The organism is Amycolatopsis sp. NPDC006125 (assembly GCF_040614195.1).
GTDB lineage: Bacteria > Actinomycetota > Actinomycetes > Mycobacteriales > Pseudonocardiaceae > Amycolatopsis_E > Amycolatopsis_E tucumanensis.
Window position 1 is genome coordinate 1 of the sequence record NZ_JBEXTZ010000042.1, and the last position, 54,521, is coordinate 54,521.

At 72.8% G+C, this 54,521-nt stretch carries 60 protein-coding genes and 1 pseudogene (1 of these 61 running past the window's edge); 19 read left to right on the forward strand and 42 right to left on the reverse strand.

Annotated features, from left to right (window positions below; translation table 11 throughout):
• Positions 1-293, reverse strand: a pseudogene (locus tag ABZ193_RS21870) (amidohydrolase); the annotation flags it as partial.
• Between the two features lie 98 nt (positions 294-391).
• Here ABZ193_RS21870 and ABZ193_RS21875 point away from each other — a divergent pair.
• On the forward strand, positions 392-1,759 hold the full coding sequence (locus ABZ193_RS21875) for a lysine 2,3-aminomutase (protein WP_354711260.1): 1,368 nt from the start codon (positions 392-394) through the stop codon (positions 1,757-1,759).
• A gap of 4 nt (positions 1,760-1,763) precedes the next feature.
• Here the strand turns inward: ABZ193_RS21875 and ABZ193_RS21880 are convergent, their stop codons facing one another.
• Complete coding sequence (locus ABZ193_RS21880) at positions 1,764-2,528, reverse strand: sulfite exporter TauE/SafE family protein (RefSeq protein WP_354711261.1); 765 nt, start codon at positions 2,526-2,528, stop codon at positions 1,764-1,766.
• A 64-nt stretch (positions 2,529-2,592) separates the two neighbouring features.
• On the opposite strand from ABZ193_RS21880, the gene ABZ193_RS21885 reads away from it, so the two are divergent.
• Positions 2,593-3,372: a helix-turn-helix transcriptional regulator gene (locus ABZ193_RS21885; RefSeq protein ID WP_354711263.1), complete on the forward strand. Its 780-nt coding sequence runs from the start codon at positions 2,593-2,595 to the stop codon at positions 3,370-3,372.
• Here the strand turns inward: ABZ193_RS21885 and ABZ193_RS21890 are convergent.
• Together ABZ193_RS21890 and ABZ193_RS21895 are read right to left on the reverse strand one after the other, a co-directional pair.
• Positions 3,347-3,676, reverse strand: a complete 330-nt coding sequence (locus ABZ193_RS21890; protein WP_051123517.1) for a hypothetical protein — start codon at positions 3,674-3,676, stop codon at positions 3,347-3,349. The two genes, ABZ193_RS21885 and ABZ193_RS21890, sit on opposite strands and share 26 nt — an antisense overlap.
• Before the next feature lie 38 nt (positions 3,677-3,714).
• Complete coding sequence (locus tag ABZ193_RS21895; protein WP_354711264.1) at positions 3,715-3,948, reverse strand: lipoyl domain-containing protein; 234 nt, start codon at positions 3,946-3,948, stop codon at positions 3,715-3,717.
• A gap of 140 nt (positions 3,949-4,088) precedes the next feature.
• Here ABZ193_RS21895 and ABZ193_RS21900 point away from each other — a divergent pair, with 140 nt between their 5' ends.
• Positions 4,089-4,547, forward strand: coding sequence for a hypothetical protein (locus ABZ193_RS21900; protein ID WP_354711266.1), 459 nt, complete (start codon positions 4,089-4,091; stop codon positions 4,545-4,547).
• Here ABZ193_RS21900 and ABZ193_RS21905 read toward each other — a convergent pair.
• Both ABZ193_RS21905 and ABZ193_RS21910 read right to left on the reverse strand, forming a co-directional pair.
• Positions 4,524-5,618, reverse strand: coding sequence for a glycosyltransferase (locus tag ABZ193_RS21905; RefSeq protein ID WP_354711267.1), 1,095 nt, complete (start codon positions 5,616-5,618; stop codon positions 4,524-4,526). The genes ABZ193_RS21900 and ABZ193_RS21905 overlap by 24 nt on opposite strands.
• Positions 5,615-6,502 (reverse strand): DMT family transporter, encoded by an 888-nt coding sequence (locus tag ABZ193_RS21910; RefSeq protein WP_354711268.1) that lies wholly within the window; start codon positions 6,500-6,502, stop codon positions 5,615-5,617. The genes ABZ193_RS21905 and ABZ193_RS21910 overlap by 4 nt, the downstream gene beginning before the upstream one ends.
• A 99-nt stretch (positions 6,503-6,601) precedes the next feature.
• On the opposite strand from ABZ193_RS21910, the gene ABZ193_RS21915 reads away from it, so the two are divergent.
• Positions 6,602-7,678, forward strand: a complete 1,077-nt coding sequence (locus ABZ193_RS21915) for a GDSL-type esterase/lipase family protein (RefSeq protein ID WP_237334918.1) — start codon at positions 6,602-6,604, stop codon at positions 7,676-7,678.
• A gap of 279 nt (positions 7,679-7,957) precedes the next feature.
• On the opposite strand, the gene ABZ193_RS21920 is transcribed toward ABZ193_RS21915, so the two are convergent.
• From ABZ193_RS21920 to ABZ193_RS21935, 4 genes are read right to left on the reverse strand one after another with little or no spacing between them, the layout of a single operon-like run.
• Positions 7,958-8,257, reverse strand: coding sequence for a hypothetical protein (locus tag ABZ193_RS21920; protein ID WP_020417852.1), 300 nt, complete (start codon positions 8,255-8,257; stop codon positions 7,958-7,960).
• Positions 8,250-8,474, reverse strand: coding sequence for a hypothetical protein (locus tag ABZ193_RS21925; protein WP_020417851.1), 225 nt, complete (start codon positions 8,472-8,474; stop codon positions 8,250-8,252). Before ABZ193_RS21925 ends, ABZ193_RS21920 begins: the two co-directional genes overlap by 8 nt.
• 31 nt (positions 8,475-8,505) lie before the next feature.
• Entirely contained in the window at positions 8,506-8,958 is a 453-nt protein-coding gene (locus tag ABZ193_RS21930; RefSeq protein ID WP_017982434.1) for an Lrp/AsnC family transcriptional regulator, read from the reverse strand.
• A complete protein-coding gene (locus tag ABZ193_RS21935) occupies positions 8,955-10,097 on the reverse strand; it encodes a Xaa-Pro peptidase family protein (protein WP_020417850.1) in 1,143 nt (380 codons plus the stop codon). Before ABZ193_RS21935 ends, ABZ193_RS21930 begins: the two co-directional genes overlap by 4 nt.
• Positions 10,098-10,150: 53 nt before the next feature.
• On the opposite strand from ABZ193_RS21935, the gene ABZ193_RS21940 reads away from it, so the two are divergent.
• A complete protein-coding gene (locus ABZ193_RS21940) occupies positions 10,151-11,086 on the forward strand; it encodes a 5'-3' exonuclease (protein ID WP_020417849.1) in 936 nt (311 codons plus the stop codon).
• Positions 11,087-11,283: 197 nt separating this feature from the next.
• On the opposite strand, the gene ABZ193_RS21945 is transcribed toward ABZ193_RS21940, so the two are convergent.
• From ABZ193_RS21945 to ABZ193_RS21955, 3 genes are read right to left on the reverse strand one after another with little or no spacing between them, the layout of a single operon-like run.
• Entirely contained in the window at positions 11,284-11,922 is a 639-nt protein-coding gene (locus ABZ193_RS21945; protein WP_354711269.1) for a GPP34 family phosphoprotein, read from the reverse strand.
• On the reverse strand, positions 11,909-12,124 hold the full coding sequence (locus ABZ193_RS21950) for a hypothetical protein (protein WP_020417847.1): 216 nt from the start codon (positions 12,122-12,124) through the stop codon (positions 11,909-11,911). The genes ABZ193_RS21945 and ABZ193_RS21950 overlap by 14 nt, the downstream gene beginning before the upstream one ends.
• On the reverse strand, positions 12,125-13,018 hold the full coding sequence (locus tag ABZ193_RS21955) for an SPFH domain-containing protein (protein ID WP_020417846.1): 894 nt from the start codon (positions 13,016-13,018) through the stop codon (positions 12,125-12,127).
• A 76-nt stretch (positions 13,019-13,094) separates the two neighbouring features.
• Between ABZ193_RS21955 and ABZ193_RS21960 the strand changes: the two genes are divergently transcribed.
• Together ABZ193_RS21960 and ABZ193_RS21965 are read left to right on the forward strand one after the other, a co-directional pair.
• Positions 13,095-14,021 (forward strand): ATP-binding cassette domain-containing protein, encoded by a 927-nt coding sequence (locus ABZ193_RS21960; protein WP_354711270.1) that lies wholly within the window; start codon positions 13,095-13,097, stop codon positions 14,019-14,021.
• The gene (locus ABZ193_RS21965) at positions 14,018-15,214 is read left to right on the forward strand and encodes an ABC transporter permease (protein WP_020417844.1); all 1,197 of its coding nucleotides are present in this window, start codon (positions 14,018-14,020) and stop codon (positions 15,212-15,214) included. The genes ABZ193_RS21960 and ABZ193_RS21965 overlap by 4 nt, the downstream gene beginning before the upstream one ends.
• A gap of 92 nt (positions 15,215-15,306) precedes the next feature.
• On the opposite strand, the gene ABZ193_RS21970 is transcribed toward ABZ193_RS21965, so the two are convergent.
• A complete protein-coding gene (locus ABZ193_RS21970) occupies positions 15,307-16,086 on the reverse strand; it encodes an SDR family oxidoreductase (protein ID WP_354711271.1) in 780 nt (259 codons plus the stop codon).
• Positions 16,087-16,172: 86 nt separating this feature from the next.
• Between ABZ193_RS21970 and ABZ193_RS21975 the strand changes: the two genes are divergently transcribed.
• A complete protein-coding gene (locus ABZ193_RS21975; protein WP_354711272.1) occupies positions 16,173-17,021 on the forward strand; it encodes a helix-turn-helix transcriptional regulator in 849 nt (282 codons plus the stop codon).
• On the opposite strand, the gene ABZ193_RS21980 is transcribed toward ABZ193_RS21975, so the two are convergent.
• Together ABZ193_RS21980 and ABZ193_RS21985 are read right to left on the reverse strand one after the other, a co-directional pair.
• Positions 17,018-17,803 (reverse strand): ABC transporter permease, encoded by a 786-nt coding sequence (locus ABZ193_RS21980; RefSeq protein WP_354711274.1) that lies wholly within the window; start codon positions 17,801-17,803, stop codon positions 17,018-17,020. The two genes, ABZ193_RS21975 and ABZ193_RS21980, sit on opposite strands and share 4 nt — an antisense overlap.
• On the reverse strand, positions 17,800-18,747 hold the full coding sequence (locus tag ABZ193_RS21985; protein ID WP_272881813.1) for an ATP-binding cassette domain-containing protein: 948 nt from the start codon (positions 18,745-18,747) through the stop codon (positions 17,800-17,802). The genes ABZ193_RS21980 and ABZ193_RS21985 overlap by 4 nt, the downstream gene beginning before the upstream one ends.
• An 85-nt stretch (positions 18,748-18,832) precedes the next feature.
• On the opposite strand from ABZ193_RS21985, the gene ABZ193_RS21990 reads away from it, so the two are divergent.
• Positions 18,833-19,588, forward strand: a complete 756-nt coding sequence (locus tag ABZ193_RS21990) for a TetR/AcrR family transcriptional regulator (RefSeq protein ID WP_039791448.1) — start codon at positions 18,833-18,835, stop codon at positions 19,586-19,588.
• A 33-nt stretch (positions 19,589-19,621) separates the two neighbouring features.
• Here the strand turns inward: ABZ193_RS21990 and ABZ193_RS21995 are convergent, their stop codons facing one another.
• From ABZ193_RS21995 to ABZ193_RS22055, 13 genes are all read right to left on the reverse strand, one after another.
• Positions 19,622-20,026 (reverse strand): hypothetical protein, encoded by a 405-nt coding sequence (locus ABZ193_RS21995; RefSeq protein WP_354711276.1) that lies wholly within the window; start codon positions 20,024-20,026, stop codon positions 19,622-19,624.
• Between the two features lie 76 nt (positions 20,027-20,102).
• Positions 20,103-21,302 carry a GNAT family N-acetyltransferase gene (locus tag ABZ193_RS22000; RefSeq protein ID WP_354711277.1) on the reverse strand — a complete coding sequence of 400 codons (1,200 nt, stop codon included), beginning with the start codon at positions 21,300-21,302 and terminating at the stop codon, positions 20,103-20,105.
• Positions 21,299-21,679, reverse strand: coding sequence for a DUF4333 domain-containing protein (locus ABZ193_RS22005; RefSeq protein WP_354711279.1), 381 nt, complete (start codon positions 21,677-21,679; stop codon positions 21,299-21,301). Before ABZ193_RS22005 ends, ABZ193_RS22000 begins: the two co-directional genes overlap by 4 nt.
• Before the next feature lie 20 nt (positions 21,680-21,699).
• A complete protein-coding gene (locus tag ABZ193_RS22010; protein WP_354711281.1) occupies positions 21,700-22,899 on the reverse strand; it encodes a GNAT family N-acetyltransferase in 1,200 nt (399 codons plus the stop codon).
• A gap of 40 nt (positions 22,900-22,939) precedes the next feature.
• On the reverse strand, positions 22,940-23,557 hold the full coding sequence (locus tag ABZ193_RS22015; RefSeq protein ID WP_354711283.1) for a DUF4333 domain-containing protein: 618 nt from the start codon (positions 23,555-23,557) through the stop codon (positions 22,940-22,942).
• A gap of 64 nt (positions 23,558-23,621) precedes the next feature.
• A complete protein-coding gene (locus ABZ193_RS22020; RefSeq protein ID WP_354711285.1) occupies positions 23,622-26,372 on the reverse strand; it encodes a DEAD/DEAH box helicase in 2,751 nt (916 codons plus the stop codon).
• A 46-nt stretch (positions 26,373-26,418) separates the two neighbouring features.
• Positions 26,419-27,276, reverse strand: a complete 858-nt coding sequence (locus ABZ193_RS22025) for a diacylglycerol kinase family protein (protein ID WP_020417833.1) — start codon at positions 27,274-27,276, stop codon at positions 26,419-26,421.
• A gap of 16 nt (positions 27,277-27,292) precedes the next feature.
• Positions 27,293-28,237 carry a twin-arginine translocase subunit TatC gene (tatC, locus tag ABZ193_RS22030; RefSeq protein ID WP_020417832.1) on the reverse strand — a complete coding sequence of 315 codons (945 nt, stop codon included), beginning with the start codon at positions 28,235-28,237 and terminating at the stop codon, positions 27,293-27,295.
• A gap of 19 nt (positions 28,238-28,256) precedes the next feature.
• Positions 28,257-28,574 (reverse strand): Sec-independent protein translocase subunit TatA, encoded by a 318-nt coding sequence (gene tatA / locus ABZ193_RS22035; RefSeq protein WP_020417831.1) that lies wholly within the window; start codon positions 28,572-28,574, stop codon positions 28,257-28,259.
• Complete coding sequence (locus ABZ193_RS22040) at positions 28,574-28,819, reverse strand: bacteriophage holin (protein WP_237334936.1); 246 nt, start codon at positions 28,817-28,819, stop codon at positions 28,574-28,576. The genes tatA and ABZ193_RS22040 overlap by 1 nt, the downstream gene beginning before the upstream one ends.
• A 9-nt stretch (positions 28,820-28,828) precedes the next feature.
• Positions 28,829-29,809, reverse strand: a complete 981-nt coding sequence (locus ABZ193_RS22045) for a YafY family protein (RefSeq protein WP_020417829.1) — start codon at positions 29,807-29,809, stop codon at positions 28,829-28,831.
• Positions 29,806-30,786: a WYL domain-containing protein gene (locus tag ABZ193_RS22050; protein ID WP_354711286.1), complete on the reverse strand. Its 981-nt coding sequence runs from the start codon at positions 30,784-30,786 to the stop codon at positions 29,806-29,808. Before ABZ193_RS22050 ends, ABZ193_RS22045 begins: the two co-directional genes overlap by 4 nt.
• Positions 30,787-31,179: 393 nt before the next feature.
• Entirely contained in the window at positions 31,180-31,863 is a 684-nt protein-coding gene (locus tag ABZ193_RS22055; protein ID WP_354711287.1) for a TetR/AcrR family transcriptional regulator, read from the reverse strand.
• Between the two features lie 81 nt (positions 31,864-31,944).
• Between ABZ193_RS22055 and ABZ193_RS22060 the strand changes: the two genes are divergently transcribed.
• A complete protein-coding gene (locus ABZ193_RS22060; RefSeq protein ID WP_354711289.1) occupies positions 31,945-34,119 on the forward strand; it encodes an MMPL family transporter in 2,175 nt (724 codons plus the stop codon).
• A 324-nt stretch (positions 34,120-34,443) separates the two neighbouring features.
• On the opposite strand, the gene ABZ193_RS22065 is transcribed toward ABZ193_RS22060, so the two are convergent.
• The gene (locus ABZ193_RS22065; protein ID WP_354711290.1) at positions 34,444-35,220 is read right to left on the reverse strand and encodes a DUF1684 domain-containing protein; all 777 of its coding nucleotides are present in this window, start codon (positions 35,218-35,220) and stop codon (positions 34,444-34,446) included.
• A complete protein-coding gene (gene pafA, locus ABZ193_RS22070) occupies positions 35,217-36,575 on the reverse strand; it encodes a Pup--protein ligase (protein WP_020417824.1) in 1,359 nt (452 codons plus the stop codon). The genes ABZ193_RS22065 and pafA overlap by 4 nt, the downstream gene beginning before the upstream one ends.
• Before the next feature lie 181 nt (positions 36,576-36,756).
• On the opposite strand from pafA, the gene ABZ193_RS22075 reads away from it, so the two are divergent.
• Positions 36,757-37,554 carry a pentapeptide repeat-containing protein gene (locus ABZ193_RS22075; RefSeq protein WP_354711291.1) on the forward strand — a complete coding sequence of 266 codons (798 nt, stop codon included), beginning with the start codon at positions 36,757-36,759 and terminating at the stop codon, positions 37,552-37,554.
• Positions 37,555-38,121: 567 nt separating this feature from the next.
• On the opposite strand, the gene prcA is transcribed toward ABZ193_RS22075, so the two are convergent.
• The 4 genes from prcA to dop form a co-directional block, all read right to left on the reverse strand.
• A complete protein-coding gene (gene prcA / locus ABZ193_RS22080; protein WP_027936582.1) occupies positions 38,122-38,874 on the reverse strand; it encodes a proteasome subunit alpha in 753 nt (250 codons plus the stop codon).
• Positions 38,875-38,931: 57 nt separating this feature from the next.
• Positions 38,932-39,792, reverse strand: coding sequence for a proteasome subunit beta (gene prcB / locus ABZ193_RS22085; RefSeq protein ID WP_237334942.1), 861 nt, complete (start codon positions 39,790-39,792; stop codon positions 38,932-38,934).
• A gap of 121 nt (positions 39,793-39,913) precedes the next feature.
• Positions 39,914-40,108 carry a ubiquitin-like protein Pup gene (locus tag ABZ193_RS22090; protein ID WP_017982463.1) on the reverse strand — a complete coding sequence of 65 codons (195 nt, stop codon included), beginning with the start codon at positions 40,106-40,108 and terminating at the stop codon, positions 39,914-39,916.
• A gap of 70 nt (positions 40,109-40,178) precedes the next feature.
• Complete coding sequence (gene dop, locus ABZ193_RS22095; RefSeq protein WP_020422790.1) at positions 40,179-41,681, reverse strand: depupylase/deamidase Dop; 1,503 nt, start codon at positions 41,679-41,681, stop codon at positions 40,179-40,181.
• Between the two features lie 93 nt (positions 41,682-41,774).
• On the opposite strand from dop, the gene ABZ193_RS22100 reads away from it, so the two are divergent.
• On the forward strand, positions 41,775-42,284 hold the full coding sequence (locus ABZ193_RS22100) for an NUDIX domain-containing protein (protein WP_354711304.1): 510 nt from the start codon (positions 41,775-41,777) through the stop codon (positions 42,282-42,284).
• 19 nt (positions 42,285-42,303) lie between these two features.
• Here the strand turns inward: ABZ193_RS22100 and ABZ193_RS22105 are convergent, their stop codons facing one another.
• The 3 genes from ABZ193_RS22105 to ABZ193_RS22115 form a co-directional block, all read right to left on the reverse strand.
• Positions 42,304-42,903 carry a hypothetical protein gene (locus ABZ193_RS22105; protein WP_354711292.1) on the reverse strand — a complete coding sequence of 200 codons (600 nt, stop codon included), beginning with the start codon at positions 42,901-42,903 and terminating at the stop codon, positions 42,304-42,306.
• 66 nt (positions 42,904-42,969) lie between these two features.
• Positions 42,970-43,896, reverse strand: coding sequence for an aldo/keto reductase (locus ABZ193_RS22110; protein ID WP_027936580.1), 927 nt, complete (start codon positions 43,894-43,896; stop codon positions 42,970-42,972).
• A gap of 89 nt (positions 43,897-43,985) precedes the next feature.
• Positions 43,986-44,327, reverse strand: coding sequence for a hypothetical protein (locus ABZ193_RS22115; RefSeq protein ID WP_237334945.1), 342 nt, complete (start codon positions 44,325-44,327; stop codon positions 43,986-43,988).
• A gap of 81 nt (positions 44,328-44,408) precedes the next feature.
• On the opposite strand from ABZ193_RS22115, the gene ABZ193_RS22120 reads away from it, so the two are divergent.
• Positions 44,409-44,684, forward strand: coding sequence for a hypothetical protein (locus ABZ193_RS22120; RefSeq protein ID WP_354711293.1), 276 nt, complete (start codon positions 44,409-44,411; stop codon positions 44,682-44,684).
• A 56-nt stretch (positions 44,685-44,740) separates the two neighbouring features.
• Here ABZ193_RS22120 and arc read toward each other — a convergent pair whose 3' ends face one another.
• Positions 44,741-46,549, reverse strand: coding sequence for a proteasome ATPase (gene arc, locus ABZ193_RS22125; RefSeq protein ID WP_026153131.1), 1,809 nt, complete (start codon positions 46,547-46,549; stop codon positions 44,741-44,743).
• Positions 46,550-47,027: 478 nt separating this feature from the next.
• On the opposite strand from arc, the gene ABZ193_RS22130 reads away from it, so the two are divergent.
• Positions 47,028-47,840, forward strand: coding sequence for a hypothetical protein (locus tag ABZ193_RS22130; RefSeq protein WP_020422784.1), 813 nt, complete (start codon positions 47,028-47,030; stop codon positions 47,838-47,840).
• Positions 47,841-47,871: 31 nt separating this feature from the next.
• Positions 47,872-48,663 carry a hypothetical protein gene (locus tag ABZ193_RS22135; RefSeq protein WP_020422783.1) on the forward strand — a complete coding sequence of 264 codons (792 nt, stop codon included), beginning with the start codon at positions 47,872-47,874 and terminating at the stop codon, positions 48,661-48,663.
• Positions 48,664-48,672: 9 nt separating this feature from the next.
• Here ABZ193_RS22135 and ABZ193_RS22140 read toward each other — a convergent pair whose 3' ends face one another.
• Positions 48,673-49,497 (reverse strand): tRNA (adenine-N1)-methyltransferase, encoded by an 825-nt coding sequence (locus ABZ193_RS22140; RefSeq protein WP_020422782.1) that lies wholly within the window; start codon positions 49,495-49,497, stop codon positions 48,673-48,675.
• Positions 49,498-49,555: 58 nt separating this feature from the next.
• Complete coding sequence (locus ABZ193_RS22145) at positions 49,556-50,713, reverse strand: site-2 protease family protein (RefSeq protein ID WP_354711294.1); 1,158 nt, start codon at positions 50,711-50,713, stop codon at positions 49,556-49,558.
• A 96-nt stretch (positions 50,714-50,809) separates the two neighbouring features.
• On the opposite strand from ABZ193_RS22145, the gene ABZ193_RS22150 reads away from it, so the two are divergent.
• The 4 genes from ABZ193_RS22150 to ABZ193_RS22165 all read left to right on the forward strand — a co-directional run bounded on the left by ABZ193_RS22150 (position 50,810) and on the right by ABZ193_RS22165 (position 54,470).
• The gene (locus ABZ193_RS22150) at positions 50,810-51,676 is read left to right on the forward strand and encodes a RecB family exonuclease (protein ID WP_017982475.1); all 867 of its coding nucleotides are present in this window, start codon (positions 50,810-50,812) and stop codon (positions 51,674-51,676) included.
• 15 nt (positions 51,677-51,691) lie between these two features.
• Positions 51,692-52,471: a thioesterase family protein gene (locus ABZ193_RS22155; protein ID WP_237334951.1), complete on the forward strand. Its 780-nt coding sequence runs from the start codon at positions 51,692-51,694 to the stop codon at positions 52,469-52,471.
• A 77-nt stretch (positions 52,472-52,548) separates the two neighbouring features.
• Entirely contained in the window at positions 52,549-53,478 is a 930-nt protein-coding gene (locus ABZ193_RS22160; protein WP_237334952.1) for a ParA family protein, read from the forward strand.
• Between the two features lie 71 nt (positions 53,479-53,549).
• A complete protein-coding gene (locus tag ABZ193_RS22165) occupies positions 53,550-54,470 on the forward strand; it encodes an aminoglycoside phosphotransferase family protein (protein WP_354711295.1) in 921 nt (306 codons plus the stop codon).
• 20 nt (positions 54,471-54,490) lie between these two features.
• Here the strand turns inward: ABZ193_RS22165 and ABZ193_RS22170 are convergent, their stop codons facing one another.
• Positions 54,491-54,521: the end of a DUF6596 domain-containing protein gene (locus ABZ193_RS22170; RefSeq protein WP_354711296.1), read on the reverse strand. It continues 1,181 nt past the right edge of the window; 31 of the gene's 1,212 nt are visible here — the last part of the coding sequence; the start codon falls outside the window, past its right edge; the stop codon is at positions 54,491-54,493.

Genomic DNA, 54,521 nt, shown 5'->3' on the forward strand with positions numbered 1-54,521 from the left:
GGCGGCGTCGGTGACGGTGCTGCCGTTGACCGAGACCCCGTTGCGGGAGTAGTAGACCCGGCCGTTGACGACCGCCGGGCCGCTGATGTGGCCGCGTGGGCGTCGACGAAGCCGGGGGCGACGAACGCGCCGTCGAGGTCTTCGACCCGGGCGTCCGGGTGCACTGCGCGGCCGGGGCCGTCCTGGCCGATCCAGACGATGGTGCCGTCCTTGACCGCCATCGCGGTGGCGTCGGGGTTGCTGGGCGAATGGATCCGCCCGCCCAGCAGGAGCGTGGTGCTGTCGTCGGTCACGGTGTCGAGTGTGCACGATGGGTCGCGACGAAAGCTTTTACGTCGTATTGTCACTTTCACCGGAAGTTTTGACGCCGCAGCGCCGACGAGGAGCAGAGATGACTGCGATCCAGGAAGCCTCCCCCGCCGACACCGATGTCGCCGAGCAGCCCTACGCCTACCGCCGCACCGAGCTGGCCGAACCGGACTGGCGCCGGTTCCCCGGGTGGCGGGAGGTGACCGAGGCGCAGTGGCGGGACGCGCAGTGGCAGCGCGTGCACTGCGTTCGCAACGTCAAGCAGCTGCGCGCGGTGCTCGGGGATCTGGTCGAGGAGCGGTTCTACGAGGATCTGGCCGCCGACCAGCGTGAGCTGGCGACGATGTCGATGCTGGTGCCGCCGCAGATGCTGAACACGATGTCGGTGGACTCGACCGAGGCGTTCTACGCCGACCCCATCCGCCGCTACATGCTGCCGGTGCGCAGCGACCGCGACCCGGAGTGGCCCAGCCACCCGCACTCGGCGCGCGACTCCCTGCACGAGGCGGAGATGTGGGTGGTGGAGGGCCTGACCCACCGCTACCCCACCAAGGTGCTGGCCGAACTGCTGTCCACCTGCCCGCAGTACTGCGGCCACTGCACCCGGATGGACCTGGTGGGCAACTCGACCGAGCAGGTGGTCAAGCACAAGCTGGACCTCAAACCGGTGGACCGCCAGGACGCGATGATCGGCTACCTGCGCCGCACGCCGGGCGTGCGGGACGTGGTGGTCTCCGGCGGGGACGTGGCGAACGTGCCGTGGCACCAGCTGGAGTCGTTCCTGATGCGGTTGCTGGACATCGAGACGGTGCGCGACATCCGGCTGGCGACCAAGGCGCTGGCCGGGCTGCCGCAGCACTGGCTGCAGCCCAAGATCGTCGAGGGGCTGGAGCGGGTGGCGGGCACGGCGCGGCGGCGCGGGGTGAACCTGGCGATCCACACGCACGTCAACCACGTCCAGTCGGTGACGCCGCTGGTGGCCGAGGCGGCGCGGACCGCGCTGGAGGTCGGGGTGCGGGACGTGCGCAACCAGGGGGTGCTGATGCGCGGGGTGAACGCGACCCCGGCGGCGCTGCTGGACCTGTGCTTCGCGCTGCAGGGCGAGGCGAACATCCTGCCGTACTACTTCTACCTGTGCGACATGATCCCCAACGCCGAGCACTGGCGGCTGGCGGTGTGGGAAGCGCAGGAGCTGCAGCACGCGATCATGGGCTACCTCCCGGGCTACGCGACGCCCCGCATCGTCTGCGACGTGCCCTACGTCGGGAAGCGGTGGGTGCACCAGGTCGCCGAGTACGACCGGGAGCGCGGCATCTCCTACTGGACGAAGAACTACCGCACCGGAATCGAACACGACGACCCCGAGGCGCTGCGCCGCCGCTACCCGTTCTACGACCCGATCTCCACGCTGCCCGAACAGGGCCGCGCCTGGTGGTCGGCGCGCGGCTGAGCGCTCAGGCCGTGACGATCACCGCGATCGTCACGGCCACCAGCAGCGCCACGTAGGCGACGGCGTGCACGCGGTCCGGGATCCGGCCGGCCACCCGCCGGGTGATCGCGATCGCGGGCAGCGAACCGGCCAGCAGCAGTCCCGCGGCGGCGGCGTCGACGTACCCGGTGGGGCCGTCCGCCGCCATGGTGTAGACCACCGTGGCCACGACCGCGACCGGGGCGCTGAGCGGGTTCGCGATCGCGGTCGCCTCGGTCATCGGCAGGCCGCTGCGCCGCAGCAGGGGCACGGTCAGCACGCTGCCGCCGACGCCGAGCGCGCTGGCGACCACGCCGATCCCGACCCCGCCCGCCGTGCGGGCGACCGGGCCCAGCCCGCCGGGACCGGCGCCGCGGTCGAGGAATCCGCGGCGCAGCAGGCAGTCCGTGATCGTCACCAGCAGGTAGGCGACGAACGCGGCGTGCAGGATGCGTTCCGGCAGCCGGCTGGTGGTCAGCGCGCCGAGCGCCGCGCCGGCCGCGATGAACCCGGCCAGCGGCCACACCCGGTCCCGGCGCAGGCGGCCCGCCCTGGCCTGGGCGAGCGTGGCGGCCAGCGAGTTGACCACCATCACCGCGGCCGAGGTCGCGACGGCGACGTGCATCCGGCCGGTCACGGCGAACACCACGGGCACCGTGAGGAACCCGCCGCCGAAGCCGAACAACACGGTGGTCACGCCGGTGACGCCGCCGAACGCGAGCAGGACGGAGAAGGACACCACGTCCGGCACGCTAGGGCCCGGCCGCGCTGGCGGGCATTCGACGAACCGCCACCGGTCATCGAGAATCCGACACGTGCGCAACGTTCCCCTCGCCGACGTCGACGGCCTCGACTGCGACGTGCTGGCGATCGGCACCGACTACCCGCCGGACCACCTGCTGGAGTTCCACGAGCACCGGCGCGCCCAGTTCCTGCACGGCGCGACCGGGCTGATGGAGGTGGAAACCGCCGACGGCACCTGGACCGTGCCCGCCGACCGCGCGGTCCTCATCCCGCCGCGGACGCGCCACCAGGTCCTGATGCGCGGCGTCAGCACCCGCAGCCTCTACCTCGAACCCGCGACGGTGCCGTGGTTCCCCGTGCGCTGCCGGGTCGTCGCGGTCTCACCGCTGCTGCGTGAACTGCTGCGCGCCGCCGTCGACGTCGAACCGGAGTACCCGCGGCACGGGCGCGACGCCGCGGTGATGGAGCTGATCCGGCACGAGATCCAGGCCCTTACCCCGCTGCCGTTCGACCTGCCGTTGCCGCGCCACCCCCGGCTGCGCGCGCTGTGCCTGGAGTTCCAGCGGCGCCCGGACGTGCACGCGCCGCTGTCCGGGTGGGCTGCCCGCCTGCACCTGTCCGAGCGCACCCTCAACCGGCTCTTCCGCGCCGAGACCGGGCTGACCTACCAGCGCTGGCGCCAGCGCGCCTGCGCCCTGCACGCGATCCGGCTGCTCGCCGGCGGCGCGACCGTCACGGCGGTGGCCTCGTCGCTCGGGTACGACACGCCGGCCGCGTTCACCGTGATGTTCCGCCGCGAGACCGGGTCCGCGCCCAGCGCGTTCCTCACACGTGGCGCAGCGCCTGGTTGAGCAGGTTGCCGCTGCGGTCGAGGCAGTCGTCGCAGATCACGGCGCCCGTCTGGGCGCACCGCATGCGCGGCAGGCTGCGCGTGAAGCCGAGGAAGGTGCGCCGGTCGCTGCGATCGCAGAACTCGCACGGCTCTCCCCCGCGCCGCAGGCGTTCCAGGTCGGTGCCGCCGCGGCTGGTGCGTGGCTGCCCGTCGCGGACGAGGCCGAGCCCGGTTTCCACGCAGCGCGCGCAGATCGGGCCGGCCGGGCCGGGGACGCGGCGCTCACCGGCCGCGGGCGGGGTGTCGCAGAACCTGCACCGCATCGTCCGGTCTTCCCGGTCGGGTGGCACCGGAAACCCGCTCACTCGATGCGGGCGATCAGCGCGCCCTGCACGAGCGCGTCGCCCTCCTTGGCCAGCAGCCGCACGACCCCGGCGGCGGGCGCGGAGAGCTCGACGTCGACCTTGTCCACGGCGACCTCGGCGAGCAGGTCGCCCTCGGCGACGCGCTCGCCGTCCTGCACGAACCAGGTCGCCACCACACCCTCGGCGTCCGGGTCCTTCTCCGACAGCAGCGGGAACAGCACTTCGGTCACGTCGCGACCACCTCCGGTGTGGGCAGCACCGGCCGTTCGCACCTCCGCGCTGCCCGGAAACGTCCAGGATGTGACGGCCCGCCCGGTTCTGGCAAGCGCGTACGTTGGGCTTGAACAGCAATCACCAACGGAGGTGAGCGATGCGCACGAGACGTCGGGCACGCTGGGTTCGGATCGAGGCGTGGCACATCCCGGTCCGGCTGGTGACCGGGGCCTTCGTCCTGAACTCGGGCGTGGCCAAGCAGAAGGCCGACGAGACGACGACCGCGCAGCTGCACGGCTTCGCCGCGGGGACGTACCCGCCGGTGAAGCGGGTGCCGCCGCGGAAGTTCGTCCAGGCGCTGTCGGCCGGTGAAATCGCGCTGGGCGCGATGCTGCTGATCCCCGCGGTGCCGCCGCTGGTGGCCGGGGCCGGTCTCACCGCGTTCTCGGCCGGGCTGCTCGGCCTGTACGCGCGCACGCCGGGCCTGCGGCAGGAGAGGTCGATCCAGCCCACCGAGCAGGGCGTCGCGATCGCCAAGGACGTGTGGATGCTCGGCATCGGCGCGTCGCTGGTGCTCGACCACTTCCTGGGGTCACACCGCCGCGAGCGCGCGTAGCGCGGCGCCGAGGTCGCCGGCGGACTCCAGGTGCCGGGCCGCGGACTCGGCCATCGACTTCCGCAGTTCCGGGGTGCCGAGCATCCGCCGGACCGCCGCCGCGAGTTCGCCGTCGGCCTCGCACACGACCGCCAGCCCGGCCTCGGCCATGAGACGGGCGTTGGCGCGGCCGTGCGCGGCGATCGGGCGGTGCATCAGCACGGGACGGCCGCAGGCCAGCGCTTCCAGCCCGGTGGCGCCGCCGGCATTGGTGACCACCACGTCCGCGGCCACGATCCAGGCGGCCATGTCGTCGGTCCAGCCGAGCACGCGCAGCCGCGGGTCGGTGAGCCGGCGCAGTGATCGCGCCAGGCGCTCGTTGCGGCCGCACACCACGACGGGCACCACCGACGGGTCGGCCGCCAGCAGTTCGCGGGCGGCGGACTCGACCTGGCCGAAGCCGAGCGAACCGCAGGACACCAGCGCCACGAACGCGTCCGGCGGCAACCCCAGCCGCCGGCGCGCGGCGGCGCGGTCGCCGGGCCGGAACTCGCCGCGCACCGGCGGGGCGGACACCGCGACTGGCGCGTCCGGCACACACCGCACGGCGGGCGGGATCGCCACCGGGTGCATGACGAGGTTGCGGTCGATGCGCCCGTACACCCAGAACGGGTGCGGCGCGAAGTCGGAGATCCACGCCCCCACCGGGGCGCGCAGCCTGCCGCGGCGGCGCAGCCACTCCAGCCCCGCGGTGCCCAGCGGGTAGGTGGACAGCACCAGGTCCGGGTCCCCGATGACCCGCGCCAGGCGGCGGCCGCACCAGGCGCCGGTGAAGCGCTTGCAGGCGGCGGCGAACCAGCGGGAGCGCCACAGCGCCGCGTAGAAGAACTCGTACAGCCACGGCGTGCGGCGCACGTTGGTCACGTAGATCTGCCGGAACAGCGGCCCCACCCAGGCGCCCATCACGTCGAGCGCGTCGAGCCAGCGGACCTCCGCGCCGGGCCACAGCCGGTGCACCGCCTCGGCGAGCGCGCGGCCGGTCGCGTTGTGCCCTTCGCCCATCGTCGCGGACACCACGAGCACCTGTTTCACCGGACCTCCCATGGAGTCAGGCGCGCCGCCCTGGCGGACAGCACGACGATGCCGGCGATCACGACGAGACCGGCCAGGCCCGCGCCGGCGAGCGCGGCCGGGTCGGCGGTCACGGTTTCGCCGAGCCACCACACGCCGATGGCAACGCCGACGAGCGGGTCCAGCGCGGTGATCACGGCCAGCGCCGGGGTGAGGAACTCGCCGCGCTGGAAGGTGTTCTGGCTGAGCAGGAACCCCAGCGGCCCGGTCACGCACACCACGTACAGCACCGGGTGGGTGAACGGCGCGGCGAGGCTGTCCCGCGCCTGCCCGGCGACGACCTTCATCAGCCCGGCGGTGACGCCGTAGAGCACGCCGGTGGCGACAGCGAGCCCGAGAACCCGCAGCGCGCCCGGCGCCAGCACCGACACCGCAAGCCCCAGCACCGTCAGCGCCGCCAGCGTCAGCGCCAGCACCACCGGCGCCGGGCCGCGGACGAACGTCGTGCCTTCCTCGCCGGGACGCGCCAGCAGCATCACCGCGGCCAGCCCCACCACGCACATCAGCGAGCCCGCGCCGAGCACGGCGTCGGGGCGGCGGTGGGCGAGCCGGTCGGCGAAGAACCCGGCGAAGATCAGCGACGTCACCAGCAGGGGTTGCACCACCAGCAGCGGCGCGAAGGCCAGCGCGACCAGTTGCAGCACCAGCCCGGCGACCGTCGCGGCCATCCCGGCCAGCCACAGCGGACGACGCGCGAGACGGGACAACAGCGCCGGGTCGAGGGTGCGGGCGGTCTCGACCTGTTTGGTGGCGCGCGCCTGCGCCGCACTGGCCAGGCCCATCAGGGCGGCCCCGGCGACCGCGGCGGGCACGGCCACCGCCCAAGCGCTCGGTCCCGTCGGCACCTCGCCCCCTCGGTGTTCGCCTCCGACGGTAGCGGCGGGAACGATCACCGGGGGCCGGGTTCACAAGGGCTTCGGCAGGTCTTCTCTAAACTGCCACCGGTGCGACGGTTTCGGTGGTGGATCGGCGGGGGCGTTCTGCTCTTCGTCCTGGTGCTGGTGGGGATCTTCGTGTTCACGGGGCCGAGCACGCCACCCGGGCCGATCGACCGCCCGGGCCCGCCCGGCACCGGTCCGCTGACGATCGTGTCCATGGGCGACAGCACTCTCTCCGGCGAGGGCGCGGGCAACTACACCGCCGACACCAACGGCGCCAACGGGGACTGGTGCCACCGCTCCCCCAACGCGACGGTGGAGAAGACGGACGTGCCCGGGATCGTGAAGAAGGTGAACCTGGCCTGCTCCGGCGCGCCGGCCGCGCAGGTCGGGCTGGGCGACACCAGGCAGTGGACCGAGCCGTCCCAGGCCGGGCAGCTGGCGGAGCTGGTGAAGACCCACCGGGTCGCGGCGGTCGTGGTCGCGGTGGGCGCCAACGACGACCCGCGCTTCTCGCAGCTGATCTCGCAGTGCTTCCAGGCGTGGTTCATCTCCGGCAACGCGCCCTGCCGCACCGCGATCGCGCCGACCTGGCAGCAGCGGATCGACGCGATGGTGCCGAAAGTGGTGAACGCGCTCGGCGACATCAAGACGGTGCTCGCCCGCGCCGGGTACCAGCCGGAGGACTACCAGCTGGTGCTCCAGTCCTACGCGGCGCCGATCGGGCCGGGGATCCCTGCGAACCTGCAGAACCTCAACGGGTGCCCGTTCCGCACCGAGGACCTGCAGTGGGTGGTCAACGAGGGCGTGCCGGTGCTGTCCCGCGGACTCGCCTCGGCGGCGGCGCAGGCCGGGGCGCGGTTCCTGGACCTGTCCCGCGCCGGGCTGGGGCACGAGGCGTGCAGCGGCGGGGCCGACCCGTCGACGGAGTGGTTCAGCCGGCTGACGCTGCAGCTCAACGACCTCGCCGACGCCGACCGCGCCAGCCATGCCATCCAGGAATCGTTCCACCCCAACGCCAACGGGCACGCCCAGTTCGGCCGGTGCCTGACCGAGTTCCTGGCGACGTCCGGCCCGGCGGCCGCATGCCTGAAGGGCCAGGATGGCAACCTCCACCCGGCGGCCACGGTGACCGCCGGGTAGTGCTTTTGATCCAAAGATCAAGTGATGGTCGTCGCCGGACGGGCAGGCTCCAGGATGACCAAGAAGTGCCTCGTCGTGCATGGACGAGGGGGCGCCGGGTGGTCATCCCGCCGCGTCTCAGTTCGTGCGTATCACGCTGAGCCAGACCCACAAGATTGCATCGGCGGCCTGGGCGCGGGCCTGGCTCAAGATGATCGTTGCGGCGTCAGGCCACGGATGACAGCCCATCTCGGCTGTGTTCCGGGCACGGCGCTGCGCGCCCGCTCGGCGATCCAGGCCCTACAAGTCCAGCGCCGCGCGCAGGGCGATGTCCACCTGCTCCTGCGTCTGCTGGTCGATCTCGGCGATCCGCTCCACCAGCCACCCGCGGTAGAGGCGGGTCAGGAACAGCGTGGAGATCCAGAACCGGCTGTCCAGCGCGACACCGAGGATGTCCTGCGGGTCCTCCTCCAGCAGTTCGGTGCCGATGAGCCAGGGGCGTTCCGACTCGTTGACGCCGTCGGAGGACAGCAGCAGCACCGTGCGTTCCCGGGACGGCTGGGTGGGCGGCTTGTACGCCCAGATCTCGCCTTTACGCACCCAGGTCCTTTTCCGCCGCGGCCAGTTCCGCCTCGTCGGCCGCGGCCAGCGCCTCCGCGTCGTGCCGGCCCGGGGCGCGGTAGCCGGTGCGGACGGCCTCGCGCCGGGCGGCGCGCGACAGCCACGCCGACAACGAGATCCCGTGCGCCTTCGCGGCGCGCTCGGCGTACTCGATCGCCGCCGTGTCGAGCGAGAGCGTGACCTTACGAGTTGCCATACCTTTTATCGTACCCTTCGCCCGGCGTTTGTCACACCGTCGGCGGGCGGCCCTCGAACGGCGTGGACAGCACCACCGTCGTCCGCGTCGACACCTTCGCCGCCTCCCGGATCCGCCGCAGCAGGTCCTCCAGGTCCCGCGGCGACGCCACGCGCACCAGCAGGATGTAGGACTCGTCGCCGGCGACCGAGTAACACGACTCGATCTCCCGGATGTGCTCGATCCGCTGCGGGTAGTCGTCCGGCGCGGCCGGATCGTTGGGGGTCAGCGAGATCAGCGCGGTCAGCGGCAGCCCGATCTGCTCGCTGTCCAGCCGCGCCACGTACCCCTGGATCACGCCGCGCTGCTCCAGCCGCCGAACGCGCTGGTGCACCGCCGACACCGACAGCCCCACCCGCTCGGCCAGGTCGGTGAAGGAGCAGCGGCCGTCGCCGGCCAGCTCCCGCGCGATCGCCTGGTCCAGCGGCTCCAGCGGCCCGCTCACGAGTCGAGCACGACGAGCTCGTGCGGGCGCTGGTTGAGTGCTTCGACCCCGTCGGCGGTGACCACGACGATGTCCTCGATGCGGGCGCCCCACCGGCCGGGCTGGTAGATGCCCGGCTCGACGCTGAACGCCATCCCCGGCTCCAGGGCCAGGTCGTTGCCCGCCACGATGTAGGGCTCCTCGTGCACGTCGAGCCCGATGCCGTGCCCGGTGCGGTGGATGAAGAACTCCCCGTACCCGGCGTCGGCGATGATCTCGCGCGCCGCGGCGTCGACCGACTGGGCGGAGACGCCCGGCCGCACCGCTTCGACCGCCGCCTGCTGCGCGCGCTGCAGCACCGCGTAGGTCTCGGCCACGTCGGCGTCGCGCGGCTCGCCCACGGCGTAGGTGCGGGTGGAGTCGGAGTTGTAGCCCTCGGGGATCGGGCCGCCGATGTCGACCACCACCACGTCACCGCGCTCGATGACGCGGCCGGACACGTCGTGGTGCGGGCTGGCGCCGTTGGGGCCGGAGCCGACGATCACGAAGTCGGCGTGCAGGTGGCCCTCCTCGACGATCGCGGCGGCGATGTCGGCGCCCACCTCGGCCTCGGTGCGGCCGGGCCGCAGCCACTCGGCGATGCGGGCGTGCACCCGGTCGATCGCGGCGCCGGCGCGGCGCAGCGCGTCGATCTCGGCGGCGTCCTTGCGCATCCGCAGCTCGCGGATCACCGGGCCGGCCAGCGTCTGCTCGGCGGAGCCGAGCGCGGCGCGGAACGCGAGCACGTGCAGCGCGATCAGCCCGTCGCTGACCGCGACGCGGCCGGGCTTGCCGAGCCGGTCGGCGACCATGCGGTAGGGGTCCTCGCCGTCGACCCAGGTGACCACCTCGACACCCAGCTCGCCGGTGGGTACCGCCGCGTAGCCGGGGGCCTCCAGCTTCGGCACGACCAGCGCCGGGGTGCCCTCGGCCGGCACCACGAGGGTCGTCAGCCGCTCGAAGGAGCCACCGGCCTCGCCGAGCAGGTACCGCAGGTCCGAGCCCGGCGCGATGAGCAGGGCGTCGGCGCCGGCGTCGGCGGTGGCCGCGCGGGCCCGCTCCAGGCGGGCGCGCAGGGTTTCCGGGGCGGGTGCTGGGATCGCGGTTGAGCGGGACGACATGCCACGCAGCGTATCTGGCTCCGGCCGGGACCGCGTCTGGCAGGCTGTGGTCCGTGACACTTGCCCTGCTGGATTCCGCGAGCCTGTACTTCCGCTCGTTCCACGCGCTGCCCGAGTCGATGACCGCGCCGGACGGGACGCCGGTCAACGCGGTGCGCGGGTTCACCGACACGCTGGCCCGGATCGTCACCGACCGGCGCCCGACGCGGCTCGTCGCGTGCCTGGACGCGGACTGGCGCCCGAAGTTCCGCACCGATCTGCTGCCCAGCTACAAGGCGCACCGCGTGGCCGACGCCGACGCGAACGCGGAGGAGGTGCCGGACACGCTCACCCCGCAGGTGCCGATCATCCTGGAGGTGCTGCAGGCGTTCGGGTTCGCCACCGCCGAGGCCGACGGGTACGAGGCCGACGACGTGATCGGCGCCCTGACCGCGCGGGAGAAGACCGACCCGGTGGAGGTGATCACCGGCGACCGGGACCTGTTCCAGCTGGTGCGCACCGAGCCGACCCCGGCGTCGGTGGTCTACGTGGGCAAGGGCTGGGCCAAGGCCGAGGTGCTCGGCCCGCCCGAGATCGCCGAGCGCTACGGCGTGCCGGTGGACGGCGCCGGGCAGGCGTACGCGGACATGGCCGTGCTGCGCGGTGACCCGTCCGACGGGCTGCCGGGGGTGGCCGGGATCGGCGAGAAGACCGCGGCGAAGCTGATCACCCAGTTCGGCTCGCTCGACGGGCTGATCGCCGCGGCCGCCGCGGGCAGCGCGGACGTGCCGCCGAAGACGCGGCAGCGGCTCGCCGAGGCCGAGGAGTACCTGCGGGCGGCGCCCACGGTGGTCCAGGTCGCCGCCGACGCGCCGGTGTCGCTGTCCGGCTCCGACGCGGTGCCCGCCTCGCCCGCGGACCCGGACCGGGTGCTGGAGCTGGCCGAGCGTTGGAACCTGGGCAGCTCGGCGACCCGCCTGGTCAAGGCGCTCACCGCGAACGCCCGCTGACCCGGCCGCGTGCCGGGCCGGTCAACCCCCGGAGAGGGCCGCGATCTCCGAGCCGGCTGGGAAACTCACGCGCACCCGTGCAGGATCCGCGCTCGTCCCGCGCCCGCGGCTCGCGCCGGTGGGCGCGTGACGAGCGCCCGCGAAGGTGGCACCCGAGTGCAGCGGCGGTCCGCGACCGAGCGCGGCGGCCGCGGCGGTCAGCCGCCGGAGACGGCGGCCGCCCGGTGGGACTGGATCGTCTTCCGCAGCGCCTTCACCACCGGCTCCACGGGCCGGCCCAGCTCGGCCAGCCGGCCCTTGTACTGGCGCCGTTCGGAGCGGGTGAAGACCGTGCGCAGTTCGGCGGTGCCGGCCAGGGCGCAGAGCGCGCCGAGGCGCGGGTCCACCCGGTACGCGGGCTGCCCGCCGCGCACGGCGCGCCGCACCTCCTCCGCCAGCCGCTTGGTCTCGTGCGGCCGGCGCGGCGTCACCCGGTGCACCGGGAACAGGCCGAGCACGCGCCGTGAGTCGACCTTGATCACCTGTTCGGCGGCCAGGTGCTCACGCACCAGGGGCACGATTCGGCTGGCGCGGCGGGACACCCACCGCCGCCACGACCGGGGCGTGCTGTGGGTGATCTCCAGCAGGACCAGGTCGAGCACCGGGTCCAGGCCGGGCGCCGGCGCGGCCGGCGCCGCCTTGCCGCCGTCGTCGACGAGGAAACCGCCGAGCACCAGGTCGGCCAGCGCCGCGGCCCGCAGGGCGTAGCCCAGTTCGGACCGCGACGTCAGGCGGTTCTTGTCCGTGTCGTAGGCCAGCAGGAAGAGCCGCGCGGCCAGCGAGTCAGGCTTGTCCATCCTCGTCCCCCTTCTTCGGGCGTCCCCGCGGGCGCATGCGCCCCACCTCGCGGGGCAGCCGCCCGGCGTCCGCGAGTGCCTTGCGCAGCAGGAACTCGATCTGCGCGTTGGTGCTGCGCAGCTCGTCGGCCGCCCAGCGCGCCAGCGCGTCGTGCACGGCCGGGTCGAGCCGCAGCAGGATCTTCTTCCGTTCGGCCGGCATCTACTGGTACAGCGTCCCGGTGTTGACGACCGGCTGCGCGTCGCGGTCGCCGACGAGCACCACGAGCAGGTTGCTCACCATCGTGGCCTTGCGTTCCTCGTCGAGCTCGACGACGTCGTGCCGGGCGAGCCGGTCCAGCGCCATCTCCACCATGCCGACCGCGCCTTCCACGATGCGCTGACGCGCGGCCACCACGGCACCGGCCTGCTGGCGCCGCAGCATCGCCTGCGCGATCTCCGGGGCGTAGGCGAGGTGGGTGATGCGGGATTCGATGATCTTAACGCCGGCCGAGGCGACGCGCGTGGCGATCTCCGCGGACAGCTTTTCGGTGATCTCGTCGCCGTTGTCCCGCAACGACAAGCGCGCCGTGTCGGCGTTGTCGTAGGGGTAGGCGTTGGCGATGTGCCGGACGGCGGTCTCGCTCTGGATGGCGACGAACTCGACGAAGTCGTCGACCTCGAACACGGCCTGCGCGGTGTCGGCGACCTGCCACACCACGACCGCGGCGATCTCGATCGGGTTGCCGTCGGCCTCGTTGACCTTCGCCACCCCGGTCTCGTGGTTGCGGATGCGCGTGGAGACCTTGCGCCGCTGGGTGAAGGGGTTGACCCACTGCAGCCCGGCGGTGCGCAGCGTCCCCACGTAGCGGCCGAGCAGCTGCACCACCCGCGCCTCGCCCGGCGCGACCGGGGTCAGCCCGCCGAGGAGCACGAGCCCGGCGAGCACGGCGACCGCGCCCGCGACGAGCATCCCGGCCGAGCCGTCGCTGGTGGCCAGCAGCACGACCCCGCCCGCCACCAGCACTACCGCGACGCCCAGCATCACGAAGCCGTTGACCGCGCGCACCAGGCGTTCCCGCGTCTGCGGCGCCGGCATGTCCACGACGGTTTCCATTGACCGCTCCCCTCAGTTCCTTGCCCCGATGGCTTCAATGTAGCATAGTGATATCACTTTTCCACTGGGATGCGGAATGGGGGACGACGTGGCGGACAGGCAACTGGAGATCGACGGCCTGACGAAGCGGTACGGCGAACGGCTGGCGTTGTCGGACATGACGTTCGACGTGCGCGCCGGTGAGCTGTTCGGGTTCGTGGGCAGCAACGGCGCGGGCAAGACCACGACGATGCGGATCGTGCTGGGGGTATTGGCGGCCGACGACGGGCAGGTGTGCTGGGACGGCGCGCCGGTGACGCTGGAGACCCGGCGGCACATCGGCTACATGCCCGAGGAGCGCGGGCTGTACCCGAAGATGAAGGTCGGCGAGCAGCTGATCTACCTCGCGCGGCTGCACGGCATGCCGGCCGCGGAGGCGCGCCGGTCCGTGGAGACCTGGACCGAGCGGCTCGGGGTCGCCGCCCGCCGCGACGACGAGGTGCAGAAGCTGAGCCTGGGCAACCAGCAGCGGGTGCAGCTGGCCGCGGCGCTGGTGCACGACCCGGCGATCCTGGTGCTCGACGAGCCGTTCTCCGGGCTGGACCCGGTCGCGGTCGACGTGATGAGCCAGGTGCTGCGCGAGAAGGCCGCCGAGGGCGTGCCGGTGGTGTTCTCCAGCCACCAGCTGGACCTGGTCGAGCGGTTGTGCGACCGGATCGGGATCGTGCGGGACGGGCGGATGGTCGCCTGCGGCACGGTCGGCGAACTGCAGGCGGGCTCGACGGTGCGGCTGCTGGTGGAGGCGCCGGCCGCGGCGCCCGGCTGGGCCGACGGGCTGCCCGGGGTGTCGGTGATCCGGCACGAGGACGGCCGCACCGAGCTGGAACTGGCCGACGGCGCCGACGACCAGGCCGTGCTGCGCGCAGCGCTGGCGAGCGGGCCGGTGCACGAGTTCGCGCGGCGGCGGCAGTCGCTGACCGAACTGTTCCGGCACGTCGTCACGACCGAGGAGGTGGCGGCGTGAACCGGGACGGCTGGACGGGCGTTTCGCTCGTCGCGTCACGTGAGATCGGCATCCGGTTGCGGTCCAAGGCCTACCGGCTGAGCACGCTGGCGCTGCTGGTGGTCATCGTCGGGTTCGCCGTCGTGATGAAGCTGATCGGCGGCGGCACCGGCGCGGACGCCACGGTCGGCGTCACCGGGCCGACGTCGGCGCTGGCCGCGCCGCTGCAGGCCGCCGGGCAGGCGGTCGGCGAGACCGTCGAGGTGCGCACGCTGCCCGACGAGGCCGCGGGACGCACCCAGGTGAGCGACGGCGACCTGGACGCCCTGCTGGTCGGCGACGGCTCGCGGGTACGGGTCGTGGTGAAGAAGGACCTCGACGAGAACCTGCGCACCGCGCTCAACGTGCTGGCCGGGCAGCTCGCCCTCAACCAGCAGATCACCGCGCTCGGCGGCGATCCGGCGCAGGTCAACGCGGCGGTGTCCGGCGCTGGGGTCGAGGTCTCGCCGATGGAGCAGCCCTACCCCTACAACGGCCAGCAGCTCGTGCTCGGGATCGTCGCCGGCATCCTGATCTACATGTCACTGCTGCTCAACGGCCAGTCGGTGGCGCAGGGCGTGGTCGAAGAGAAGACCAGCCGCGTGGTCGAGCTGCTGCTGGCGACGGTGCGGCCGTGGCAGCTGATGGCCGGGAAGGTGCTGGGCATCGGCGCGGTCGGGCTGATCCAGATGGTCCTGATCGGAGTGGTCGGGATCGTCGCGGGACTGGCCACCGACGTGCTGACGATCTCGGTGTCGGCCGCGGCGGGCACCGTGGTGTGGCTGATCGTGTGGTACCTGCTGGGGTTCCTGATGTACTCGATCGTGTTCGCCGGGCTGGGCGCGCTGGTGTCGCGGCAGGAGGACGTGGGCGGCGCGGTCACGCCGGCGCTGTTCTTCGTCATCGCCGGGTACGTGGTGGGCATTTCGGTGCTGCCCTCGAACCCGGGCAGCGGGCTGGTGGCGTTGCTGTCGGTGATCCCGGTGTTCGCGCCGACGCTGATGCCGATGCGCCTGGCGATGGGCGGGGTGGCGCCGTGGGAGGCGATCCTGTCGGTCGCCCTGGTCGTGGCGCTGATCCCGGTGCTGGTGTGGCTGTCGGCGCGGATCTACCGCAACGCCGTGCTGCGCACCGGCGCGAAGGTCGGCTTCCGCGAGGCGCTGCGCGCGGCGTAGGAGCGCAAGAACGGAGAAGACCGGCGGGCCGGCGGGTTCTAGGGTCGGACGTGAGCCGGCCCCGCCTGGGGGCGGGGCCGGCGTTCCAGTCGTCAGGCGCCGGCGCCGCCGTCAACCGGCACGATCGCGCCGGTCACCATCGAGGCGCGGTCGCTGAGCAGCCACGCGGCCACCTCGGCGACCTCGCGTGGCTCGGCCATCCGCCCGAGCGGGATGGACGCCGTGGCCCGTTCGATGATGCCCGGGGTGGCCTCCTCCCACGTCTGCATCATCTGCGTGACCGTGCCGGCGGGGGTGATGCCGTTGACCCGGATGCCGTCGCGGGCCCAGGTCACGGCCGCGGTCTCGGTGATGCTGTTGAGGGCGCGTTTCATGGCGCCGTAGGCGGGCAGGGCGGGGTTGGCGCGGCGGCTGCCGATGCTGGAGGTGTTGACGATCGCCCCGCCGCCGTTGCCGCGCATCAGCTCGGCCTGGGCGGTCATGGCGGTCCAGTGCGCGCGGAAGTTCACCGCGAACTGCTCGTCGATGTCCTCGTCGCTGGTGGTGTCGAGCGGGCCGGGACGGCGCTGGATGGCGGCGCCGTTGTTGAACGCGCCGTCCAGCCGTCCGTGCAGCTCGCCGGCGCGGGCGACGGCGGTCCGGATGCCCGCGCGGTCGGCGAGGTCCAGTGGCACGGCGTCGGCGGTGCCGCCGCCGGCGCGGATTTCGCCGACGATGCGGTCCAGCGCGTCGGCGCCGCGGGCGGCGAGCACGACGGCGGCGCCTTCGCGGGCGAACAGCCTGGCCGCGGCCTCGCCGATCCCGCGGCTGGCGCCGGTGATGAACACGACCTTGCCGGTGAGCAGGCCGATGGGTGCGATGTCGGTCGTCATGAGCGCAGTCTCGGGCGGCTTGCGGCACCGGATGCAGGCACAAGCAGTACCAGGATCCGCCGCCGCGGGCCGGGCACACTCGGGGTGTGGACAAGAAGGAGCTGGGCGCGTTCCTCCGCAGCCGCCGCGAGCGGCTCCGGCCGGAAGACGTCGGCCTCCCCTCGGGACCGCGGCGCCGGACGCCGGGGCTGCGCCGGGAGGAGGTGGCGGTGCTGGCGCACATCTCGACCGAGTACTACGTCCGCCTGGAGCAGGGCCGCGCGCCGCGGCCCTCGGGTGAGGTCCTCGCCGGGATCGCGGACGCGCTGCGGCTCACCGACGCCGAGTCCGCCCACCTGCACGTGCTCGCGGGCACCGCACCCACCCGCGGCGGCCGGCACCGGCGCGACGTGCGGCCCAGCATCCGCGCGTTGATCGGCCGGCTGCCGGACACGGCCGCGATCGTGACCTCCGCCGCGTTCGAGGTGCTGGCCTGGAACGACCTCGCGGCCGCGCTGATGGAGGACTTCGGCGCGCTCGCCCCGGCCGACCGCAACCTCGCGCGCCGCGCCTTCCTCCGCCCGGCGGCCGAGGGCCCGCTGTACGGGATCGCCCACGAGGCGGAGTTCCGGCAGCACGTCGTCATGCAGCTGCGCGCGACCGTCGCCCGCTACCCGGCCGACCCCGAGGTCAACGGGCTGGTCGGCGACCTGCGCGACGGCAGCCCGGAGTTCGCGCGGCTGTGGGAGCGGCACGACGTGCGGGCCGTGCCCGCGCTGACGAAGACGTTCCGCCACCCGGTGGTCGGGGAGATCACCGTCGACTGCGACTCGCTCGCGCTCACCGACCGCGACCAGCACCTCGTGCTCTACAGCGCGCCGCCGGGTTCCCCGGACGCCGAGGCGCTCGCCCTGCTGAACGTCCTCGGCGCCCGGGCCGGCGAGTACCTGTCCTAGCGGCTGAGCCGCCGGTAGCGGCGCACCGACAGCGGCAGGAACACCGCGATCATCGCCACCGGCCACAGCACCGCCAGCAGCAGCGCGTGCTCGGCGAACCAGCCGCCGCTGTCCCAGCCCGGGTTGCCGAACAGCTCGCGGGTCGCGGCCGCGGTGGCCGACAGCGGGTTCGCGTCGGCGATCGCGCCGAGCCAGCCGGGCATCGTGCCGGGTGAGACGAACACGTTGGACAGGAAACCCAGCGGCCACACCAGGATCTGCAGCGCCACGACACTTTCCGGGCCCTTCGCGACGAGCCCCAGGTAGAGCCCGAGCCACAGGATCCCGAACCGCAGCAGCACCAGCAGCCCGAACGCGGCCAGCGCCGCGCCGAACCCGCCGTGCCACCGCCAGCCGGTGAGCCAGCCGAACGCGGCGAGCACGACCAGCCCGGCCGTCGAGTTCAGCAGGTCGGCCACCGCGCGGCCGGTGACCGGCGCGGACGCCGCCATCGGCAGCGAGCGGAACCGGTCGGTCGACCCGCGCGCGACGTCGGTGGCGATCGCGGTGTAGGTGGACTCGATGCCGAACACCATGGCCAGCGCGAACATCCCGGGCACCAGGAACTCGCGGTAGTCGCCGGGCGCGGCCATCGCGCCGCCGAACAGGTAGCCGAACATCACCAGGGTCAGGACCGGGAACAGCAGCCCGACGACCACCGGCGCGGGCTGCCGCGCCCAGTGCGCCAGCTCCCGGCGGGTCATGGTCCAGCCGTCGGCGATCGCCCAGCGCAGTGCGGTCATGCCGGCACCTCCTCGCGTGCGGTCAGCTTCAGGAACACCTCGTCGAGCGTGGGGCGGCGCAGGGTGAGGTCGGCGATGCCGATGCCTGCGTCGTCGTAGGCCGCGGCGAGCCCGGTCAGGTCGCGCACCCGGTCGGACACCGGCACGCTCAGCCCGCCGTCGGTCAGGTCGGCCGCCGCCCCGGTGACCCGGCTCGCCAGCGCCGCGGCGGCGGGCAGGTCGGCGGCGTCCCGCAGGACCACCTCGACCCGGTCGCCGCCGATGCGGGACTTCAGCTGCGCCGGGGTGCCCTCGTCGACGATCCCGCCGCGGTCGAGCACGGCGATCCGCCCGGCGAGCTGGTCGGCCTCGTCCAGGTACTGCGTGGTGAGCAGCACGGTGGTGCCGTCGGCGACGAGTTCCCGCACCGCGGCCCACACCTCGCTGCGGCCGCGCGGGTCCAGGCCGGTGGTGGGCTCGTCCAGGAACAGCACCTCGGGCGAGCGCAGCAGCCCGGCGGCGAGGTCGAGCCGCCGCCGCATGCCGCCGGAGTACTGCTTCACCGGCTTCTCCCCCGCGTCGCCCAGCCCCATCCGGGCCAGCAGCTCGTCGGCCCGCTGCCGCGCCCGGCGCGCGCCGAGGTGGTAGAGCCGGCCGAACATCTCCAGGTTCTGCCGCCCGGACAGCACCTCGTCCACCGCGGCGTGCTGCCCGACCAGCCCGATCCGGTAGCGGACCTGGGCGGCCTGGCGGCGGGCGTCGAACCCGGCGACCAGGACCTTCCCGGCGTCGGGCCGCAGCAGCGTGGCCAGGATGCGCACGCAGGTGGTCTTGCCCGCGCCGTTGGGGCCGAGCAGGCCGAACACGGTCCCCGCGGGCACGGTCAGGTTCAGGTCGTCGAGCACGGTCTTGTCGCCGTAGCGCTTGCGCAGCCCCTGCGCCACCACGGCGTTTTCGCTGGACAACACGCCCCTCCTTCTACTCCGTATGCCGTACGGATCATCTATCGTACACCGTACGGAGTTCGTTACCGGCAGAATGGGCCCCGAGATGACTGAATTCAGCGCGAGTGGCGATCCGAAGCGCAGCCTCGAGCTCCTCTGGGGGCTGCAGGAGCCGCCGTCGAAGGGGCCGAAGGCCCGGTTCACCGTCGAGGAGATCACCCGCGTCGCGATCAAGCTCGCCGACACCGCCGGGCTGGCCGCGCTGTCGATGCGGAAGGTCGCCGAGGAACTGGGCGCCGGCACGATGTCGCTCTACACCTACGTGCCCGGCAAGGCGGAACTGCTGGACCTGATGGTCGACGCGGTGGTCGGCGAGACCGCGCGCCCGGCCGAGGTGCCCGGCGGCTGGCGGGGCAGGCTGGAGCAGATCGCGCGGGAGAACGCCGCGGTGTACCGGCGGCACCCGTGGCTGCTGCAGGTCGCCACGAGCCGCCCACCGATGGGTCCGAACGTGATCGCCAAGTACGACTACGAACTGCGCGCGCTGGAAGGCACCGGGCTCACCGACATCGAGATGGACCAGGTGCTCACACTGGTGCTGGGGTTCGTGCACTCCGCCATGCGCGGCGTGGTCGAGGCCGAGCAGGCGGCGCGGCGCAGCGGCCAGAGCGACGTCCAGTGGTGGGAGTCCTACGCGCCACTGCTGGAGAAGATCTTCGACCCCGAGCGCTTCCCGGTGGCCGCCCGGGTGGGCTCCGCCTCCGGGGAGGCCTACCAGGCGCCCACCGACCCGCACGCGTTCGAGTTCGGGCTGGCCCGCATCCTCGACGGCGTCGAGGCGCTCATCGCGTCCCGGTCGTGAGCTGCCGCACCGGCACGACACCGTGCGGGTCGTCTACCTGAGTCGCCTCCACCAGGCCGGCGCGGGCTGCCACTGGGCAGCCGTGAGTTCGCTGAGGAGCCGCTCCGGCGGGGCGCCGTACCCACCGCACACCAGGTCCGCGGATCGCCGTTCGCTCTCGACGGTGCCGCAGGCCACCAGTTGCACAGCGGCGGGGTCTTCCGGGTTCGCCGCCGCCCAGTCGGATCGGTCCGGCATGGTGAGGCCGACCACGAAGAGCTCCCCGAACTCAGTGGGCATGAAGATCGCGACGGGGTGGGGCCCCGGACCGGTGTACGGCGCGGCATCGTCGTAGGTGGTGCCGCCACAGGCCGTCTCCAGTTTGTACACCCGGCCGGGCAAGCCACCGCTGAGCGTCTTGACCGCGAAAACCACCCCGGCCGCGACGAGCACGGCCAACGCCCCCAGGACGATCCTGCCCCGCCTCACGCGTCGTTGAGTCATCGAGCGCAACCTCAGCGGCGGAACCGGAACCTCAGAACGGGGTCCCGCACCACGGCGGAACCCTGGTGGCGAACAGGCTGTCCGCGTGCGGCAGCGCCGCGGGGTTCACCACCTCGAGTCTGCCCGCGGTGGCGAGTGCGCTGGGCAGGCGGTCGCCGAGGTAGAGCATCGCCAGCGTCTCCGGGCCGGTCCGCAGGTCGGCGGCCGCGGTGGTGGGTTCGGCGCCGCCGGGGGTGATCCGGTAGCGGCCGGTGTTGGCGGGCAGCCGCGGGTCGGTCACCTCGATCACCACCGGCTCGCCCGGTCCCCACGCGCGGGCGGCGAGCGCGGCAGGCACGTCGAGCAGCCGCAGCCACAGCTGGTCGTCCACGCCGGTCACCGCGCAGGCGCGCGGGTCGGTGAGCATCGCGGGGAGCGGGTCGTCCAGCGGGCGCCCCGGAGCGCGGACCTCGGAGACCAGGTCGACCCGCAACAGGAAGCGCCACAACCCGGCCAGCGCCGCGATGTCCGCCGCGTGCAAATCGCGGACCGTGAGCGCGGCGCCGAGGTTCGGCTGGTCGAAGGTGCGCAGGTCCTCGGTGCGGTAGAGCACGAAACCGTCGTCGCCGCGCGGTCCGGTGTGGACGGCGACCTGGTGCTCGCCGATGAGGCGGTCCCGCGCGTAGGACCACCACACCTCGGGCCGCTCGATCATCCCGGCCCGGTGCGGGCCCATCTCCGCGTACAGCCGGGGAACCAGCTCCTGAGCCTCGGCGGCGCCGAGCAGCCGCACCGTCCCGCCGGCGGGGGCGTCGGCGCGGAACGCCGCCCGCGTGACGCGCAGGTTCTGGCTCCGGGTGGCCATGCCGTACCCGAATCGCCCGTAGATGGTGGCTTCGCTGGCGTGCAGGACGGCCAGCACGTCGCCGCGGCGGGCGCAGTCGGCGAGCTGGGCGGCCATCAGTCCGGTGAGGATGCCGCGGCGGGTGTGGTCGGTGCGCACTCCGACCCCGTCCACGGCGGCGGCGGGAAGCGCTTTCCCGCCGGGCACGGCGAGCCGGGTCGCGAAGGAGCCCGCGACGCCCACCGGTTCCCCGCCCGCGAAGGCGCCGAATCGCCGCTCGGCGGGGAACGACGCCGCGCGGCGCGTCCACAGCTCGTCGGTGACGGTGACGTGCAGGGTCCGGCCGAGCAGCTCGAACGCCGCCCGCTCCTCCCCCGCCGCCAGCGGCCGGATCTCCACGCCGGTCATGGTTCGGGCTGGGAGACTTCGTAGCCGCCCGCCGCGTCCCGCACCGTGATGGTCACCTTCTCCTTCTCGCCCGCGATGTCCACTGTGCACTCGAAGATGTGCCCGGCGACGACGTCCTCACCGGCCGGGCAGGACACGTCGCCGACTCCGGCGATCAGGTAGGACTCGGTGAGCACCCGCCGGACGCCGTCCTGCACGTGCGCGGCGTCGAACACCCGCCGCACCGGGGTGAGGCTCGCCGGCGCCGTGGACGAGGACGTGGTGGCCGTCGAGGTGGTGGGCGGTGGTGGGGTGGACGGTGCGGGGCCGGTCGGGGCACTGTCGCATCCGGACAGCACGAGCGCGGCGCACGCGAGCACCAGCGTGGTCCGCACCATTCACCCCCGGAACGAGCTTCTCAGAAGTGTGTACCACACCACGCGGGTACGGGCGTGGCGAAGAGCCGGTCGGCCCGCCCCAGCGCCGCCGGGTCCGCCGGCTGGATCCGCCCGGCCGCGGCCAGTTGCGAGGGCCGCCACGCGCCGAGGTAGATCATGGCCAGCGCGTCCACCCCGAGCCGCAGGTCGGCGGCGGCGTCGGTGCGGCGGGCGCCGTCCGGGGACACGTGGTAGCGCCCGGAGTTGGCTTCCAGCACCGGGTCCACGACCTCCAGCACGACCGGCTCGCCCTCGTAGGCGCGGGCGCCGAGCGCGGCGGGCACGTCGACCAGCCGCAGCCACAGCTCGTCCCCGCCGCCGGTGTCCTTCACCGCGCGGATGTCGGTGAACAGCAGCTCGACCGGCTCGTCGAGCGGGCGTTCGTCGGCGCGCAGGGTGTCGACGAGGTCGACGCCGAGCAGGTAGCGCCACAGCCCGTTGAACGCCTCGTCGGTGCCGGTGTGCAGGCTGATGACCTGCAGCACCGCCGGGTCGTTCCAGTGCTTGCGTTCGACGCTGTAGACGACGTAGCCGTCGGGGCCGTCTTCGCCGTGGTGGACGGCGGTCAGGACGGGGCTGGTGGCTTCGCGGGCGTGCCGTTCCCAGCCCGGCCACCAGTACGGCGGGCGGGTCATCATGCCGGGGCGGGTGTGCGGCAGTGCCGCGTACAGGCCGGGCAGCCGCTCCAGCGCGGTGTCCAGCGGCCAGAGCTCGACCTGGCCGCCTGCCGGGACGTCGGGGCGGAGCGCGGCGCGGCGGCGGTCGATCTCGTAGCCGCGGCTGCGCGTGGTGACGCCGTAGCCGAAGCGGTTGTAGATGACGCCTTCACTGGCGCGCAGCGCGGCGAAGGGCAGGCCGCGGGCGGCGATGTCGGTGAGCTGGGTGCGCATGAGCTCGGTGAGGACGCCGCGGCGGGTCCGGTCGGGACGGACACCGACACCGGTGACTCCCGCTGCGCCGGCGCGGGCGCCGCCGGGCAGGGTGATCTCGGCGTCGAACGAGCGGGCGGTGCCGATCAGCTCGGTGTCGAAGGCGCCCAGGGTGCGGCCGGGTTGCTGCGCGCGTTCGACGATCTTCCACGTCTCGTCGGTGGTGGCGGCGACGTGGAGGGTGGACCGGAACAGGTCGACGGCGGCGCGGTGTTCGTCGGGCCGCAGCGTGCGGACGGTGTAGTCACTCACGACGCGATCGTTCCCGACGGTGCGGCCGCACGCCAGCCAATTACCGGGGGTAGGCGACTTCGTAGTTGGCGGCGTCGTCCTTGATCGTCACGGTGACGGTCTTGCCCTGGCCGTTGACGACCGCGGAGCAGTCGAAGGTGGCTCCGGACTTGACCTCCTGGTCGGCGGGGCACTGCACGTCGCCGACCTGGGTGAGCTGGTAGTTGCCGATGAGGACCTGCTTGACGCCGTCCTGCACCGCGCTCTGGCTCAGCACGGTGGTCTTGAGGAACCCGGGCGCGAGGAACGCGGTGACGCAGAACGCGGCCACCACCACGACCGCCGCGCCCAGCCCGATCAGCAGGCCCTTGCCGCCCTTCTTCGCCGGCTGCTGCTGCCCGTAGCCGCCGGGCGCGCCGTGCTGCTGTCCCGGGTACTGCTGGGGCGGGTGCTGCTGTCCGGCGTACTGGGGCGCGGCCTGGCCCGGGTACTGCTGCCCGTACTGGGGCTGTCCAGGTTGGGGCTGTGCGGGCTGGAACTGGCCCGGCTGCTGGCCGTAGCCCGGCGGCTGCCCGTACTGGGGTTGCTGGGCGTACTGCTGCGGCTGGCCGGGTTGCTGCCCGTACCCGGGCTGGCTCCACTGCTGCTGCGGGTCGGTGCCGCCGTAGGGCGTGCTCATGCTGCCTGCCTCCCCTGATCGTCCTCGCTCAGCGCGATCCAACCACAACGCAGGGTGGGCCGCGCTACTCGGCACCCGCCGCGACGACCCCGCGCCGCAGCGCCTTGACGGCCTGCGCGGCGGCGTCGCCGACCGGGTCGGCCTTGCCGAGGACCGTCTTGATCTGGTCGAGCAGGTCGACGACCTGCCGGGACCAGCGCACGAAGTCGCCCGCGGACAGTTCCTGCCCGTTGGCGTCGGCGGCGGTGAGCACCTTTTCGAGGGATTCGCCGCGGGCCCACCGGTACACCGGCCAGGCGAACCCGGCGTCGGGTTCGCGGGTGCGGTCGAGGCGGTGGCGGCGTTCGTCCTCGGCGAGGTCGGTCCAGATCTTGGCGGTCTCCTGCCACGCCTTGGGCACGCCCCCGGCGGGTAGCCGCGGCTCACCGGGCGAGTCGCGCCGGGCCTCGAACACGAGCGTGGAGACGACGGCGGCGAGCTCGGGCGGGGTCAGTCCTTCCCAGACGCCGTGGCGGATGCACTCGGCGGCCAGCAGGTCGGATTCGCTGTAGAGGCGGGCCAGGCGCGCTCCGTGCTCGGTGACGCGGTCCTCGCCCTCGGCGAGGTAGCCGCGTTCGGCCAGCAGCGCCCGGATGCGGTCGAACGCCCGCGCCAGCGAGTGGGTGGTGGCGGCGACGCGTCGTTCCAGCTGCTCGGTTTCCCCGGCGAGCCGGTGGTAGCGCTCGACCCAGCGGATGTTGGCCTCGCGTTCGGCGAGCCCGTGGCAGGGGTGGGCGCGCAGGGCGCGGCGCAGCGCGGCCAGCTCACCGTCCTCATTGGCCCCCGATCGCCGTTTCTGGCGGCCGGGCAGGGAAATCCCGGAGTCGCGCAGGTGCGAGGCGATGTCGCGGCGGGTCTTGGGCGAGCGCAGTTCGACGTGCTTGGGCAGTTTGATCCGGCCCAGCGGCTCCACGGGCGCGGAGAAGTCCGACAGCGACAGCGGTCCGGACCACCGGTCCTCGGTCACCACGACCGGGCGCGGCTCGCGCACGGGGTCCAGACCGGGGTCGATCACCACGGCCAGCCCGGCGCGCCGCCCGGCGGGGACGGCGATGACGTCGCCCTTGCGCAGCTTCTCCAGCGACACCGCGGTGTCGGCGCGGCGGGCGGCGGTGTTCTGCCGGGCCAGCGCCTTCTCCCGGTCGGAGATCTTCTTGCGCAGCTGCACGTAGTCGAGCATCGCGTCGAAGTCGCCGGTGACGGCCTCGGCGTAGCCCTTGAGCGCCTCGCGGTTCTTCTCGATGCGGCGGGACAGCCCGACGACCGAGCGGTCGGCCTGGAACTGGGCGAAGGACTGTTCCAGCAGCTCGCGGGCCTGTTCGTGGCCGAGCTGGGCGACCAGGTTGATCGCCATGTTGTAGCCGGGCCGGAACGACGAGCGCAGCGGGTAGGTCCGGGTCGAGGCCAGTCCGGCGACGGCCTTCGGGTCGATCCCCGGCTGCCACACCACGACGGCGTGGCCCTCGACGTCGATGCCGCGGCGACCGGCGCGGCCGGTGAGCTGCGTGTACTCGCCCGGGGTGAGGTCGACGTGGGCCTCGCCGTTGTACTTGACCAGCCGTTCGAGCACCACGGTGCGGGCGGGCATGTTGATGCCCAGCGCGAGGGTTTCGGTGGCGAACACGACCTTGACCAGGCCGCGCACGAACAGTTCCTCGACGGTTTCCTTGAACGCGGGCAGCAGCCCGGCGTGGTGCCCGGCGATGCCGTTCTCCAGCGCCTCGCGCCATTCCCAGTAGCCGAGCACGCCCAGGTCGCCTTCGGGCAGGTCCTTGGTGCGCGTGTCGACGATGCGGCGCACCTCGGCGGCTTCTTCGGGGGTGTTCAGGCGCAGCCCGGAGCGGGTCACCTGGCTCACGGCGGCGTCGCAGCCGGCGCGGGAGAAGATGAACACGATCGCCGGGAGCAGCCCGGCGGCGTCCAGGCGGGTGATCATGTCCACCCGGGACGGCGGCCGGAACCGGGGGCCGCGCGAGTAGGTGCGCCCGCCCCGGCCCCGCCGCAGAGCCGCGGGGGCGTGCATGCGGCCGACCTCTTCCACGCGCCGCAGCAGGCCGGGGTTCATGCGCAGCTCGCCGTCGGAGCCGTCGTCGGCGAACAGGTCGAGCAGCCGGTTGCCGACCATCATGTGCTGCCACAGCGGCACGGGCCGGTGCTCGTCGACCACGACCGTGGTGTCGCCGCGCACCGTCACCAGCCATTCGCCGAACTCCTCGGCGTTGCTGACGGTGGCGGACAGGCCCACGACCCGCACGTACTCGGGCAGGTGCAGGATGACCTCTTCCCACACCGCGCCGCGGAACCGGTCGGCGAGGTAGTGGATCTCGTCCATCACGACGTAGCCGAGGTCGTCGATGGCCGAGGAACCCGCGTAGAGCATGTTGCGCAGGACCTCGGTGGTCATCACGACGATCTGGGCGTTGCCGTTGATCGCGGTGTCCCCGGTGAGCAGCCCGACGGTGCCGGCGCCGTAGCGCTGCACGAGGTCGCCGTACTTCTGGTTGGACAGCGCCTTGATGGGCGTGGTGTAGAAGCACTTGCGGCCCTCGGCGAGCGCGAGGTGCACGGCGAACTCGCCGACCACGGTCTTGCCCGCGCCGGTCGGCGCGCACACGAGCACGCCGTGGCCGTCCTCCAGCGCGCGGCAGCCGCGGATCTGGAAGTCGTCGAAGCCGAACTCCGCCTCGTCGGCGAAGCGGGTCAGCTGGGGGTACTGGGCGCGGCGCTTGGAAGCCTGGTAGGCCTCGGCCGGCGACACGGAAGGGCGAGGGGCCACCTTGTCAGGGTGTCACATGCGGTGTGCGGGACGCATGCGGTGGGTGTCAGCCCAGGATGGTGAGCGCGCCGCGGGCGCAGCGGGCGGTGACCGGGGCGCCGGGGAGCATCTCGCCGTCGGCGCAGAGGGGCCAGGAGGTGGCCTCGATGCGGACCTCGCGGGCGCGCAGGGTGCGCACCGCGGGGTGGCGCAGGTGCCGGCCGTGGCGCAGGCCGGGCATGATCCGCAGCAGGTCGGCGCGGGTGGCGTGGCCGACGACGGTGATGTCGAAGAGCCCGTCTCCGGGGTCGGCGTGCGGGCAGATCCGCATGCCGGCGCCGTAGTAGGGGGTGTTGCCGACGGCGACGAGGGTGGCGTCGAGGTGGTGGGGTTCGCCGTCGGTGGTGAGGGTGACCGGGCGGGCCCGGAACGCGGCGAGTTCGGCGAGCACGGCGACGTCGTAGCGGCGCGGGCCGGCGGGCCAGCGCAGGCGGGCGGCGCGGGCGTTGACGGCGGCGTCGAAGCCGGTGCACAGGACGGTGGCGAACCAGGCGCCGTCGAGGTGGCCGAGGTCGACGGCGCGGTGGCGGCGTTCCCGCAGCGCGGTCACGACGGCGTCGGTGGCGCGCAGCGGGTCGAGGGGGATGCCGAGCCCGCGGGCGAGGTCGTTGCCGGTGCCCGCGGGGATGATCCCGAGCGGGGTGCCGGTGGCGGCGCAGTACTGGACGGCGTGGTGCACGGCCCCGTCGCCGCCGAGGACGACCAAGGCGTCGAGCCCGTCCGGGAGGCTGTCCGGGGCCGCGGCGCCGAGCAGCTCCAGCCGGTCCACCCCGGCACGCAGACGAGCGGCCACGGTGCCGGCGATCCTGGCCGCCGCACCGCGGCCGGTGTCGGGGTGGACGGCCAGGGCCGCACGGATACCCATTGGCGAGGCAGACCGGTTAGGTCACGTCCTCGGTCTTGGGCTTGGCGGGCGCGTCGTCGTCGATGCTGCTCGGGGTGTAGTCGAACGGCGCGGCCTCGTCGTCGGACAGGCCGGCCCACTCCTCGCTCTCGCTGCCGCGGTACTTGCGCTTGTCGTGCACCCGCGCGATCTGGATGGCCAGCTCGGCGAGCACGGTCAGCGCGCCGGCCAGGGCGATCATCGAGAACGGGTCCGACCCGGGCGTGGCGAACGCGGCGAAGACGAACACCGCCATGATGATCCCGCGGCGCCACCGCTTCAGCTGGGCGTACTTGAGCACGCCCACGAAGTTCAGCATCACCAGCAGCAGCGGCAGCTCGAAGCTGACCCCGAAGATGATCAGCAGCGACAGCACGAACGAGATGTACTTGTCGCCGGTGAGGCCGGTGATGAAGAAGTCGCTGCCGAAGCCCATCAGCAGCTGCAGGGCGTGCGGGATGAGCAGGTAGGCCAGGACGGCGCCACCGGCGAACAGCACGCTCGCGAAACCGACGAAGGTGAGCGCGTACTTGCGCTCCTTGGTGTACAGGCCGGGGGCGATGAACGCCCACAGCTGGTACAGCCACAGCGGAGAGGTCAGCACCGCGCCCCCGGCGAGACCGACCTTCAGCTGGATCATGAACGCCTCGAACGGCACCGTCTGCAGCAAGTAGCAGCCCTCGGTGCTGCCGAGCCGCCGGTCGGCCGGGATGGCGCAGTACGGGTCGTTGATGATCGACCCGAGTGACGGGACCGGGCCCATCCTGGTGTTGAACCAGATGAAGCCGAAGATCCCGCCGGCGAGCACGGCGAGCAGGGCCCAGCCCAGGCGGCGCCGGAACTCGTAGATGTGCTCGATGAGCGTCATCGTGCCGTCGGGGTTGAGCCGGCGGCTGCGCTTGCGCCGCCGGTCCCTCCGGCTCTTGGGGGCGGAGTCCGCCACGACAGGCTCCGTCCTCGCCTCAGCTGGCGTGCTTGTGAGCCTGGTCGGCCTTCTCCGCCGCCTGCTGCCGCTTCAGCTCGTCGAGCTGCTTCTGCAGCTGCGCGACCTGGTCGTCGGCGGCGGTCGCCGCGGAAGGCGTCGTCTCGGAGGCCGTGATCTGCTTCTTGTCGGGCTCCTCGGCCTTGCCGTCCTCACGGAGGTCCTTGGTCTCGGCCTTGAAGATCTTCATGGACTTGCCGATGGACCGCGCGGCATCCGGCAGGCGCTTCGCGCCGAACAGCAGGACCACGACGAGCACCAGGATGATCAAGTGCCACGGCTGCAACCCGTTCAGCATCAGTGGCCTCCTTCCTTGCTTGTGACCAACTCTACTTGCTCAGGGGCGGGACGCCGCCGTTGCTCGAGCGCGACGCGCAGACCGGCCGTCCGGGCCGTCAACAGCCCGGTGCGGTCGGTGACACTCGCCGTAACCATGCTCGATGCCTTGCGGAAGCGGCGCAAGACCCCGAATGTCCGGATCAGGACAAGAATCAGAGCCAGGAGGCCCACGGCGGCGAGCACAATGCTCGGCAGGTACGACACGGCGTCACCCTACTGGCCCAAGGTGGCCGGGAGGTGACGTGCCCTTTCCAGCGCGGCGGCGGCCCGGCTACGGACGGCTTCGGCCAGCTCGGGCGGGCTTTCCACGCGCGCGTCGCCGCCCAGCCCGAGCACCAGCCGCACCATCCACGACTCGTCGCCGTAGCGCATCCGCACCCGCAGCCGCCCGCCGTCGAGCTCGGCCAGCTCCTCGCACGGGTAGTACTCGGCGACCCAGCGCGCGTCCGGTTCCAGCACCAGCTGCGCCTCCGGCTGGCCGGGCCGGGCGCGGAACACCCCGTCGGAGATGTCGGTGGGCCGCGCCGTCGGGGGTGGCGCGGCGCGCTCGTCGAGGACCTCGACCTCGTCGATGCGGTCCAGCCGGAACAGCCGGACGCCCTCGGCGCGGCGGCACCAGGCCTCCAGGTACCCGACGGCCTGCACGATCAGCAGCCGCATCGGGTCGACGGTGCGCTCGGTGATCTGGTCGCGGGAGGCGGTGTAGTAGCGGATCCGCAGCGCCCGCCCGGCGCGCAGCGCGTTCTGCACGACGCGGCGGGTCGCGGCGGTCTTCTCGCCCTCCCGGACGGCGAGCCCGACCACGACGCCGGAGGGCTGGGCCTGCCCGGCGGCGGCCTCGATCTTGGCGATGGCGCGGTGCACCGCGTCGGTGTCGACCACGCCGGGGGTCTCGGCGACCGCGCGCAGCGCGACGAGCAGCGCGGTGGCCTCCCCGCCGGTGAGGCGCAGCGGGCGGTTCATGCCCGCGTCGAAGGTGACCGTGACGGTGTCGCCCTCGAAGGACAGGTCGATCAGGTCGCCCGGGCCGTAGCCGGGCAGCCCGCACATCCACAGCAGTTCCAGGTCGCGGCGCAGCTGGCGGGCGGTGACGCCGAAGTCGCGGGCCGCGTCCTCGATGCGGATGCCGGGGCGGGCGAGCAGGTAGGGCACGAGCGCGAGGAGCCGGGGCATCCGGTCGGTGGAGCCGCTCATCGGCGCACCTCGTGGTGGAGCACGGACTCCAGGCGGCCGCGGACCGCCTTGGCCAGCACGTCCGGTTCGAGCACCAGCACGTCGGGCCCGTGCCCGGCGATCCAGTCCGCGGCGCTCTCCGGGAAGTACAGGTCGATCTCGGCGAGATCGCCCTCGACGCCGTCCACGGTGAGCCGCCCGGTGAGGCGGGCCCGGCGGCGCACCCCGGCGGCGCGCTGGTCGGCGATCCACAGCTTCGCGGTGGTGACGGGCGAGGGGTCGGGGTCGCCGGTGCCCGCGATCAGCTCCAGCAGGTTGACGTTGTCCGGGCGCTGGACCTCCCCCGGGCGGCCGACGGTGCGCACGTCGCCGACGATGCGGGAGAGCCGGAAGCAGCGCGGCGCGCCCCGGTCGCGGTCGTGGCCCACGACGTACCAACGGGCGCGCCAGGACACCACGCCCCACGGTTCGAGGGTGCGGGTGAGGCGTTCGGCCGAGCCGGAGCGGCGGTAGGAGAACTGGACGGCCTGGCGGGCCTGCACGGCGGCGACCAGCGGGGTGAAGGCCGGTTCGGCGCGGACGCGGGACTCCACGACCGGGGGCTCGGTGTGGTCGACGTCGACCCCGGCGGCGCGCAGCTTGACCAGCGCGCCCAGGGCCTGCCCGGTCATCTCGGGCGAGTCCCAGAGCCGGACCGCGAGCCCGACGGCCGCGGCCTCGTCCGGGGCCAGCTCGATCTCGCCGAGCTCGTAGTCCCGGCGGGCGATGCGGTAGCCCTCGGCCGGGTCGAAGGCCGAGTTGCGGCCGGTCTCCAGCGGGATCCCCAGTTCACGCAGCTCGGTCTTGTCCCGCTCGAACATGCGGGAAAAGGCCTCGTCACTCGCGGCGTCGGCGTATCCGGGCACGATCCCGCGGATCCGGTCAGCGGTGAGGTACTGCCGGGTCGACAGCAGAGCGAGCACCAGATTGACCAGGCGCTCGGCGCGGGCGGTGGACACCCGACCACAGTAGCTCGCACTGGTGATCGAGTCGCCGAGGTCCACCCCGGCGCGCCCAGGATGTCCACGAGATACCCACCCGTGCCGCGGCGAGGTGCGGTTTTCAGCCGCGAGCGACGCTCCCCGACCCGACGCGCTGCCCGATGAGGTCCTCACCGAGGCATCGATGGCGCAGGCGGAGGTCGCCAACGGCGCGGAAGTGCTGCGGAGCCGGATCGGGGATGAGCTCCGCAACGATCAGCGGCAGCCCGGACACCATCCTCAAGGTGGAGGGTGGCGACGCGCTCGTCGCCGCCAACCGGTCGGCCGAGGGCAGCCCGTTCCGGTGGCGATGACGAGCGGCGCGACCCCCTCAACGCCGGCATGCTCGCCCGCATGCCGGCGCCTTAGGGCTCAACCGCCGCGGGCGACGCGGCTCAGTGTCTTCCTCAGGTGCTCCGGGAGCGCCACCCCGCCCAGCCCCTCGGCGATGATCTCGATCGTCCGCTCCAGCGCGAGTTCGCGGGCCTCGCGCGAGGTGGGCGCCAGCGGGCCGTCCAGGTGCAGCATCGCCAGGCCGTGCACGGACGCCCACGCGGCGAACTCGGCCATCGGGCGGCGCCGCGGGGGCAGGTAACCGGCGGCGGCCAGGTCGTCGATGGCGTCGACCAGCTTGCGGAACGGGTTGGACTCCTCGACGTCGGCCAGCGGCGGCATCGGCGAGATCCCGCCGGTGAACGCGGTGCGGAACAACCCGGGCTCGGCGAGCGCGAACGTGAAGTACCCCTGCCCGATCGCGGCCAGCCTGCTCAGCCCGCGTTCGGCGGGGTCGTCGGCCGGGTCCAGCCGGTCCAGCGCCTCGTTCATCGCCGCGGTCAGCAGTTCCATCGCGCGCGTCTTGACCGCCTCCAGCAGCTCCTCGTGCCCGGCGAAGTGCCGGTAGGCGGCGGTCGGGGTGACGCCGACGGCCCGCGCGGCCGCCCGGATGGTCACCGACGACGGGCCGCCGGCCTGGGCGAGTTCGGCGGCGGCCCGGATGAGGGCGTTGCGGAGGTCGCCATGGTGGTAGCCGGTTCGAACGGGCGCTGAGGAGCTCACAGCCCGATGTTGACACCCGTGCACATCGGTGGCAAGTTGACGGGTGCCAAGTTTGCGCCCGTCAACATTCGAGGGGATCCCATGTTCGCTCGGCTCGGCCGGTTCGCCGCCGATCACGCACGGCTCGTCCTCGTCGTCGCCGGCGTCCTCCTCGCCGGCGCGGCCGTCCTCGGCATGACCGCGTTCGGCAAGCTCCAGTCCCAGGGGTTCGACGACCCCGGCTCCGACTCCAGCCGCGCCGCGGCCCTCGCCGAACAGCACTTCGGCGGCGCGGACAACCTGCTGTTCCTCGTCCAGGCCCGGGACGGCACCGTCGACGACCCCGCCACCCGCGCGGCAGGCACGGCACTGACCGAACGCCTCGCCGCCGATTCCGCCCTGGAATCGGTCACCTCCTACTGGGCGACCGGCGCCCCGCCGCTGCGCGCCGACGACGGCCGCTCCGCGCTGATCGTCACCCAGCCCGCCGACACCTCCGCCGACGCGGTCGAGGCCGTCGTGGAGCGCTACCAGGGCGAAAACGGCCCCGTCACCGTCACCGCGGGCGGCGGCGCGGTCGTCGGCCTCGACATCAACGACCAGGTCAGCCGCGACCTGCTGATCGCCGAGATGATCGCCGTGCCGATCATCCTCGTCCTGCTGTTCCTCGTCTTCGGCAGCGTCGTCGCCGCCCTGCTGCCGCTGGTCGTCGGCGGCATCGCGGTTCTCGGCACGTTCGCCGAGCTGTCGGTGTTCGGGTCGCTGACCGACGTGTCGGTGTTCGCGATCAACCTGACCACCGCGCTCGGGCTCGGCCTCGGCATCGACTACGCCCTGCTCATGGTCAGCCGGTTCCGGGAGGAACTCGCCACGGGCGCGGACACCCGGACCGCCGTGATCCGCACCGTGGCCAGCGCCGGGCGCACGATCAGCTTCAGCGCCGCCACCGTCGCCGTCGCACTCGCCGCGCTGCTGCTGTTCCCCCAGTACTTCCTGCGCTCCTTCGCCTACGCCGGCATCGGCGTCATCGTGATCGCCATGCTCGCCGCGGTGGTCGTGCTGCCCGCGCTGCTGACCGTCCTCGGGTCGCGGGTCAACTCCGGCCGCCTGCCCTGGGCGCGCGGCCGCACCCCGAGCACGGTGTCCGCGTTCTGGGGTCGGGTCGCCGCGTTCGCGATGAAACGGCCCGCGCTGGCCGCCGTCCCCGTGCTCGCCGTGCTCGTCGCGGCCGCCACTCCCCTGCTCGGCGTCCAGTTCGGCACCCCCGACGAGCGGGTGCTACCGGAAACCGCGTCCAGCCGCGTCGTCGGCGACGAGTTGCGTGCGGCCTACCCGGCCAACGACAGCCGCGCCATCGAGGTCATCGCGCTCGGCACACCCGACCAGGCCACGATCGCCGGGTACGCCGGCCGGTTGTCCGAACTGGACGGCGTCGCCCACGTGACCTCCAGCGCGGGCGGCTTCACCCAGGGCCGCGCCGACGGCCCCGCGAACCCGGCGCTCGGAGCGCCCGGCGCGCAGAAGCTGTCCGTCGTCACCACCGCCGACTCCCGGTCCGCCGAAGCCGAAGCCGTCGTCGCCGAGGTCCGCGCGCTGCCCGCCCCGCCCGGGCTCGAAGTGGCGGTCGGCGGCGACGCGGCCGCGCTGGTGGACAGCAAGGACGCCATCGGCAGCAGGCTCCCCCTGGCGGCCGGCCTGATCGCCGTCACCACGTTCATCCTGCTGTTCCTGTTCACCGGCAGCGTCCTGCAGCCGCTGCGCGCGCTGCTGTTCAACCTGCTCAGCCTGTCCGCCACGATGGGCGTGATGGTGCTGGTCTTCCAGGAGGGCTTCGCCGCCGGGTTCCTCGGCTTCACCCCGCTGCCGCTGGACACCAGCATGCTGATGCTGCTGTTCTGCATCGCGTTCGGGCTGTCCATGGACTACGAGGTGTTCGTCGTCAGCCGCATCAAGGAAGCCCACGACCACGGGCTCGGCCCGCGCGAAGCGGTGGTGCACGGGCTGTCCCGCACCGGGCGGATCGTCTCGGCCGCCGCGCTGCTGCTCGCGGTCAGCGTGTTCGCCTTCGGCACCAGCGGCGTGAGCTTCATCCAGATGTTCGGCATCGGCACCGGCCTGGCGATCCTCATCGACGCCACCCTGGTACGCGGCGTCCTGCTGCCCGCGGGCATGCGACTGCTCGGCCGCTATGCCTGGTGGGCACCCGAACCGCTACGCCGCCTGCACGACCGGGTCGGCGTCAGCGAAACGGCGAAACAACCCGCCGCGGTGCGATGAGGGCGGTGAACAGGAGTTTCCTGATCTTTTGAGGTCGGCTAGCTGACCTGGCGGCGCTGCCAAAGGCTGGGGTGCCCCAGCGCACGTACGGGAGCCGAACTTCGTGACGAGCACCGTGATCCGCGGTGCAGCTCATCGTGAGCACCCTGACGCTCCGCACGGTGTTCATCCGCACTGAGTGGGCGATCCTCGACGACCTGTTCTCCACCCAGCGGCGACTCGCGATCGTGCTCGTGGTCGTGCTCGGCTTCGCGCAGGGTGGGAACGCCCGGCTGCTCGACAAGCCCATCGGGTTGTTCGCCGAGTGGCTGGTCTGGCGGTGCGTTAACGGCGCTCCCACGGGATCTGCTCGCCCGCCTCCACCGGGAACGGCAACCGGTTCTCCGGTGGGGGCAGAGGGCAGGTCGCGAGGTCGATGAACGCGCACGGCAGGTTCACGGCCCGGTTGAAGTCCAGCTCCACCCGCCCGTCCGCGTCCGGCTCGGCGACCGACAGGCTGCGGTTCGCGGCGTACGTCGTCACACCCGACGTGGCGTCCGTGAACAGCACCGAGAACGCCGCGCCGCCCTTGCCGTTGAACGCGGTCAGCGCGAACTCCTCGCCCCGGTACGCGAACCGCAGCACGCCGGGCGAGGAGTACACATGCGACAGTCCTTCCACGACCGCCCCGACGGTCACCGGCCGCGGCTCGTCGTACGGCTCGAACCGGCCGGGCAGCACCCACGCCGGATCCGGCTCGTAGGCAGGCACGCCGCGGAACGCCGCCCGCACCGGCGCCGCCGGGTCCCGCAACCGCACCAGGTACCCGCTGCGCCGCGCCACCTCGACAACCCGGTCACCGGCCTTGACCATCTCGCCCGGACCGCTGTTGACCAGCTCGAACCGCGTCGTGCCGGACACCCCGAAGTCCTCGTCCGGATCCACCACCACGACCGCGGCCTCATCACCGTCGAGACGCCAGGTGCCCGGGATGCCGTCGAACCGCTGCGGCTCCGGCGTCAGCCAGTGCCGCGCCGTGATGCTCAGCCACCCGTGCGGCTCGGCGAGCGCCCGCTCCCGCTCGGCGTGCCAGGACCGCCACGCCTGCTCGAACCCGCTCACAGCGAGCTGATCAGCCGGTCGACGCGCTCGTCCACCGCGCGGAACGGGTCCTTGCACAACACGGTCCGCTGCGCCTGGTCGTTGAGCTTGAGGTGCACCCAGTCGACCGTGAAGTCCCGGCCGGCGGCCTGCGCGGCGGCGATGAAGTCGCCCCGCAGCTTCGCGCGCGTGGTCTGCGGCGGCGTGTCCTTGGCCAGCTCGATCTCGCCGTCGTCGGTGATCCGCCGCACCAGCCCCTTGCGCTGCAACAGGTCGAACAGGCCCCGCCCGCGCCGGATGTCGTGGTAGGCCAGGTCCAGCTGCGCCACCCGCGGGCTGGACAGGTCCAGGTTGTGCTTCGCCCGGTATCGCTCCACCAGCCGGTGCTTGATCGCCCAGTCGATCTCGGTGTCGATCTTGCTGAAGTCCTGCTGCTCCACCGCGTCCAGCGCGCGGCCCCACAGCTCCACCACCCGCTGCGCCGTCGGGCCCGAGTCGTTGGCCTGCACGTGCTGCACCGCGCGCCCGTAGTACTCGCGCTGGATGTCCAGCGCCGAGGCCTCCCGCCCGCCTGCCAGCCGCACCGGGCGCCGCCCCGTCAGATCGTGGCTGATCTCCCGGATCGCCCGGATCGGGTTGTCCAGTGTGAAGTCCCGGAACTGCACACCCTGCTCGATCATCTCGAGCACCAGGTTCGCCGTGCCGATCTTCAGCAGCGTCGTCGGCTCCGCCATGTTCGAGTCACCCACGATGACGTGCAGCCGCCGGTACCGCTCGGCGTCGGCGTGCGGCTCGTCCCGGGTGTTGATGATCGGCCGCGACCGGGTCGTGGCGCTCGAGACGCCCTCCCAGATGTGCTCGGCCCGCTGGGACAGGCAGTACACCGCGCCCCGCGGCGTCTGCAGCACCTTGCCCGCGCCGCAGATCAGCTGACGGGTCACCAGGAACGGCAGCAGCACGTCCGCGATCCGCGAGAACTCGCCCGCGCGCGTCACCAGGTAGTTCTCGTGACAGCCGTAGGAGTTGCCCGCCGAGTCGGTGTTGTTCTTGAACAGGAAGATGTCACCGCCGATGCCCTCGTCGGCCAGCCGCCGCTCCGCGTCGACCAGCAGGTCCTCGAGGATCCGCTCACCGGCCTTGTCGTGCGTGACGAGCTGCACCAGGTCGTCGCACTCGGCCGTCGCGTACTCGGGGTGCGATCCCACGTCCAGGTAGAGCCGGGAGCCGTTGGACAGGAAGACGTTGGACGAGCGCCCCCACGACACGACCCGCCGGAACAGGTAGCGCGCCACCTCATCGGGCGAGAGCCGGCGCTGCCCGTGGAACGTGCAGGTGACGCCGAACTCGGTCTCGATGCCAAAAATCCGCCGCTGCATCTCTCAATGCTAGGCGCTTTTGGCCCCGGCGCGGTGCGCCGTTCGGGCGGCGACACGCCGGGCGATCGTCGCACCACGCGCCGGCACGCCCGGGACACCGCTGTCACCAGGGGTTTCCCACGTTGTGGTCCGGGCCACCCGATAGAGTCGTTCCGGACTGCGACAGGGGTGATCCGAAACCGTGACCGGCAACGCGCTGCGAGCCGACTGCGCGAACTGCTTCGGCCTGTGCTGCGTGGCGCTGCCCTTCGCCGCCTCCGCCGACTTCGCGGTGGACAAGGACGCCGGCACCCCGTGCCGCAACCTGCTCGACGACTTCCGCTGCGGCATCCACGCCCGCCTGCGCGACGAGGGTTTCACCGGCTGCACCGTCTTCGACTGCTTCGGCGCCGGGCAGCGCATCTCCCAGGAGACCTTCGGCGGCCGCGACTGGCGCCAGGCGCCGGAGACCCGCGAGGCCATGTTCGCCGCCTTCCCGGTGATGCGGCAACTGCACGAGCTGCTCTTCCACCTCACCCAGGCGCTGACCCTGCCCGCGGCCCGCCCCGTCCACGACGACCTGCGGGCCGCGCTCGCGGAGACCGAGCGCATGGCGGGGAGCAACGCTGCGGACCTGGTCCGGCTCGACGTCGCCGGCCACCGCGAGCAGGTGAGCGCCCTGCTGCTGCGCGCGAGCGAACTGGCCCGCGGCAAGCGCGGCAAGAACCGCCGCGGAGCCGACCTGATCGGCGCGAAACTCCGCGGCGCCGACCTGCGGGCCGCCAACCTGCGCGGCGCCTACCTCATCGGCGCGGACCTCCGCCGCGCCGACCTGCGCCAGGCCGACCTGATCGGCGCGGACTTCCGCGGGGCCAACCTCGCGGGCGCCGACCTGACCGGCAGCCTCTTCCTCACGCAGGCCCAGGTGAACGCCGCCCAGGGCGACGGCACGACCCGCCTGCCGGAGGGCCTCGACCGGCCCGCCCACTGGCGCCCCTGACCGGCTCCATCGCGCGCCCACCGCGCCGCCTCCACGCGCTGCGCGGCATCGCAGCTGGGGCGGCCCCGGCCGCGCGCGGGCGGCGGAGAAGTGGCGCCCCCGCCGCCCGGGCGCCCCGGCAGGGGGAAAGCGAGCCTGCACCGCACCAACGCCCCCGACGCCCGGGGAAATGGAGCCTGCACCGCATTAGGCACCCGCCACCCCGGAAGGCCGAGCCCACGCCGCCCCCAGCGCGCCCCGCACCCGGGAGAACCGAGCTTGCACCACCCCAACACGCCCGGCACCGGGTAAACCGAGCCCACGCCGCCCCAGAACCCGGGAAAGCCGAACTTGCACCGCACCAACGCCCCCGGCACCGGGTAAACCGAGCCCACGCCGCCCACCGCGCCTGGCACCCGGGGAAACCGCGCCTGCACGGCCGCGATACCAGCGTGGTCCACCCGACACCGCCGGCCTCGTCCCCGATGCCCACACACTCCCGGCCCTCCCACCGACACCGCGCGGGCCCCACCACCCGGAAACGCGAAAAGGCCCCCGGACCGAAGTCCGAGGGCCTCTCACCCAAGCTCAGCTCGCCGGCGGTGTCTCGCCGTCCTCCGGCTTCTCCTCCGCCTCCCCGGCGGACTCGGCCGGCTGCTCCGGCAGCAAGGCGTCCAGCGCCGCGCCCTGGATCCGCCGGAACTTGCGCCCCGGCCGCTCCCGGTCCAGCACCGCGACCTCCAGCTTCAACGGCGCGCTGTCCCCGTTGTTGCTGACCGCCCGCAGCGCGTCCAGCGCGACCTTCAGCGCGTCCCGCAGCTCCAGGCCGTCCTCGTAGATCTCCTTCAGCTTGTTCGCCACCGGCTCGGTCTGCCCACCGGTCACGACGTACCGCGGCTCGTCGAAGATCGAACCGTCGTAGGTCAGCCGGAACAGCTGGTCCTCCTCCGGCACCGACCCCACCTCGGCCACGCACAGCTCCACCTCATAGGGCTTGAGCTGCTCGGTGAAGATGCTGCCCAGCGTCGCCGCGTAGGCGTTCGCCAGCGCACGCGCCGTCACGTCCCGGCGGTCGTACTGGTAACCCTTCAGGTCCGCGTGCCGGATGCCGGCGACCCGCAGGTTCTCGTACTCGCTGTACCGGCCGACCGCGGCGAACCCGATCCGGTCGTAGATCTCGGAGATCTTGTGCAGCGTCGTCGACGGGTTCTCCGCCACGAACAGCACACCGCTGCGGTACTTCAGCACAACCACGCTCCGGCCGCGCGCGATGCCCTTGCGCGCGAGCTCCGAGCGCTCACGCATCAACTGCTCAGGAGAGGCGTACAGCGGCATCGTCACGGTGAGGCTCCAAGAATGCTCGAAGGAAGGGAAGTTCGGCTACGGCGACCGCGCGGATCAGGTGCGGCCGTGGCTGGCCTGCTCGGCCCGGCCCGCGACGACCGCCTCCGCCACCGCGGCGGCCTGCTCGTCCGGCAGCCGCACCGCGCCGCGCTCGGCGGTGATCGTCACCAGCGTCGGGAAGATCCGGCGCACCAGGTCCGGCCCGCCCGTCGCGCTGTCGTCGTCGGCCGCGTCGTACAGCGACTCCACCGCGGTGCGCATCGCGGTCTCCTCGTCGGCCTCCGGGTCGTACAGCTTCTTCAGCGCCGACTTCGCGAACAGCGACCCCGACCCGATCGCGTGGTAGCCCGCGCGCTCCTCGTACCGGCCACCGGTCACGTCGTAGGAGACGATCCGCCCGGCCCGCTTCGGGTCGTCGGCCTCGATGTCGTAGCCGACGAACAACGGCAGCGCCGCCAGTCCCGCCATCGCCACGTCCAGGTTGCCCTTCACCATGGTGGCGAGCTTGTTCGTCTTGCCGTCCAGCGACAGCGGAACGCCCTCGATCTTCTCGTAGTGCGCCAGCTCGACCGCGTAGAGCCGCACCAGCTCCAGCGCGATCCCGGCGCTGCCCGCGATGCCCACCGCGGAGTAACCGTCGGTGACGTGCACCTTCTCCATGTCCCGCGACGCGATCAGGTTCCCCGACGTCGCCCGCCGGTCACCGGCGATCAGCACGCCACCGGAGAACGACACGGCCACGATCGTGGTGCCGTGCGGCGCGTCCAGCTCACCCGCACCGGAATTGGGCAGCTGCCGTCGGCCCGGCAGCAGGTCAGGCGCCTGCATGCGGAGGAACTCGGCGAACGACGACGTCGTGCTCGAGAAGAAGGCAGCGGGCAGCGCGGAGCCCGTGGGGCCCGAGGTGTGTTCCATACGTGCTCGTGGTTCCCATCGACGAAGTGTGGCGCTTCCGCGGGCGAAACACCCGCGGAAGCGCGACAGCCGGCACTACAAGCTACTCGGTGCGACCACCCTAGTGGCCGCGGGTGAGCGGTTACTCGCCGCCCTTTTGCACGTAGGCGCGCACGAAGTCCTCGGCGTTCTCCTCGAGCACGTCGTCGATCTCGTCCAGGATCGTGTCGACGTCCTCACCCAGCTTCTCGCGGCGTTCCTGGCCGGCCGGGGCACCACCCTCGACCTCGTCGTCGGAGCCGCCGCCACCGTGCTTCTCGATCTTCTCCTGAGCCATCTCGCCTCCCGGTGAGTCCTGTCCCTAGCCTACCCAGAGACCACGACAATCGGTGGTTTTCCCGCTGCGGTCAGTCGGAACCCGTCAGCGCCTCGACCAGTTCCTCGGCCGTCTCCGACTCGTCCAGCAGCCGGCCGACGTGCGCCTTCGTGCCCCGCAGCGGCTCCAGCGTCGGGATCCTGACCAGGGACTCCTTGCCCACGTCGAAAATCACCGAGTCCCACGACGCGGCCGCGATCGACGTCGCGTACTTCTCCAGCGCCCGCCCGCGGAAGTAGGCGCGCGTGTCCTCCGGCGGGTTCGTGATCGCCGCCTGCACCTCCTCCTCGGTGACCAGCCGCTTCATCGAGCCGCGCGCCACCAGGCGGTTGTACAGGCCCTTCTGCAGCCGCACGTCCGAGTACTGCAGGTCCACCAGGTGCAGCCGCGGCGCGGCCCACCCCAGGTTGTCCCGCTGCCGGTAGCCCTCCAGCAGGCGCAGCTTCGCGGGCCAGTCCAGCCGGTCCGCGCACTCCGCCGGGTCCCGCGCCAGCGCGTCCAGGATCTCGCCCCAGACCCGCAGCACCTCCTTGGACACCGCGTCCCCGCCCGTGCGCTCCAGGTGCGCCGCCGCCAGCTCGTGGTAGGCGAACTGCAGGTCGAGGCCGGTGTACTTGCGGCCGCCCGCCACCCCCACCTTCGTCTTCAGCGTCGGGTCGTGGCTGATCTGGTGCACCGCCCGCACCGGCTCGTCCAGCTTCAGGTCGTCGAACCGCTGACCGGCCTCGATCATGTCCAGCACCAGCGCCGTCGTGCCCAGCTTCAGGTACGTCGAGTACTCGGCCATGTTCGCGTCGCCGATGATGACGTGCAGCCGCCGGTACTTGTCCGCGTCCGCGTGCGGCTCGTCGCGGGTGTTGATGATCCCCCGCTTCAGCGTCGTCTCCAGGCCGACCTCGACCTCGATGTAGTCCGAGCGCTGCGACAGCTGGAAGCCGGCCTCCTCACCCTGCGGGCCGATACCCACCCGGCCGGAACCGGTCACCACCTGCCGGGACACGAAGAACGGCGTCAGCCCGGCGATCACCGAGGTGAACGGCGTCGAACGGGCCATCAGGTAGTTCTCGTGGGTGCCGTAGCTGGCGCCCTTGCCGTCCACGTTGTTCTTGTACAGCTGCAGCACCGGCTGCCCGGGCACGGTGGCCGCCCGCATCGCGGCCTCCTCCATCACCCGCTCGCCCGCCTTGTCCCAGATGACCCCGTCCCGCGGGTTGGTCACCTCGGGCGCCGAGTACTCCGGGTGCGCGTGGTCGACGTAGAGCCGGGCGCCGTTGGTCAGGATGACGTTGGCCGCGCCGAGGTCCTCCACGTCCGGGTCGTGCCCCGGCCCGCCGGGCCCGGCCAGGTCGAAACCACGGGCGTCGCGCAGCGGCGACTCCACCTCGTAGTCCCACCGCGCGCGGCGCGCCCGCGGGATGTCCGCCGCCGCCGCGTAGGCCAGCACGACCTGCGTCGATGTCAGTACCGGGTTGGCCGTCGCGTCGCCCGGCACGGCGATGCCGTACTCGACTTCGGTTCCCATGATCCGCCGCATGTCCCAAGCCTACGGGTCGCGGGCGGCAACGGTGAGTGGGCCACCGGTTGCGACCAGGTAAAGCACCCGGATCTGCCATGCTGGCTCAAGATGGTGAGCAGTGCTGAGGAAATGGTCGCCCACTACGACGCCGCGGGCGCGGTCGTGGGCCGGGTGCGCCGCGCCGACATGCGCGAACAGGGGCTCTGGCACGCCGCGACGCTGGTGCTGGTGCGCTCCGGGGACGGCTCCCGCGTGTATGTGCACCGGCGCTCACCGGACAAGGACGTCTTCCCCGGCCTGTACGACTGCTGGGCGGGCGGCGTGGTCGCGGCGGGCGAAACACCCGCCGAGGGCGCGGAACGGGAGCTGGCCGAGGAACTGGGCGTGCGCGGCGTGCCCCTGCGACCCCTGTTCACGTTCACGTTCGAGCAGCCGCCGGTGCGCTGCCACTACTTCGCCTACGAGGCGCGCTGGGACGGCCCGGTCGTCCACCAGCCGGAGGAAGTCGTGTCCGGCCGGTGGATGCACCTGGACGAGCTGCGGGCCTTCGCGGAGGACCCGGAAAGCCCTTTCGTGCCCGACGGCAGGCACGCGATCCACGAGTGGTTCCGCCGCGGGTAGCGCTTTCCCGCCCGGGCGGTCAGCTCCGCGGCAGCTTCCCGGCGGCCAGCGACGCCAGGCCCTTCACCGCTTCCGCGGCCCGGTTCTGCGTGCTCGCGGTGACCTGCAGGCCGGACAGCACGTGCCCGCCGGCCAGCAGCAGCGTGCAGGTGGTGCCGTCGCACCAGGCGCGCGCGGCCTCCGCGCCGGCCGGGCGGGCGACCGTCAGCGCCGTGCCGTCGCAGTCGACCTGCGCGAGCACCTCGGCCGCGGTGCGGTCGAGGTAGCCGGTGACCTGCTGCGTCAGCGAGGAACCGCTGTTGTAGAGCCAGGTCGAGCCACGCGGGTCCCCGGCGGGCACGGCGTCGAAGCAGGATCCGTTGGCGGCGCGGGCCGCCGCCTCCCGCACGCCCTCGCCGGACAGGTCGCTCTTGGTGAGCACCGCCGCCGCCACGTCCTCGGCGATGTGGTTCACCGGGGTGTTCGCCGCCGCCTGGCCGACCGAGACGCTCGTCGAGACCGACGGCGTCGTCACCGGCGTCGTCGCGTCCGCCGGCTTGTCGTAGTAGGTCTCCAGGTCGTTCGGGCGATCCGCGCACCCGGTGAGCCCGGTCAGCACGACCGCGGCCAGGACCACCATCCCTCCATGACGCACGGTGACGTTCCCTTCAGTATGCGTTGTGGGCGCTGAGATTAGTCGAAGCCTTCACTGCCACTGCAGCGAGGATCGCCGATCCCAGTACCGTTCCGGCGGCTCGGCCAGCGCCCGCAGCGCCGCGAGTTCGCCCCGTGGCAGGTCGACGCCGTTCGCGGCGAGGTTGGCGGCCAGCTGCTGCGGGCTGGACGGGCCGATGAGGACCGTGTCCGCCCACGGCTGGGCCAGCACCGCCGCGATCGCCACCGCGTCGGCGCCGACTGCGTAGCGTTGCGCCAGGCGGGTGATCGCGGGCGGCGGGTTGACCACCAGCCTGCCGTTGGCGAGGGTTTCCTTGACCAGCACCAGGTTCCCGGCCGCGTGCGCCTCCGCGAGCGCCGGGCCGGCCGACGGTTCGAGCAGGTTCCAGGTCGACTGCACGGCCGAGAACACCGGCCGCCCGGCCACTTCCAGCTCGAACGCCCGCCGGATCACCTCCGCCTGCTTCGGCCCGGAAGTGGAGAACCCGACGCGCACGCCGTCGTCGCTGAGCGCCGCCAGTGCCCGCTGCAGCGCCTCGTCGGTGAACAGCGGGCTGTCCACGGTGAGCGAGTGCACCTGGTAGAGGTTGATGGCGTTGCCGAGCAGCGAGCGGCTTTCGGTCCACTGGCGGGAGAACACGCCCGCCGAGTGCTCCTTCACCTCGTGCATCGTGGCGTCCATGCGCCAGCCGCCGACGTAGGTGTAGCCCCACTTGCTGGACACGGTGAGGTCGCCGTGGCCGCGCTCGGCCAGCCACCCGGCCAGGAACTCCTCGGCCCGGCCGTAGGAGCGGGCGACGTCGATCCAGCGCACACCGGCCGCGTACGCCGCGTCGAGCACCGCGAACGTCGCCTCGCGCATCGTCCGCACGTCCCGCCGGACCGGGAGCTCGCTGCTCCGGCCGAGGTTGATGTAGGCGGGCCGCCCGAGGGCCGCCAGGCCGAGTCCGATTCGCAGGGGACTGTCCTTTCCGTGCGGGTTTTTCCGGGGCGTCCGCGGAGCGGGCCACCGGTGGTTTTTCGCCGAAAGCCGCGGCGTATAGGTCGTTATACGCCTGATGCTCGTTGACGGAGGATGTCCAGCCACTGCTCGGAGTTCAGCGCCTGCCGGTGCAGCTTCTCCAGCCGCGCCGCCGGCGCCCGCACGTAGCCCTTGCCGAAGACCGGCGCGATCTGGCGCAGGCTGGCCCCCTCCTCCCGCGCCGCCAGCAGCACCCAGTCCGACGCGTCGGCACAGGCCGCCGACGCACGCCGCAACTCCCCCAGCAGCCGGATCAGCTCCTCCGGCGGGACGGCGTGCGCGCGCACCGCCTGCGCGGTCTCCTCGAGCCAGGCCAGGACGTCGGCTTCGGTGATCGGGGCGCGGATCTCGGCCGCGGGCTCGGTCATGGCGCGCAGTATAGGTCGTTATACGGCCACCGGCGGACGACACGCCGGGCAACCGGAACCGCCGGGAAGCGTCTTCACCACGTGCCCGACAAGATCATCCGCCGGCTCCGCGCCGGCGCGGCCGCGCTCGCCGTGACGGTCCTCCTCGCCCCCGTGCACGGCATGGCGGTGCTAGTGTTCCTGTTCTCGGCGGAGCGGTACGACTCCAGCGGGCAGGGCGGGCCGTTCCGCAGCTGCACGCCGGACTCGCTGTCCTGCGCCGGGCCGAACGTGCCCCTGATGATCGGGTGCGTGCTGGTCGTGGCCGGCGGGGTGCTGCTCGCCTACTGGGCGGGGCGGCGCGCGGCGCGCCCATGACACGGCGGAGGCCGCCGACCCGGACGGATCGGCGGCCTCCCCTGGCCCACCTGCGGTTACAGGTACTGGCCGGTGTTCGTGGCCGTGTCGATGACCCGGCCGGACTCCTGGTTCTTCCCGGTGACCAGCGTGCGGATGTAGACGATCCGCTCGCCCTTCTTGCCCGAGATCCGGGCCCAGTCGTCCGGGTTGGTGGTGTTGGGCAGGTCCTCGTTCTCCGCGAACTCGTCGACGATCGCGTCGAGCAGGTGCTGCACCCGCAGACCGGGCTGCTTGGTCTCCAGCACCGACTTGATCGCCGCCTTCTTCGCCCGGTCCACGATGTTCTGGATCATCGCGCCCGAGTTGAAGTCGCGGAAGTACAGGACCTCCTTGTCACCGTTGGCGTAGGTGACCTCGAGGAACCGGTTCTCGTCCGTCTCCTCGTACATCCGCTCGACGGTGTTCTGGATCATCGCGTCGATCGTGGCCTGCGCGTCCCCGCCGAACTCGGCGAGGTCGTCGGCGTGGATCGGCAGCCCCGGCGTCAGGTACTTGGAGAAGATGTCCTTCGCACCCTCGGCGTCCGGCCGCTCGATCTTGATCTTCACGTCCAGCCGGCCCGGCCGCAGGATCGCCGGGTCGATCATGTCCTCGCGGTTGGAGGCGCCGATGACGATGACGTTCTCCAGCCCCTCGACACCGTCGATCTCGGCCAGCAGCTGCGGCACGATCGTGGTCTCCACGTCCGAGGAGACGCCGCTGCCGCGGGTGCGGAAGATCGACTCCATCTCGTCGAAGAACACGATCACGGGCGTGCCGTCGGAGGCCTTCTCGCGAGCCCGCTGGAAGATCAGGCGGATGCTCCGCTCGGTCTCGCCGACGAACTTGTTGAGCAGCTCCGGGCCCTTGATGTTGAGGAAGTAGGACTTGGCGTCCTTCGAGTCGCCGTCCCCGCGTGCCTCGGCCACCTTCTTGGCCAGCGAGTTGGCGACCGCCTTCGCGATCAGCGTCTTGCCGCAACCGGGCGGGCCGTAGAGCAGGACGCCCTTGGGCGGCCGCAGCTCGTACTCCCGGTAGAGGTCGGCGTGCAGGAACGGGAGTTCCACCGCGTCGCGGATCTGCTCGATCTGCCGCCCGAGACCACCGATGTCCTCGTACCGGACGTCCGGGACCTCTTCCAGCACGAGGTCCTCGACCTCGGCCTTGGGCACGCGCTCGTAGGCGTAGCCCGCCTTCGAGTCCACCAGCAGCGAGTCGCCCGGCTTGAGCGTCTGCGCGGCCAGCGGGTCGGAGAGCCAGACCACCCGCTCCTCGTCGGCGTGGCCGACGACGAGAGCGCGGGCGCTGCCACCCTCCGTGGCCGGCGTCAGGACCTCGCGCAGCGAGCAGACCTCGCCGGTGAGCTCGAAGTCGCCCGCCTCGACGACGGTCAGGGCCTCGTTCAGCCGGAGCGCCTGACCGCGCTGGAGGGAGTCCACCTCCACCGCGGGCGACACGGACACCCGCATCTTGCGGCCTGCCGTGAACACGTCGACGGTGTTGTCCTCGTACGCGGCGACGAACACGCCGTACCCGCTGGGGGGCTGGGCGAGCCGGTCGACCTCTTCGCGCAGCGCGAGGAGCTGTCCCCGCGCCTCGCGGAGGGTCTCCACGAGCTTGTTGTTCCGCTCCGTGAGCTGGGCGACTCGTTCCGACGCCTCGGCGAGGCGCTGTTCCAGCACACGGTTCTGACGGGGTGATTCGGTTAGTTTCCGCCGCAGCAGAGCCACTTCCTCTTCCAGGAAGCGGACCTGCCGCGCCTGCTCGTCCGGCGTCGTTCCAGCTCCACTGATCTCTGAAGGGTCGGCGTCCTCGTGCCGACCTCCGGGAAGGTCGTGTTGCATGTCGGCACCTCCTCGGAGTGCTTTTAACCCACGGTACCGGCGATCACCGACATGAAAAGCCCTATCCGCATCACAGGATCGGCGCGTCGCATCACGAACCCGGACGGAACCGTTACACAGGCGTCCCGGCGGGCGGTCGGCGAACCGCTCGAAAAACTACGGACAGTAGCCACCCGGCCACCAACAGCGGCCATCCGGGCGGTGAGCGATTCACTCATGTCACGACCACCCAACCAAGGCTTTACAGGACATTCACAGGGCGTCTTCCCCTTCTCCTCCTTCTTCAAACCCGGGCGGTTTTCACGTCGCCGCACCGGATCGCGGGCCGCCACGCCGGGCGGCCAAGATCGAGTTGTCCGATATCGGCGCTACGATCGCTCGCGTTACAGCCCCGGTTCGCGTCCGGGGAGAAACCGGATGCCGCTTCGGCGCGTCGAAGGCAGGCAGACACCCGACGTGAACGAGGAGACGGCCGTCCATGACCTACCCGCCGCACGGCCCGGGCCGGCCCGGGCCCCAGGGCCCGCAGGGCCCCTACGGACAGCCGGGCCCGTACGGGCAGCAGCCCGGACACCCGCAGGGCGGACCGCGGCAGCCCGGCTACCCGCAGGGCGCGCCCCAGCCGCCGCAGCAACCGCAGACGCCGCCGCCCGGGTTCGCCGGCACGACGCAGCAGTTCGGCGCTCCGGGCCACGGCGCTCCCGGCTTCGGCGCCGGCGGCTTTGACACTGGGGGCGGCTTCGACGGCCCGGGCGGTGAGCCGCCGAAGAAGAAGACCGGCCTGATCGCCGGCATCGCGGCGGCCGTGGTCGTGGTCGCCGGCGTGGCCGTCACGCTGGTGCTCACGCTCGGCGGCGACGAGGAGAACGGCGGCACCACCACGGCCGCCGCGGGCTCTTCCTCGGCCGCGAGCCCCACCGCGCGCGCGAACTCCTCGACCCCCGCCGCGCCGTCGTCCCGCTCGTCCCGCTCGACCGGTTCCACCGCGGCCGGCGGTGGCGGCACCGGCGGCGCGGACAGCGTCGCGCAGCAGGTCGTGGACGCCATGAACGCCCGCAGCGCCAGCCGGTACGCCGCGCTGACCTGCGGCGGCGCCAGCGACAGCGAGGTGTCCTCGCTGCAGTCCCAGTGGGACGCGGCGACCGAGCTGCAGGCGACCATCTCCGGCCCGGCCGAGATCACCGGCGACACCGCCAAGGTGCCGGTCGCGCTGCGTTACAACGGCGACCAGCAGAATGCGAAGATGCCGCTGAAACGACAGGGGTCGAACTGGTGCGTCGACGAGTCCTGAGCCCACCCATCCGAGAAGGGGTAACCCGATCATGACCTACCCGCCGCAACAGCCCGGGCCCTACGGGCAGCAAGGCCCCTACGGGCAGCAGGGCCAGCCGGGCCCCTACGGGCAGCAGCCGGGCGGCGGCTACCCCCAGCAGCCCGGGCAGCCCCAGGGCGGGCCGCAGCAGCCCGGGTACCCGCAGGGCGGGCAGCCGGGCTACCCGCAGACCCCGCCGCCCGGGTTCCCCGGTGGCACGCAGCAGTTCGGCCAGAACCCCTACGCCGACTCCTACGCCACGCAGCAGTTCCCGGGCGGGCCGGGCGGTGAGCCGCCGAAGAAGAAGACCGGCCTGATCGTCGGCATCGCGATCGCCGCGGTGGTCGTCATCGGCGGCGCGGTCGCCGCGATCCTGCTGCTGACCGGTGGCGACGACGACAACAACTCCGCCGCCCCCAGCACGAGCGCCGCCCCGCCGGCGGCGAGCTCGAGCGAGAAGGCGCCCAGCAGCTCCCGCACGCCGACGTCGAGCTCGACGCCGAAGGGCACCGCCGCGCCGGGCGCGAAGTCCACGCCGGAGGAGACCGCGCAGGCGATCGCCACCGCCTACAGCACCGGGGACAAGGCGACCATCCAGTCGATGGTGTGCGCGAGCCGCCCGCAGTCGGTGCCGGACATCCCGTCGGGCATCACCGTCACCGTGACCGGCAGCCCGGACGTCACCGGCGACACCGCCTACGTCCCGGTGCACGCGGTCGGCCCCGGCGGCACCAACGACTTCGAGCTCGGCCTCGCCAACGAGGGCGGCGTGTGGTGCTACCTGGGCGACCGGACCAACTGACGGACGACCTCAGCCGCGGCTCGGCCTGCGCTGCGGCCGCGGCGGGGTCACCCCGTCGGCCAGCCGGCGCGTGGTGAGCAGGAAGGCGGTGTGCCCGACCATCCGGTGTTCCGGGCGCACCGCCAGGCCCACCACGTGCCAGGGCCGCACGAGGCTCTCCCACGACTCGGGCTCGGTCCAGCCCTGCATCTCCCGCAGCGCCTCGGTGACCCGCGACAGCTGGGTCACCGTCGCCACGTAGACGACCAGCACCCCGCCCGGGACGAGGCTGCGGTGGACGGTGTCGAGCACCTCCCACGGCGCCAGCATGTCCAGGATCACCCGGTCGACCTCGCCGCTGTGGTTCTTCAGGTCGTCGACCTTCAGCGTCCAGTTCGACGGCCGCTCCCGGAAGAACCGCTCCACGTTCTTGACCGCGTGCTCGGCGTGGTCCTCGCGCACCTCGTAGGACAGCACGCTGCCCTCCGGGCCCACCGCGCGCAGCAGGGAGCAGGTCAGCGCGCCGGACCCGGCGCCGGCCTCCAGCACCCGCGCGCCCGGGAAGATGTCGCCCCACATCACGATCTGCGCCGCGTCCTTGGGGTAGATCACCTGCGCGCCGCGCGGCATGGACAGCACGTAGTCCGCCAGCCGCGGCCGCAACGCGAGGTAGGCGGTGCCGCCGACGGACGTGATCACCGAGCCCTCCGGCTTGCCGATCAGCTCGTCGTGCTTCAGCGCGCCGCGGTGGGTGTGGTACTCCTCCCCCTCGGCGAGCACCAGCGTGTAGTTCCGCCCCTTCGGATCGGTCAGACGCACCCTGTCGCCCGGGCGGAACGGCCCGCTCACCTGCACTTGATTGACTCCTCGAAACTCGCGCGATCGCAGCGCTCGATCTTCGCAGACCCGCCGGTCAGCGGACGCGGCGGGCCGACAGCGCCGAGCGCAGGTCCTCCCGGCGCAGCACCCCGGCCGGGCGGCCCTCGTCGTCGACCACGAGGAACTGCCACGCGGCGGTCTCGCGCACCCGCTCGGCGATCTCCTCCCCCGGTTCGGAGGCGAGCAGCACGGTCTCGGCGCGGATCGGCTCCGCGGCGAGCTCCGCCGGGGCCTGCGGCGACGTCTCGGCGAGCCGTTCGGCGGCGCCCTCGTCGAGCAGCCCGGCCGCGACGCCGTCCGCGCGCACCAGCACCACTCCCCTGCCCGCCGCGGCCGCCAGGGCGTCCGACACCGGGCTCTCCGCGGGCAGCTGCAGCACCGGCCGGGTCAGCTCGGTGACCGCGAGCCCCTCCGGCCAGCCGCGGTTGGCGTCGGCGGCCAGCTCCGACGCGGCGCCGGCGGCGACGAACCACGCGGTGACCACGCACACGCCCAGCCGCAGCCAGCGGTCCTCGGTGCCGGAGACCATGCCGAACATCGCCCACACCAGCAGCCCGGCCGCGACGATCCCGCCGCCCACGACGGCCGCGTGCGTGCCGCTGGCGCGGCGCCCGGTGACCGCCCACACGCCGGCGCGGAGCATGCGCCCGCCGTCCAGCGGCAGGCCGGGCAGCAGGTTGAACACGCCGACCGCGAGGTTGGCCACGGCGCACTCGGCGACCAGCAGCCACACCGCCCCGTCCGGCGGGACGGCGAACATCAGCAGGCCGCAGAACGCCGCGAGCAGCACGGACACGACCGGCCCGGCGGCGGCGATCAGCCCCTCCTGCCCCGGCCGCCGCGGGGTGCGGGCCACTTCGGACAGACCGCCGAGCAGGAACAGCCGCAGCCGCCGCACCGGGATCCCCATCCGCAGTGCCACCACGCAGTGCCCCAGCTCGTGGGCCAGCACGGACAGGCCGAGCAGGACGGCGAACGCCGCGGCCAGCGCCCACGACGTGGCCGCGGTCGCGCCGGGCAGGAGCCGGTCGACGAGCGGCTGGTAGAGCACCACCACCACGAGCGAGCCGACCCACCAGGACGGGGCCAGCAGCACCGGCACGTCCTGGACCCGGAACAGCAGCAGGCCGCCGTCGGCGGTGGTCAGCACCCGCCTCGGCTGGTTTCGTCCGTGCTCGCCGGTCGCGGCCATGCCGGACAGGGTAGAGCGTGTGGTGTCAGACGGCCGTGACCCGCCGCGGCGCGCGGCGTCGCGATCTTGTCGGACCCCTCGTTTAGGGTGCGGGGTATGGCTCAGACGGCGACCACGGATCCCCAGCTCGGCGTGCGCCGCCCCGCGCTGTCCCCCTCGCGGGCCAGCGACTTCAAACAGTGCCCGCTGCTCTACCGCTTCCGGGCGGTCGACCGGCTGCCGGAGGTGCCGACGAAGGCGCAGCTGCGCGGCACGCTCGTGCACTCGGTGCTGGAGCGGCTGTTCGCGCTGCCCAAGACCGACCGCGAACCGGACCGCGCCCGCGAGCTGCTCGCGCCCACCTGGAGCGAACTGTCGGCCGACAACCCGGAGTGGGCCGAGCTGTTCGACGGCGAGGACGTGCAGGGCTGGCTGGAGTCGGCCACCAAGCTGCTGGACAGCTACTTCCAGCTGGAGGACCCGCGCCGGTTCGACCCGGAGGCGTGCGAGCTGCACGTCGAGCTGGAGCTGGAGTCCGGTGTCCGGCTGCGCGGCTACGTCGACCGGCTGGACGTCGCGCCCACCGGCGAGATCCGCGTGGTGGACTACAAGACCGGCGCCGCGCCCCGCGAGATCGGCGAGGCCAAGGCGATGTTCCAGATGAAGTTCTACGCCGTGGTGCTGTGGCGCCTGCGTGGCGTGGTGCCGCGCCAGCTGAAGCTCATGTACCTCACCGACGGCCAGTCGCTCGCCTACGCCCCGGACGAGGCCGAGCTGCGCCGCTTCGAGCGCACGCTGGAGGCGATCTGGCAGGCGATCCTCAAGGCGGGCAAGACCGGCGACTTCCGGCCGAGCCCCAGCAGGCTGTGCGACTGGTGCGCGCACCAGTCGCTGTGCCCGTCGTTCGGCGGCACGCCACCGGAGTACCCGGGCTGGCCGGAGCCGGACCCGGGTGTGGAAACCGCACTGGACCGTGCTGACTGACGTGGGCGGATTGAGATGACGGAGAACGCTTTCTACCTGCCGCTGGGCGGCGATCGCTACCAGCCGACGGAGCACACGGCCGGGCCATGGACCCCGGAGGCGCAGCACTTCGGGCCGCCGTCGGCGCTGCTCGCCCGCGCGCTGGAGAACCTGGCCGCCGACCGGCCGGGGCTGCTGGCGCGGGTCACCGTGGAGATCCTCGGCCCGGCGCCGCTGACCGAGCTGTCGCTGCGGTCCTGGGTGGAGCGTCCAGGCCGGTCGGTCGAGCTGCTCGGCGCGGAACTGCACGACGGCACGCGGGCGGTGGCGCGGGCTTCGGCGTGGCGGATCGCCGAGGCCGACACCACGGACGTGGCCACCGAGGAGCCGGCGCCACCGTCCCCCGAGGACTGCCGTCCGGCGTCGTGGCCGGACACCTGGGGCCGCGGCGGCTACCTGGGCGCGATGGAGTGGCGGCTCATCGCGGGGTCACCCGCGGAGCCGGGGCCCGCGTGGGTGTGGGGCAGGCAGCGGGTCGAGCTGGTGGCCGGGGAGAAGCCGACGCCGTTGCAGCGGCTGTTCGCGGTCGCCGACACCGGCAACGGCGCGTCGAACTTCCTGGACCCGGCGAAGTGGTGGTTCATCAACAGCGAGCTGACCGTGCACCTGCGGCGCGCGCCGGTCGGCGAGTGGATCGCGCTGGACGCGCGCACGCTGGTCGGCCCGTCCGGGGTGGGCACGGCCACCAGCACGCTGTCCGACGTACGGGGCCAGGTGGGCCACGGCGCGCAGGCGCTGATGGTGCGGACACGCTGACGGGCGTGACCGTCCCCCGCGAGCCGCACGAGATCCACTACTCTGCGGCCAGAACCGACTGACCTGGGAGCGCTCGAGTGCAGATCACCTCGGTGGTCAACCAGAAGGGCGGCGTCGGCAAGACGGCGCTGAGCGTCGGGGCCGCCGCGGCGCTGGCCGAACGCGGCCGCCGGGTGCTGCTGATCGACCTCGACCCGCAGGGGCACGCGACCACGGAGATGCTGGGCCTGGAGGAGGTGCCCGCGCAGGCGCCGAGCCTGGCCAAGGCGCTCACCAAGATGTGGAAGGGGCCGGTCGAGGAGCTGATCGTGCCGCACCGGCGCAGCAACATCGGCCCCGGCGGCGCGTTCGACGTGATCCCGACCTCGCCCGGCATGTTCGACCTGGTGCGCAGGCTCGACCAGTTCCGGGTGCCGGGCTGGCAGCTGGCGCGGGTCGTGCAGTTCGCCAACTACGACCACGTCATCATCGACTGCCCGCCCGCGCTGGACGTGCTGACGAACAACGCGCTCGCGGCGACGCACGGCATCCTGGTTCCGGTGCAGCCGGACCGCACCAGCATCCGGGCGCTGCGCCTGCTCAACGACCAGCTGTACTACGTGCAGACCGCGCTCAACCGCCCGCCCATCCCCTATTTCGGGGTGGTGCCGGGCCTGTACCGGCGGCCGATGTCGGGGTACGCGGTGGCGGCGCTGGAGGAGCTCAAGCAGTTCGGGTACCCGCTGCTGGCGCACGTGCCGCTCGGGGTGGTGATGAACGAGGCCGCCGCGCACGGCATGCCGGTCACGACGTTCGCGCCGGAGACCACCCAGGCGTTCGCCTTCCGCGAAATCGCGGCGGTGCTGGACGGGCACCTGGCGCGGCAGCAGCCGTCGGCCCCGATCCCCGCCGAGGACGACTTCGTGTTCGAGGACTTCATCACCCAGGTCGCGCAGACCCGCAACGAGAACGACAACGGCGCGCGGAAGAAGCTGTACGACCTGATGCCCAAGCGCCCCCGCGACTAGTGGAGCCGCGGTCGATCGCACGCCCCGCCGGGTCGTTCCAGCAACCGCTTTCCGCGGACGAGATCACCGCGATGGCCGAGCGCGCGTTCGGGGCGCCTCCGGTGTCCGCGGTGGAACTCGGCGGTGGTCTGTACAACACCACCTACCGGGTGGAGCTGCCGTCCCGGGAGACGGTGGTCCTGCGGGTGGCGCCGGAACCCGCGCGGCAGTTCCGCGTCGAGCGGGAGCTGATGCGCAACGAGCACGCGAGCCTGCCGTTCTTCGCGCCGATCGCGCGGATGATGCCCCGGACGTTGTTCGCGGACTGGACGCGGGACATCGCCGGGCGGGACTACGTGTTCCAGACGTTCCTCCCCGGGATCCCGGCGCCGCTGGGGCTGCGGGCGTACCCGCGTCCACAGTGGACCGCCTTCTACCGCGGCCTCGGCACGCTGGCACGCATCGTGCACGAGGTGCGCGGCCCCGCCTTCGGCCCGGTCGCCGGCCCGGCGTTCGGCACGTGGAGCGAGGCGGTGCTGGCGTACTTCGCGGACACCGCCGCGGACCTCACCGACGCCGGTCTCGACGCCTCGGACGTGCTGGCCGTCGCCCGGCTGGTCGAGCAACGCCGGGCGGTGCTCGACGAGATCACCGAACCCCGGCTGCTGCACGGCGACCTGTGGACCGCCAACGTGCTCCTCTCCCCCGGCGCGCCGGAGCCGGTGATCGACGGCGTGCTGGACCACGACCGGGCGTCCTGGGGCGATCCCGCCGCCGACTGGAGCCTGTACGCCGCGTCGCGGCCCGATCCCGTCCGGGACGCGTTCTGGGCGGGTTACGGGCGGCCGGCGGACACTCCGCAGGCCCGCTGGCGGGCGCTGGTCTACCGGGCCCGGCACCTGGGCGCGGTGCGGCTGGAACGCCACCGGCTCGGCAACACCGACGGCGTCGTGGCAAGCTACTCCGAACTCGGGGCGGTCCTGGCCGCGCTGGCCGCCCAACCGGCGCGCTAAACGGCGCGCCGTATAGGTCGTTATACACTGCGCGTGGCGCAGCGGTGGGCC

Bases quoted from the DNA above. Each gene is read 5' to 3' on its own strand.
- ABZ193_RS21875 (WP_354711260.1), top strand. From the start codon at position 392: ATGACTGCGATCCAGGAAGCCTCCCCCGCCGACACCGATGTCGCCGAG.
- ABZ193_RS21890 (WP_051123517.1), bottom strand. From the start codon at position 3,676: ATGCGGTGCAGGTTCTGCGACACCCCGCCCGCGGCCGGTGAGCGCCGC.
- ABZ193_RS21900 (WP_354711266.1), top strand. From the start codon at position 4,089: ATGCGCACGAGACGTCGGGCACGCTGGGTTCGGATCGAGGCGTGGCAC.
- ABZ193_RS21925 (WP_020417851.1), bottom strand. From the start codon at position 8,474: ATGGCAACTCGTAAGGTCACGCTCTCGCTCGACACGGCGGCGATCGAG.
- ABZ193_RS21935 (WP_020417850.1), bottom strand. From the start codon at position 10,097: ATGTCGTCCCGCTCAACCGCGATCCCAGCACCCGCCCCGGAAACCCTG.
- ABZ193_RS21945 (WP_354711269.1), bottom strand. From the start codon at position 11,922: ATGGACAAGCCTGACTCGCTGGCCGCGCGGCTCTTCCTGCTGGCCTAC.
- ABZ193_RS21950 (WP_020417847.1), bottom strand. From the start codon at position 12,124: ATGCCGGCCGAACGGAAGAAGATCCTGCTGCGGCTCGACCCGGCCGTG.
- ABZ193_RS21955 (WP_020417846.1), bottom strand. From the start codon at position 13,018: ATGGAAACCGTCGTGGACATGCCGGCGCCGCAGACGCGGGAACGCCTG.
- ABZ193_RS21960 (WP_354711270.1), top strand. From the start codon at position 13,095: ATGGGGGACGACGTGGCGGACAGGCAACTGGAGATCGACGGCCTGACG.
- ABZ193_RS21970 (WP_354711271.1), bottom strand. From the start codon at position 16,086: ATGACGACCGACATCGCACCCATCGGCCTGCTCACCGGCAAGGTCGTG.
- ABZ193_RS21980 (WP_354711274.1), bottom strand. From the start codon at position 17,803: ATGACCGCACTGCGCTGGGCGATCGCCGACGGCTGGACCATGACCCGC.
- ABZ193_RS21990 (WP_039791448.1), top strand. From the start codon at position 18,833: ATGACTGAATTCAGCGCGAGTGGCGATCCGAAGCGCAGCCTCGAGCTC.
- ABZ193_RS22000 (WP_354711277.1), bottom strand. From the start codon at position 21,302: ATGACCGGCGTGGAGATCCGGCCGCTGGCGGCGGGGGAGGAGCGGGCG.
- ABZ193_RS22005 (WP_354711279.1), bottom strand. From the start codon at position 21,679: ATGGTGCGGACCACGCTGGTGCTCGCGTGCGCCGCGCTCGTGCTGTCC.
- ABZ193_RS22015 (WP_354711283.1), bottom strand. From the start codon at position 23,557: ATGAGCACGCCCTACGGCGGCACCGACCCGCAGCAGCAGTGGAGCCAG.
- ABZ193_RS22025 (WP_020417833.1), bottom strand. From the start codon at position 27,276: ATGGGTATCCGTGCGGCCCTGGCCGTCCACCCCGACACCGGCCGCGGT.
- tatA (WP_020417831.1), bottom strand. From the start codon at position 28,574: ATGCTGAACGGGTTGCAGCCGTGGCACTTGATCATCCTGGTGCTCGTC.
- ABZ193_RS22045 (WP_020417829.1), bottom strand. From the start codon at position 29,809: ATGAGCGGCTCCACCGACCGGATGCCCCGGCTCCTCGCGCTCGTGCCC.
- ABZ193_RS22060 (WP_354711289.1), top strand. From the start codon at position 31,945: ATGTTCGCTCGGCTCGGCCGGTTCGCCGCCGATCACGCACGGCTCGTC.
- pafA (WP_020417824.1), bottom strand. From the start codon at position 36,575: ATGCAGCGGCGGATTTTTGGCATCGAGACCGAGTTCGGCGTCACCTGC.
- prcB (WP_237334942.1), bottom strand. From the start codon at position 39,792: ATGGAACACACCTCGGGCCCCACGGGCTCCGCGCTGCCCGCTGCCTTC.
- ABZ193_RS22090 (WP_017982463.1), bottom strand. From the start codon at position 40,108: ATGGCTCAGGAGAAGATCGAGAAGCACGGTGGCGGCGGCTCCGACGAC.
- dop (WP_020422790.1), bottom strand. From the start codon at position 41,681: ATGCGGCGGATCATGGGAACCGAAGTCGAGTACGGCATCGCCGTGCCG.
- ABZ193_RS22105 (WP_354711292.1), bottom strand. From the start codon at position 42,903: ATGGTGGTCCTGGCCGCGGTCGTGCTGACCGGGCTCACCGGGTGCGCG.
- ABZ193_RS22115 (WP_237334945.1), bottom strand. From the start codon at position 44,327: ATGACCGAGCCCGCGGCCGAGATCCGCGCCCCGATCACCGAAGCCGAC.
- arc (WP_026153131.1), bottom strand. From the start codon at position 46,549: ATGCAACACGACCTTCCCGGAGGTCGGCACGAGGACGCCGACCCTTCA.
- ABZ193_RS22130 (WP_020422784.1), top strand. From the start codon at position 47,028: ATGACCTACCCGCCGCACGGCCCGGGCCGGCCCGGGCCCCAGGGCCCG.
- ABZ193_RS22135 (WP_020422783.1), top strand. From the start codon at position 47,872: ATGACCTACCCGCCGCAACAGCCCGGGCCCTACGGGCAGCAAGGCCCC.
- ABZ193_RS22145 (WP_354711294.1), bottom strand. From the start codon at position 50,713: ATGGCCGCGACCGGCGAGCACGGACGAAACCAGCCGAGGCGGGTGCTG.
- ABZ193_RS22150 (WP_017982475.1), top strand. From the start codon at position 50,810: ATGGCTCAGACGGCGACCACGGATCCCCAGCTCGGCGTGCGCCGCCCC.
- ABZ193_RS22155 (WP_237334951.1), top strand. From the start codon at position 51,692: ATGACGGAGAACGCTTTCTACCTGCCGCTGGGCGGCGATCGCTACCAG.
- ABZ193_RS22165 (WP_354711295.1), top strand. From the start codon at position 53,550: ATGGCCGAGCGCGCGTTCGGGGCGCCTCCGGTGTCCGCGGTGGAACTC.